The following is a 57671-nucleotide window of genomic DNA, read 5'->3' on the forward strand; positions in this document are numbered from 1 at the left end:
GCACCACCGTCCATCTCGGCATGCCCGACCTCAGCCGCATCGTCGCACGCACCAGCACGGTCGAAAAACCTCAAGGCCACGCGAACTGAAGGGAAGCCGGGCAACAAAAAAGCGCCCCGTCCAAGACGAAGCACCAACCCATTCACTCAAGTGAGCAGTTATCAAGTTAGTTCAGAGAAGCCCCAGTCGCGCAGACGCGGGTCACTGGGGACGTGGCTCGCCTGGATGCCCAGGATCCAGCCGGCATCGACGGCGAGAATCATCGGTCCCCCTCCTCGAAGGAGTCGAGGAACTCGGGCGCCAGAGCCGCGAACTTGTTGCTCGCGCCTTCGATGAACTTCTGCCGCTGCCGCCGCCGCACCACGCTCTCGGTCAGTATTCCGTGCGCCAGCCGCTTGATCGCAACGCCCTGCTCCTTGGCCTCGGCGCGCAGCTCGGACAGCTCTTCCTCGGTGAACTCGATCGTGATTCCTGGCATATGCGGAGGCTAGACCCGACGCCACCTTGATCACTACCAGGTTCACTACCAAGAGTGAACCGGACGTGCGGCGATCTCCGCACACCCCTCAGCGGACCGGATGCCCCGCCCCCCGCAGCGTCTCCTTCACCTCGCCGATGCGCAGGTCGCCGAAGTGGAAGACCGACGCGGCCAGCACCGCGTCGGCGCCCGCGGCGACCGCGGGCGGGAAGTCGGTCAGGCGGCCCGCGCCGCCGCTGGCGATGACGGGGACGGTGACGTGCTTGCGGACGGCGGCGATCATCTCCGTGTCGTAGCCGTCCTTGGTGCCGTCGGCGTCCATGGAGTTGAGGAGGATCTCGCCGGCGCCGAGTTCCGCCGCGCGGTGGGCCCATTCGACGGCGTCGATGCCGGTGCCGCGGCGGCCGCCGTGGGTGGTGACCTCGAAGGAGCCGGTGTCCGTGCGCCGGGCGTCCACCGAGAGGACCAGGACCTGGCTGCCGAAGCGTTCGGCGATCTCGCGGATCAGGTCGGGGCGGGCGATGGCGGCGGTGTTGACGCCGACCTTGTCCGCGCCGGCGCGCAGGAGCTTGTCGACGTCCTCCGGAGTGCGGACGCCGCCGCCGACCGTGAGCGGGATGAAGACCTGCTCGGCGGTGCGGCGGACCACGTCGTACGTGGTCTCGCGGTTGCCGGAGGAGGCCGTGATGTCGAGGAAGGTCAGCTCGTCGGCGCCCTCCTCGCCGTAGACCTTGGCCATCTCGACGGGGTCGCCGGCGTCGCGCAGGTTCTTGAAGTTGACGCCCTTGACGACCCGGCCGTTGTCCACGTCCAGGCAGGGGATGACTCGGACCGCCAGGGTCATGTGCTCGTGGCCTCTCTGAATGCTTCGAGTTCGACTTCGACCAGTACGCGCGAGTCGGCGAAGCCGGAGACCACGACCAGGGTCGCGGCGGGCCGTACGGCGTCGAAGAGTTCCTTGTGGGCGCGGGCCGCCTCGTCCACGTCCCGCGCGTGGGTCAGGTACATGCGGGTGCGGATGACCGCGCCGGCGCCGAGCCCGAACGGCTCCAGCGCCGCCAGCGCGTTGGCGAAGGCGACCTTGGTCTGCTCGTACGGGTCGCCCTCCCCGTACAGCACGCCGCCGACCAGTGGCATCGTGCCGGCGACCAGGACGCGGTCGCCGGCCGCCACGGCGCGCGCGAAGCCGATGATCTCTTCCCAGGGACTGTCGGTCTGCGCGCGCTCTATGGTCATGACGACACGGCCTCCAATGCCTCTTCCAGGGTGAACGCCTTGGCGTAGAGCGCCTTGCCGACGATCGCGCCCTCCACGCCCTCCGGAACCAGTGTGGCGATGGCACGCAGGTCGTCCAGGGAGGAGACGCCGCCGGAGGCGACGACCGGCTTGTCGGTCGCGGCGCAGACGCCCCGCAGCAGCTCCAGGTTGGGGCCCTGGAGGGTGCCGTCCTTGTTGATGTCGGTGACGACGTAGCGGGCGCAGCCCTCGGAGTCCAGGCGGGCCAGCGTCTCGTACAGGTCGCCGCCGTCCCGGGTCCAGCCCCGGCCGCGCAGCGTCGTGCCGCGGACGTCCAGGCCGACCGCGATCTTGTCACCGTGCTCGGCGATGACCTTGGCGACCCACTCGGGGGTCTCCAGGGCCGCGGTACCGAGGTTGACGCGCCTGCAGCCGGTGGCCAGCGCGGCCTCCAGGGAGGCGTCGTCGCGGATGCCGCCGGACAGTTCGACCTTGATGTCCATCGAGCGGGCCACCTCGGCGATCTGCGCGCGGTTGTCGCCGGTGCCGAACGCCGCGTCGAGGTCGACCAGGTGCAGCCACTCGGCGCCCGCGCGCTGCCAGGCCAGCGCGGCCTGCAGCGGGTCGCCGTACGACGTCTCGGAGCCGGACTCGCCGTGCACGAGGCGGACCGCCTGGCCGTCGCGGACGTCGACGGCGGGGAGGAGTTCGAGCTTGCTCATCGCGGAGGGTCCTAGAGGGTCTGGGTCCAGTTGGACAGCAGCTGGGCGCCGGCGTCGCCGGACTTCTCGGGGTGGAACTGGGTGGCCCACAGCGGGCCGTTCTCGACGGCGGCCACGAACGGCTCGCCGTGCGTGGCCCAGGTGACCTTGGGCGCGCGCATGTTCGGGTTGCCGGTCTCCAGCTCCCAGTCGCGTACGGCGTAGGAGTGCACGAAGTAGTAGCGGGCGTCGGCGGGCAGGCCGTCGAACAGCCGCGAGCCCTCCGGCGCCTGGACGGTGTTCCAGCCCATGTGCGGCACGACGTCGGCCTTGAGCGGGCCGACCGTGCCGGGCCACTCGTCCAGGCCCTCGGTCTCCACGCCGTGCTCGATGCCGCGGGAGAAGAGGATCTGCATCCCGACGCAGATGCCCATGACCGGGCGCCCGCCGGCCAGCCGGCGGCCGATGACCCAGTCGCCGCGGGCCGCGCGCAGGCCCTTCATGCAGGCGGCGAAGGCGCCGACGCCGGGCACCAGCAGCCCGTCGGCGTCCATCGCCTTGTCGTAGTCACCGGTGATCTCCACCTCGGCGCCGACGTGGGCGAGGGCGCGCTCGGCGGAGCGGACGTTGCCGAAGCCGTAGTCGAAGACGACGACTTTCTTCGCAGGCGCGGTACTCAATTCCACACATCCAGACGGAGAATGCCGGCGACCAGGCACATGGCCGAGCCGATGCCCAGCAGGACGAGCACGCTCTTGCCCATCCCCTGCTTCCAGAAGGAGTAGAGCCCGCCGAGCAGGAACAGGCCGAGCACGATGAAGACGGTGGACAGGCCGTTCACAGCGCTCCCTTGGTCGAGGGGAGGATGCCGGCGGCGCGCGGGTCGCGCTCGCTCGCGTACCGCAGCGCGCGGGCCAGGGCCTTGAACTGGCACTCCACGATGTGGTGGGCGTTGCGGCCGTACGGGACGTGGACGTGCAGGGCGATCTGCGCCTGCGCGACGAAGGACTCCAGGATGTGCCGGGTCATCGTGGTGTCGTACGTGCCGATCATCGGCGCGATGTTCTCCGGCTCGGTGTGCACCAGGTAGGGGCGGCCGGAGAGGTCCACGGTCACCTGGGCCAGCGACTCGTCCAGCGGGACGGTGCAGTTGCCGAAGCGGTAGATGCCGACCTTGTCGCCGAGCGCCTGCTTGAAGGCGGCGCCCAGCGCCAGGGCGGTGTCCTCGATGGTGTGGTGGGTGTCGATGTGCAGGTCGCCGTCGGTCTTGACCTTGAGGTTGAACAGGCCGTGCCGGCCGAGCTGGTCGAGCATGTGGTCGTAGAAGCCGACCCCTGTCGACACCTCGACCTGGCCGGTGCCGTCGAGATCGATCTCGACCAGCACCGAGGTCTCCTTCGTGGTGCGCTCCACGCGCCCAACGCGGTTCATCGGTTCTCCTTCAGTACTGCACGGACCGCGTCGAGGAACGCGTCGTTCTCGGCGGGGGTTCCCGCGGTGACCCGCAGCCAGCCCGGTACGCCGTTGTCACGGACCAGGACGCCCTGGTCGAGGATGGCCTGCCAGGTCGCGTGCTGGTCGGCGAACCGCCCGAACTGGACGAAGTTCGCGTCGGAGTCGACCACCTCGCAGCCGGCCGCGCGCAGCTCGTCGACCAGCCGGTCGCGCTCGGCCTTGAGCTGTTCGACGTACTTCAGCAGCGTGTCGGTGTGCTCCAGGGCGGCCAGCGCGGTGGCCTGGGTGACGGACGAGAGGTGGTACGGCAGCCGGACGAGCTGGACGGCGTCGACCACCGCCGGGTCGGCGGCCAGGTAGCCCAGGCGCAGCCCGGCGGCGCCGAACGCCTTGGACATGGTGCGCGAGACGACCAGGTTGGGGCGGCCCTCGATCAGCGGGAGCAGCGAGGGGCGGTGGCTGAACTCGCCGTACGCCTCGTCCACGACGACCAGCGCGCCGCCGGTGTCCGCGCGGGCCGCCTGCGCGGCCTCGTACAGCGCGAGAACCGTTTCGGCGGCGACGGCGGTGCCGGTGGGGTTGTTGGGCGAGCACACGAACACCACGTCGGGCCGGTGCTCGCCGATGGCCGCCACGGCCGCCTCGACGTCGATGGTGAAGTCGGCGTTGCGCGGCCCGGAGAGCCAGCCGGTGCCGGTGCCGCGGGAGATCAGGCCGTGCATCGAGTACGAGGGCTCGAAGCCGATGGCGGTGCGGCCGGGACCGCCGAAGGTCTGGAGCAGCTGCTGGATGACCTCGTTGGAGCCGTTGGCGGCCCAGACGTTGGCCATCGTGACGGCGTGGCCGCCGGTGCGCGTCAGATAGGCGGCGAGGGCGGCGCGCAGTTCGACCGCGTCCCGGTCGGGGTAGCGGTTCAGCTCGCGCGCGGCCTCGGTGACCCGCTCGGCGATGCGCCGCACCAGCGGCTCGGGCAGCGGGTACGGGTTCTCGTTGGTGTTCAGGCGTACCGGCACGTCCAGCTGCGGCGCGCCGTACGGGGACTTGCCGCGCAGCTCGTCCCGGATGGGAAGGTCGTCGATCTTCGTCACGTGCTCGCTCACTCGCCCTGCGGGATCTTCCAGTCGAACCTGGCCTTCAGCGCCGCGCCGTGGGCCGGCAGGTCCTCGGCCTCGGCGAGGGTCACCACGTGGTGGGCGACCTCGGCCAGCGCGTCGCGGCTGTAGTCCACGACATGGATGCCGCGCAGGAACGACTGGACGGACAGGCCCGAGGAGTGGCAGGCGCAGCCGCCGGTGGGCAGGACGTGGTTGGAGCCGGCGCAGTAGTCGCCGAGCGAGACGGGGGCGTACGGGCCGACGAAGACCGCACCGGCGTTGCGCACCCGGGCGGCGACCGCGGAGGCGTCGGCCGTCTGGATCTCCAGGTGCTCGGCGCCGTACGCGTCGACCACCTTCAGGCCCTCGTCCACGCCGTCCACCAGGACGATCGCGGACTGCCGGCCGGCCAGCGCGGTGCTGATCCGCTCGGTGTGCTTGGTGGCGGCCACCTGGGTCTTCAGCTCGGCCTCGACGGCCGTGGCCAGTTCGGCCGAGTCGGTGACCAGGACGGCGGCGGCGAGCGTGTCGTGCTCGGCCTGGCTGATCAGGTCGGCGGCGACGTGCGCGGCGTCGGCGGTGGCGTCCGCGAGGACCGCGATCTCGGTGGGCCCGGCCTCCGCGTCGATGCCGATCCGGCCCTTGAGCAGGCGCTTGGCGGCGGCGACGTAGATGTTGCCGGGGCCGGTGACCAGGTTGACCGGGCGGCACTCCTCGGTGCCGTACGCGAACATCGCGATGGCCTGGGCGCCGCCGGCCGCGTACACCTCGTCCACGCCGAGCAGGGCGCAGGCGGCCAGGATGGTCGGGTGCGGCAGGCCGCCGAACCCGGCTTGCGGCGGGGAGGTGACGGCGACCGCGTCGACGCCCGCCTCCTGCGCGGGAACCACGTTCATGACCACGGAGGACGGGTAGACCGCCAGGCCACCGGGTACGTACAGACCGACGCGCTCGACCGGGACCCAGCGCTCGGTGACCGTGCCGCCGGGCACGACCTTGGTGGTGACGTCGGTGCGGCGCTGCTCGCGGTGGACGATGCGGGCGCGCCGGATCGACTCCTCCAGGGCGGCCCGTACGGCCGGGTCCAGCTCCGCGAGCGCCCGCTCCAGCGCCTCGGCGGGCACCCGTACCCGCTCGATGGCCACACCGTCGAACCGATGGGCGTAATCGATCAGCGCGGCCGTCCCACGATGGCGCACGTCCTCGCAGATGGGCCGCACCTTCTCCAGGGCGGCTTCCACGTCGAACTCGGCACGGGGCAGCAGGTCGCGCAGGGCGCCGCCCTCGGGGAGGGCGGCACCGCGCAGATCGATTCGGGAGATCACCCCTCCAGTGTCTCAGACCCGTTCCCGGGCCCGGTCGTCCGTATCAGTGAGTGATACACAGCACGCGGCCCTCCCGGGGCCGGCGGGACCGCGGTCCCGCCGGCTGTCCGGAACCGGTCCTCACGGTTCGTGTTGAGGTGGTCACGCAGCGGGAATGGGGGTCGTACGGGCGTACGGAGTGACGGGGCGGACGGACGGGGCGGCAGGCGGGACCGGCCTTCGGGCCGGCCGGGCGAGGTACGGCGGAGTACAGCGGACGTACGGACGGGACACGGCGGGCGTACGGAAACGGGATGGACGCGGACACCGCGCACGCGGGACCGTACGGACCCGCTCGGGGGAGCGGGGAAAGGGGGAAGGCACGGTGACCACGCCGGAGGAGGGCGACGCGCCCGCCGAGCTGATGCTGAGCCCGGCCGAGTGGAGCATGTGGCAGGCGTTCCGCAACGGCAGCACCTGCGAGCTGCGCACCGGCGATCCGGCCAGGGACGACCCGCACGGGCAGTTCCGGTGGGGCCCGGAGCGGCGGGTGCGCGCCCGGATCGTGGCGCTCCTGCTGCTGGAGGGGCCGCCCGCGCAGCCCGGCCGGGTCTCCGCGCTGAAACTGGCGGGTGCGTACATCACCGACACTCTCGACCTCGCGGGCGGCACGATCAAGCCATTCGTGGAGCTGCGCGACTGCCGCTTCCAGAACGAGATCGTGCTGCCCGAGAGCCGCTTCACCACGCTGCGCATCGTGGGCTGCGCGATACCGAGGGTCGAGGCGGCGCGCCTGCACACCGAGGGCGATCTGCACCTGCCGCGCTGCGTGGTGCGCTCCGGCATCCGGCTGACCGACGCCCACATCGGCACGGACCTGCTGCTCAACCAGACGGTGGTGCACAAGGACCGGCAGGGCCGGTCGGTGATGGCGGACGGGCTCACCGTCGCCCAGGACCTCCAGGCCGAGATGATGGAGTCCTACGGGGAACTGTCGCTGCGCGGCGCGACGATCGGCGTGTCGCTGAGCCTGCGCGGCAGCCGGCTGAGCAACCCGTACGGGCGCCGCGCGCTGAACGCGCCCCAGATGACGGTCGAGCGCACGCTGTACCTGACCGGCGCGGGCCTGGCCAACTCGCCGTTCTCCAGCGCGGTCGCCACTCCCCCGTACGGCATCGCCCACACCCCCACCCGCGGCACCCGCATGCAGCGCTTCGAGTGCGAGGGCGGCATGCGGCTGGACGACGGGCGGTTCGGCGACGCCGTCGACTTCGAGCAGGCGCGCTTCATCATGGAGCCGGACCAGGAGCTGTCGCTGCGCCGCATCCAGACCCCGGAGCTGCGCTTCCTGGGCGAACGGCCGCAGCGCGGGCGGGTCATCCTCTCCGGCGCCCGGGTCGTCAACCTGGTCGACAAGGCGGCGAGCTGGCCGGGGCTGGGCGGCCTGTGGATGGCGGGCTTCGCCTACGAGACGCTCATCCCGCGCGGCCACTTCCCGCTGTCGCGGCGCCTGGAGTGGGTGGCCGCCGCCACCCCGGAGTACGCGCCCGAGCCGTACGAGATGCTCGCCACCGCCCTGCGCGGCAGCGGCGAGGACTCCGACGCGCGCGAGGTGCTGCTCGCCAAGCAGCGGCGGCGGCGCGAGACGCTGCCGCCGGCCGCCAAGCTGTGGGGCGTCCTCCAGGACTGGACGGTGGCGTACGGCTACCGGCCGGGGCGGGCCGCGGTGTGGATGGCGATCCTGTGGGCGCTCGGCACGGTCTACTTCGCGCAGTCCCCGCCCCCGGCCCTCAAGCCCGGCGAGGCGCCGCCCTGGAACCCCTATCTGTACTCCCTCGATCTGCTGCTGCCGGTGATCGACCTCTACCAGGGCTCGTCGTGGAAACCGGCCGGCGGGTCCCAGTGGGTGGCCGCGATCATGATCCTGGCGGGCTGGGTGCTGGCGACGACGGTCGCGGCGGGCGCGTCGCGGCTGCTGCGCCGGCAGTAGGAGCGCACGGGGGCGCGTGGCGCGGGGCGGGCTTCCGAAAGGGCGGCGCCGGTTTCCGGCGGGGCCGTCCCGGCTTCCGCAGGCGCCGGATCCGGCTTCCCGAGAGCGGGCCGGTCCCGGTTTCCGGCGGGTGCGCGGCCGGAGCGCCCCGTCTCCCGGCCTCGGTTCCGGGGCCGCCCGGCTCCGGAACCGAGGCCGTCCACACCGTCCGCCGCCGCCCGGATCACGGGCCGCGAGCCACACCCGCCTCCACAGGCTCTAGGCTTACGGGCTGTGACCTCCGTGCGCCTCCCCCTCTTCCCGCTGAACTCGGTGTTGTTCCCGGGACTCGTCCTCCCGCTCAACGTCTTCGAGGCGCGGTACCGGGCCATGATGCGCGACCTGCTCGCCCTGCCCGAGGACGAGCGCCGGTTCGGGGTCGTCGCGATCCGCGACGGCCGCGAGGTGGCGCCCTCCGCCCCCGGCCTGCCGGACAGCACGGCGATGCCCGCCGACGGGCCGGGCGCGGGCTTCGGCCCCGACCCGATCAGCGCCTTCCACACGGTGGGGTGCGTGGCGGACGCGGCGACCATCCGCGAGAAGAGCGGCGCCCCCGGCTCCGCCCCCGCCGCCGGCGAGGGCACCGAGGCCGCGGCGGAAGCGGCGGCTCCCGGCACCGGTCCGGACGCCCCCGGGTACGAGGTGCTGGCCACCGGCACCACCCGCTTCACGCTGCTGTCGGTGGACGCCTCGGGCCCGTATCTGATGGGCGAGGTGGAAGAGCTGCCGGAGACCGAGGGCGAGGGCGCCGGCGCGCTGGCCTCCGGGGTCGTCCGGGCCTTCCGCACCTACCAGAAGCGGCTGGCCTGGGCGAACGAGCGCACGCTGGCCGGCGGCCAGGACCTGCCCGGCGAGCCGTCGGTGCTGTCGTACCTGGTCGCGGCCGCCGCCGTGCTCGACATCCCGGCCAAGCAGCGCCTGCTGGAGGCGCCGGACACCGCGGCCCGGCTCACGCAGGAGCTGAAACTCCTTCGCCAGGAGACGGCGGTGATCGGTAAGCTCCCGTCGCTGCCCGCGGTGGACCTGACCCGGCACCCGACCAGCCCGAACTGAGCACGGGGAGCACCGCCGCTTCCGTACCCGTACCCCGATGAGTCCTACGAGGGCGACGACCATGTCCAAGAAGCCGAAGCGGACCAAGCAGGCGAAGAACGGGAAGCAGCCGGCCGGCGCCGGGGGCACGCCCGCGACGGTCGCCCTCACCGAGGCGGGCGTCGACTTCACCCTCCACGCCTACGAGCACGACCCGGCCGCCCCCTCGTACGGCGAAGAGGCCGCCGAAGCGCTCGGCGTCTCCCCCGACCAGGTCTTCAAGACGCTGCTCGCCGAGGTGGACGGCGCCCTGACCGTCGCGGTGGTCCCGGTCTCCGGCTCCCTCGACCTCAAGGCCCTGGCCGCCGCGGCCGGCGGCAAGCGCGCCGCGATGGCCGACCCGGCCGCGGCGGAACGCAGCACGGGCTACGTACGCGGCGGCATCTCACCGCTCGGCCAGCGCAAACGGCTGCGTACGGTCATCGACGCGTCGGCCACCGCGCACGCCACGGTGTGCGTGTCGGCCGGACGCCGCGGGCTGGAGGTCGAGCTGGCCCCGGCCGACCTCCAGGAGCTGACGCAGGCGACGCTGGCGGCCATCGCCCGCGACTGACGCACGGGCCTGCGGGCGGCGCGGCGAGGAGCGCCCCGTACGCCCGCGCGGCTGGATGCGTCCCGTACGCCCCGGCCGTCACGGTGCAGAGCCTTTACGCCTCCCGCTTCCTCCGCTACGACCCGTAGAGGAGGTACGCCATGTCGAAGAAGACCCGCAAGCGGAAGTGGCGCATCAGGAAGGGCAAGGCCAATCACGGGCGGCGGCCCGCCTGAGTGACCGGGGCGGGCCCGTGTGCGCGGGCCCGTTCCGGACCGGGCCGCCGCGGAGCCCGCCCTGTGGCCCGGCCCGTCCGCCGTCCGACGCCCGTCAGCCGTCCGAGGACGACGGCGCGGGCGGTGGCGGCGGTGCCTGATGCGGCCCGGTGGCCCAGTCCGGCTCCGGCGGTTCCGGGTCGCGGGGGCCGAAGAGACCCGTCAGCAGCAGGTGGGTGACCATGGCGGCGACCGGCCAGGCGAGCAGCGCGCCCTTGGCCTGGAGACGCAGCGGCGCGTCGAAGGTGACGCCCTTGCCGACCTCGGCGGCCCGCGCGACCAGGTCCGACGTCGGGCCCAGCACCATGCCGAGCCGCCAGGCCACCACGGAACCGAGCAGTCCGCCCACCGTCAGCGCCACCACCAGCGGGATGCCGCCGCCCTTGCGGTAGAGGAAGGCCGCCGCCGCGCACAGCACCCCGAAACCGAGGGCCAGCAGGACGAACGTGCCGTCCCCGCCGATGGACTCCTCGCCCTCGCTGTTCTTCAGGTAGACATTGCCGCGGGCGTCCGCGATCAGCGGGACGTGCGGTGCCAGCCACGCCCACAGGGCGCCCAGCAGCGCGCCGCACACCGTCACCACGAGTGCGATCAGCGCCGCCTCGCGCAGTTCACGACGGAACGCGGCCCGGTCCTGCACGGCGGTCCCCTCGGTGGTCGGATCGGCGGCCGACGCCCCGGCCGCGCCGGCCCAGGGGTCGTACGAACGCCCGGGCGGCCGGTCGTCGTGCGGCCGGCCGTGGGACGGCTGATCGTTGGGCGGCTGGTCGTCGGGCGGCGTCTGTGGTGCGGTCACCCCGTCATCGTGCCAGGTGGGCACGGTGCGGCCGTCGGCAGGACGGTGCCACGTCCGGTTCCCGCCGGTCGGCCCGGTGCCGCCGGGCCTGTCACCGTACGGCCGCCCGGCGGTACGCCCAGGTCGCCACGGCCAGCGACAGGACGCCGACGGCCGCACAGACGCCCAGGTCCACGGCGACCACCAGCCAGTCGGGGCGGGCGTCGAAGCCGCGCGCCAGAGCCTCGACGCCGTACGTCGACGGCAGCAGGTCGCGCGCGTACGAGATCGGCGCGGGCAGCCGGGAGGCCGGCAGCACGCCCAGCAGCAGGGCCGCGGACATGCCCAACTGGCCGCAGAGCGTGGCCAGTTCCGGACGCGGCGCGAGCAGGCCGAGCGCGGCGCCGAGCCCGGCGAGGGCCGCCCCGGCCAGCGGGATGACCGCGATCAGCACCCACAGGTTCGTCATCGGCAGCTGGAACAGCAGACAGCCGGTCACGGCCGTGACCACCGTCCCCGGCGCGGTGAACGAGGCGTACGCGGCGGCCGCGCCGAGCACCACGGCGGCGGGCGGCACCGGCAGCGTGGCGTAGTGGTCGAGCCCGCCGCCGGCGCGCAGCTGCCCGAAGTACTGGGCCAGCAGGTTCAGCGCCACGAACGCCACGACCAGCACGCTGGAGCCGGCCACGACGGCCCGCGCGGCATCGCCGCCGTCGACCACCCCGCGCATCAGGACCATGATCCCGACGGACTGGAAGGTGGCCACGAACAGCAGCGGGATGCGGGCGACCCGGGCCCGCGACAGCTGGGCCCGGTAGACGGCGCCCAGCGCGGGCAGCAGGCGCGCCCGGGGCGCCAGCGGTGCGGCGGCCGTGCCGTCCGGGTCCGGCCATCCGGGCGCGCCCTCCGGCCCGGCGTCGGTCCCGGCCACGGCCGCGCTCCGCGCCACCGTCTCCGCCGCCGCGTCCGCCTCGGCGGGAACCACACTCACGCCTTCACCAAGCCTTCCTCCGTACGGCCCCCCAGCGCGAGATACACATCTTCCAGGCTCGGCGTCGCGAGCGTGAAGTCGTCCAGCGCGGCGAAGGCCGGCCCCGCCGTCACGGCGGCCACCGCCTCGCGCGCCCGGTCCGGCGGCAGCCGCAGCGTCCAGCGCCGCCCGTGGGCCCGCGCGGCCTCGCCGAGGGCGGCCACCTCGGGTACGTCCAGCGGCGCCCGGTCCCGCCACACCAGCTCCAGCCGGACCTCTTCGCCCACCAGATCCTTCAGCCCGCCGGGCGTGTCGCAGGCGATGACCCGGCCGCGGTCGATCACCGCGACCCGGTCCAGGACGCTCTCCGCCTCGATGACGTTGTGCGTCACGAGCAGCACGGTGGCGCCGCGCTCGGCCCGGCGGCGGTCCACGGCGGCCCACACGGCGCGGCGCGCCACGGGGTCCATGCCGGTGGTCGGCTCGTCCAGGACCAGCAGCGGACGCTCGCCCACGAGTACGGCGGCGAAGCAGGCGAGGCGGCGCTGGCCGCCGGAAAGGCGCTTGAGCGGACGTCCGGCGATGTCGCCGAGCCCCAGCTCCGCCACGACCGCGTCCCGCTCCGCGCGCGCGTCCCGCGCGGTCAGGCCGCGCAGGCGGCCGGTGGTCTCCACGGCCAGCGCGACGGTCATCTCGTCCAGGGCGGTCGACTCCTGGCCGAGGTATCCGAGCAGGCGCGCGGCGCGCTCCGGATAGCGGACGAGGTCGTGCCCCAGAACGGTGACGCGGCCGGAATCCGGGCGCAGCAGGCCGGTGAGCTGCCGGACCAGGGTCGACTTGCCGGCCCCGTTCGGGCCCAGCAGCCCGAAGATCTCTCCGCGCCGTACGTCCAGGTTGATGCCGTCACTGGCCCGCACGGCCGGCGCGCCCGCCGCTCCCCGTCGCCCGCGCACCGCGGGGTACGTCTTGACCAGGTCCCGCACGGCACACACCAGCTCACCGCGCTCCACCCGCTTCGCACCCGTCCTCACGACCCACGAGCCTACGCGGTTCCACGGCCCCCACCGCCCTCGACCCCTGGGTGACGCCCTGGGGCACGGGGCGGGGGCCCGCCAGGTGGGGGTGCGGTGCGCTGCGCGGCCTGTCCGGTGGGGGTGCGCGTCCTGCGCATCAGGGCCGGTGGGAGGGGCCCCGAGCCACAACGAAACCGAATGCGCCCGCGCGACAGCGCATGCGCAAGGCCCACAACCCCACCGCGCTCAGCGGCACGGCCCCTACTCCCCCACCGGAACCTCCGCCGCAGTCCGCACATCCACCTCCCGCCAGAACCCGGCCCGAATCGCATAGCGATCATGCTCGTCGATCTGGTCGTCCTTATGGGCGAGCAGCCCGAAGCGCGCCGCGTAGCGGAGGAGTTCACCGTCGATGCGGTGGGGAATACGGGGGTACTCCGTAGAGATCTGCTGGAGGTGGGCGGCGTCGGACAGCCGCTCCGTCCAGCGGCGGGCGAAGACCTGGCCCACTTCGAAGGGGTCGCCACTGACCGCCGTGATGTCCTCCTCGCGGTCCGCCCAGCGCTGCTCCGCGCTGGTGAGCTGGGCCAGCGTCGGCAGGGACGCGGTTTCGGGGGGCTCGCCCACGGGGCCGCCGCGCTCGACCCAGCCCTTGTCGGAGGACCAGCGCAGCGTCGCGCTGGGTACGGGCGCCGGGACCGGGGAGGTTCCGCCGGGCCCGGCGGAGGGGCCGCGGTTCAGGTCGGCGAGGTCCTTCGGGGTGGGGACCGGGGTGCCCCGGCCGCCCGGCGTGCCGCCCTCGTCCCGTTCGGCCGTGCCCGGACGGGCGCACGCTCCGGTATCCGCCCGCTCGGCGGGCGAAGGCGCCGACGCGGGCCGCACCGCCCCGTTCGTACCGTTGCGTTCGTGACCATCACCCCGCTCCGCCTCACACGCCGCGGCCGCGGCCGTCGCGGCGGACGCGGCCGCGGCGACGGCGGACTCGGGCAGCGGGGCCGAGAGGATCGCGGCGATCTCCGGCCGCGGTACGGGCGGCGGCGCGCACGGCCCGCCGAGTTCCTTCAGGCGTACGGCGCGGGTGATCCACGCCCGGTCCAGCACCCGCCGTTCGTCGGCCTCGGCGACCAGGTCCTCGGACTGGTTGTAGTCGCCGTCCGCGGCCTGGACGGCCCACAGGTGCACGGCGACGCCGTGTTCCTTGGCCGACATCAGGCCGGGCAGCAGGTCGCCGTCGCCGGTGACGAGCACGATGTCGGAGCAGGCGCGGTTGCGGGCCAGCTCGGTCAACTCCGCGTGCATCGCGGCGTCCACGCCCTTCTGGGCCCAGCGGCCGTCGCTGCGGGTCAGCGCGCCGAGCCGGACGGTGACCCGGGACATCACGCGCAGTCGCCGGTGCTCGGGCTGCGGTACGCGGTCGGGTGCGCCGTCGAACCAGTAGATGCGCAGCAACGGCCGTTCCGTATCGGCCTCGGCGCGCTGTCTCAGGCCCTGGATCAGTTCGGCGTGATCGACGGAGATCCGGGACCGGGTGGGCTCCCCGGCGAGCAGGCTCGCGGCGGCGCCCAGCAAATATCCGGCGTCCACCAGGACGACGCAGCGATCCACGTTCCACCCTCTTCCCTGAGGTGCTGAAGTCGGACGCCCCCCGGCTCGGCCTGTGGCACGAGGTTTTTCCTACGGCTTTCCTTCGAGTCTGCCCGACCGTGCGGGGGTTAACTGCCGGAACTCGATCATCGGCGTGGCGGATTCGGCGCCGATGCCGAACACACCACGTGGTGCACCCTATTACTGACGGTAATTGTCCGAAATGCGTCCCTCAACGCCGCGTGTAAGCCTGGTCACGGCCCCGGTCCCAGAATCCCCCTCAGGAGGCACGATCATGGCCAAGAACAAGAATCGCGACCGCAGTCAGCAACAGAAGGGCGCGCAGGACGCCGAGCGTGGCCGCCAGGACGCCGAGAGGTCGGCCATGGAGGCCCAGGCGTCGGCACAGGCGGCCGAGGCGACCCCGAACGATGTTGCCCGTAAGCACCAGCGGCGTTTTGGTCACAACTGACCGCCCCCGCACAGCAGTAGAGGGGCGCACCCGTTCGGGGTGCGCCCCTCTCGCGCTCCGTCCGCCGTTCACCGGCGGCAGGCGTCAGTCCGTGAAGCCGTGCCGCTCGTGGGCCGCGGCGAAGTAGCGGGGCTGCGTCAGGTCGGACGCCTTGGTCCGGCGCGCCGGGCGCCCCTCGCTGACGATGTCGTACGCGGCCTGGACGTGCCGTACCCGGTCGGCCATGCCCATGCCGGGGAAGTAGGCGGCCAGTCCGCGGCGGGCCTGCTGCGGCGAGAGGTGGACGTCCCTCAGGAGGAAGACGGCCTTGCTGATCACTGCTGCGTTCATGACGAAACCATCCCTCACGCGAACGATCGGTGCACTGGGCACGCTACTCGCGTAGATACCCGGTTTGCGTCATGGGCTTCCGTGGGTTGGGCAAATTTGTTTCTGGGTTGAATAAAAAGCGGCCGCAGGGCGCCGTGCGGCCGGGCGCACGGCGCCTACGGGTACGCGCCGGGGCCGGGGCGCTCGCGCCCCGGCCCCGGTCACCGGCTCAGCCCGCCAGGCAGGACGGGCCCAGCAGCACCTTCAGGTCGCCGAAGAGCGACGGGTCGGGTGTCACCCGGTGCCGGTCCAGCCGGAGCACCGTGGTCTTCCGCGCCCCCAGGAGCTTGATCCGCACCTCGGTCCCGCCGCGGTGGCTGGTGAGCACCTCGCCGAGCTTCTCGACCAGCGGCGGGGTGACCTTGACCGTGGGGATCGTGATCGTCACGGGGGCGTTGGCGCCGGCCTCGGACAGGTCGGGGACCATCATCTCCATGGCGACCAGCCGCGGGATGTCCTCGCGCTTGTCCAGGCGCCCCTTGACGAAGACCACGGTGTCCTCGACGAGTTGGGTGGACACCAGCTGGTACGTCGCCGGGAAGAACATGCACTCGATGGAGCCGGCCAGGTCCTCGACCGTGGCGATGGCCCACGCGTTGCCCTGCTTGGTCATCTTGCGCTGGAGGCCCGAGATGATGCCGCCGATGGTGACGATCGAGCCGTCCGAGTAGTCGCCGCCGGTCAGCTGGGAGATCGCCGCGTCCGCCTTGTCGGACAGCACGTGCTCCAGACCGAACAGCGGGTGGTCGGAAACGTACAGACCGAGCATCTCCCGCTCCTGCGCGAGCAGATACGTCTTGTCCCACTCCACGTCGGAGAACTCGACGTCGAGGCCGAAGCCGGGACCGTCGTCGGAGCTGTCGTCGCCCATGCCGCCGAAGAGGTCGAACTGCCCCTCGGCCTCCTTGCGCTTGACCTGCACCACGTTGTCGATCATGGCTTCGTAGTGCGCGGTCAGGCCCTTGCGGGTGTGCCCCATCTCGTCGAACGCGCCCGCCTTGATCAGCGATTCGGTGGTGCGCTTGTTGCAGACGACCGCGTCGACCTTGTCGAGGTAGTCGGGGAAGGAGGCGTACTTCCCCTTGGCCTTGCGGCAGCGGATGATCGAGTCGACGACGTTCTGGCCGACGTTGCGGACGGCGGTCAGACCGAAGAGGATCACGTCGTCGCCCTGGGCGGCGAAGTTCGCCAGCGACTCGTTCACGTTCGGCGGGAGCACCTTGATGCCCATGCGGCGGCACTCGTTCAGGTAGACCGCCGACTTGTCCTTGTCGTCGCGCACCGAGGTGAGCAGCGCGGACATGTACTCCGCCGGGTAGTTCGCCTTCAGGTAGGCGGTCCAGTACGTGACGAGTCCGTACGCGGAGGAGTGGGCCTTGTTGAACGCGTAGCCGGCGAAGGGGACCAGCACGTCCCACAGGGCCTGGATCGCCTCGTCGCTGAAGCCGTTCTTGCGGGCGCCCGCCTGGAAGAGGACGAAGTTCTTCTCCAGCTCCTCGGGCTTCTTCTTGCCCATCACGCGGCGCAGGACGTCCGCCTCGCCGAGGCTGTACCCGGCGACGATCTGGGCGGCCTTCTGGACCTGCTCCTGGTAGACGATCAGGCCGTAGGTGAGGCCCAGGACCTCCTTGAGCGGCTCCTCCAGCTCCGGGTGGATCGGGGTGATCTCCTGGCGGCCGTTCTTCCGCTCCGCGTAGTTGATGTGCGAGTTCATGCCCATCGGGCCCGGGCGGTACAGGGCCGATACGGCGGAGATGTCCTCGAAGTTGTCGGGCTGCATCTGGCGCAGCAGCGAACGCATCGGGCCGCCGTCGAACTGGAAGACGCCGAGGGTGTCACCGCGGCAGAGCAGTTCGTACGTCTTCGGGTCGTCGAGCGGGATCTCCAGGAGATCCAGCGTGACGCCCTTGTTGGCCTCCACCATCTTGCGGGCGTCGTCCATGATGGTGAGGTTGCGCAGGCCCAGGAAGTCCATCTTGAGCAGGCCGAGCGACTCGCACTGCGGGTAGTCCCACTGCGTGATGGTGACCCCGTCGGTGTGCCGCACCCAGACGGGGGCGTGGTCGACGATCGGCTCGCTGGACATGATCACGCCGGCCGCGTGCACACCCATCTGCCGGACCAGGCCCTCGACGCCCTTGGCGGTGTCGATGACCTTCTTCACGTCCGGTTCGTTCTCGTACATCGCCCGCACCTCGCCCGCCTCCGAGTAGCGGGGGTGCTGCGGGTTGGTGATGCCGTCCAGGTCGATGCCCTTGCCGAGGACGTCGGCGGGCATGGCCTTGGTGATCCGGTCGCCCATCGCGTACGGATAGCCCAGCACGCGCGCGGAGTCCTTGATGGCGTTCTTCGCCTTGATCTTGCCGTACGTACCGATCATGGCGACCTTGTCCTCGCCGTACTTCTCGGTGACGTACCGGATCACCTCGACGCGCCTGCGCTCGTCGAAGTCGATGTCGACATCGGGCATCGAGACGCGCTCGGGGTTGAGGAACCGCTCGAAGATCAGACCGTGCGTGACCGGGTCGAGGTCGGTGATGCCCATCGCGTACGCGACGATCGAGCCGGCCGCGGAGCCACGGCCCGGGCCCACCGCGATGCCGTTGCGCTTGGCCCACATGATGAAGTCGGCGACCACGAGGAAGTAGCCCGGGAACCCCATCTGGATGATGACGTCCATCTCGTACTCGGCCTGCTTCTGCCGGTCCTCCGGAACGCCGCCCGGGTAGCGGCGCTCCATGCCGCGCCGCACCTCCTCCTGGAACCAGGTGACCTCGGTGTACCCCTCCGGGATGTCGAACTTCGGCATCAGGTCGCGCTTCTCGAACATGCCGGTGGTGTCGACCTGCTCGGCGACCAGGAGGGTGTTGCGGCAGCCCTCCTGCCAGGCGTCCGAGGAGTCGATGGCGTACATCTCCTCCGTGGACTTCAGGTAGTAACCGGTGCCGTCGAACTTGAAGCGGTCGGGGTCGGTGAGGTTCTTGCCGGTCTGGATGCACAGCAGGGCGTCGTGGGCGGTCGCCTCGTGCGCGTAGGTGTAGTGGGAGTCGTTGGTGACCAGCGGCGGGATGCCGAGCTTCTTGCCGATCTCCAGCAGATCGTCGCGGACCCGGCGCTCGATCTCGATGCCGTGGTCCATCAGCTCCAGGAAGTAACGGTCCTTGCCGAAGATGTCCTGGTACTCGGAGGCCGCCTTCAGGGCCTCGTCGAACTGGCCGAGGCGCAGCCGGGTCTGCAGCTCACCGGAGGGGCAGCCGGTGGAGGCGATCAGGCCCTCGGACCACTGGGAGATCGTCTCCTTGTCCATCCGGGGCCACTTCTGCAGCCAGCCTTCCTTGTACGCGTCGGAGGAGAGCTTGAAGAGGTTGTGCAGCCCGGTCTTGTTCGCCGCCCAGATCGTCTTGTGCGTGTAACCACCGGAACCGGAGACGTCGTCGCGCTTCTGGTGCGGCTGGCCCCACTGGATCTTGCGCTTGGTACGCCGCGACTCGGGTGCCACATACGCCTCGATGCCGATGATCGGCGTGATGCCGGCCTTCTCGGCGGAGTGGAAGAAGTCGTAGGCGCCGTGGAGGTTGCCGTGGTCGGACATGGCGATATGCGTCATGCCCATCTCCTTGCACGCCTCGAACATGTCCTTCAGCCGCGCGGCACCGTCCAGCAGCGAGTACTGGGTGTGCACGTGCAGATGCGTGAAGGGCGGCTTGGCCACGGTGGGAGACCTCCGGACGGGGAGCGGCTGGGAAAGCAGGACGGTCTCGAAGTCTACGACCCTCCACCGACAACGCGGGGAACGAGAGGGGGAGCGCGCAGCGCCCCCCACAGAGGCGGTGGCCGGGCGGCGCGCAGCACCTCCCTGAGGGCGGCGGGCGGGCACCGATGGGTAGCCTCGGCCGTTGGAAGAGGCGGCACACCCGTCCGCACCACTTGCCCAGGAGGCCCAACGCGATGTCGTCCCAGCACGTCCCGGCGCCGGACGCCGATCGGCGCGGCGAGGAGATCCTCGCCGTCTTCGACACCGCCTTCGGGCAGCTGCTCGCCGCCGACCCGGCCGCCTTCCGCGTCAAATTCCGGAAGATGGCCGCGTCCGCCTTCGCCTTCTACCGGGGCACGGCCTGCCTCTTCTACCACGACCTCCAGGAGCAGGGCGGCGCGGGCACCGGCCCGTACGAGGACGACCGCACCGGCCAGGTGTGGATCCACGGCGATCTGCACGCCGAGAACTTCGGCACGTACATGGACGCCACCGGCCGGCTGATCTTCAACGTCAACGACTTCGACGAGGCGTACGTGGGCCCCTTCACCTGGGACCTGAAGCGCTTCGCCGCCTCGGTGGCCCTGATCGGCTACGCCAAGGCGCTCAGCGACGAGCAGATCGGCGAGCTGGTGGGGATCTACGCCACCGCCTACCGCGAGCGCATCCACGCCCTGGCCACCGGCGCCAAGGACGACGACGTGCCGCCGTTCACCCTGGACACGGCCGAGGGCCCGCTGCTGGGCGCGCTGCGCATGGCCCGCTCGCTGACCCGCTTCGGCCTGCTGGACTCGATGACCGAGATCCGCGACTTCGAGCGCCGCTTCACCGACGGCAGCGGCACGGTCGAGCTGGACTCGGCGACCCGCTACAAGGTCCTGGCGGCGTTCGACGGCTATCTGGAGACGCTGCCCGAGTCCAGCCTGACCCGTCCGGACTCCTACCGGGTCAAGGACGTGGTGGGGCGCCGCGGCATCGGCATCGGCTCGGCGGGCCTGCCCTCGTACAACATCCTGCTGGAGGGCAACAGCGACGCCCTGGAGAACGACGTCGTGATCTACATGAAGCAGGCGCAGACCCCGGCGGTCTCCCGGCACCTCACCGACCCGCGGGTGCGCGGCTACTTCCAGCACGAGGGCCACCGCACGGTGATCTCGCAGCGCGCCCTCCAGGACCACGCCGACCCGTGGCTGGGCTGGACCGAGCTGGACGGCGCCGGCCAGCTCGTCGCCGAGATCTCGCCGTACGCGGTCGACCTGGACTGGTCGGACATCGACGACCCGGCGGAGATCGCGGCGGTCGTCGCGGACCTGGGCCGGGCCACCGCGACGATGCACGCCGCCGCGGACGACGAGAGCGGCCACTCCCTGGTGCCGTTCTCCACCGAGCGCGCCATCGACGCGGCCATCGCCGCCGACGAGGAGGGCTTCGGCCGGCTCCTGGTGGACTTCGCGCACGCGTACGGGGCCCGGGCCCGCGCCGATCACCAGATCTTCGTGGACCTCTTCCGCAACGGCCGCATCCCCGGTCTGTGACCCCGGCCACGGGCTGTACGCGCGAGGGGCGGCGGGGCGGCGACGTGTTCGCGCCTCTTAGTCCACACTTACCGCGGGCCGTGGCAGACTCGCTGCAATGGACATCTCGGCGGCACACCTGCGGGCACTGCGCGCAGCGCTCTTCACGGCGCTGTGCGTGACGCTGTCCGCCGCGGGTCATGTGCTGCTGTCCCGGATGCCGCTGCCGCTGACCGTCGTCGCCGCCCTCTCGGCCGCCGTCTTCGCGGTGTCGTACGCGCTGGCCGGCCGGGAGCGCGGCTTCTGGCGGATCGCCGCGCTGCTCGTGCCGCTGGAGCTGGCCGCCGACACGGTCTTCAGCGCCGGTCAGCACACCTGTTACGGGCGGGCCGGCGGGCCGGTCACCGGTCCGCTGCGGTCGCTGGGCGTGGACCTGCTGTGCGGCGGCGGCAGCGTGGGCACCCCGCTGGCGCACCTGTCCGGTGATGATCCGGCGCCCGTCTCGGCCTGGCTGCTGCTGCTCGCCGCGCACGTCGCGGTGGGGCTGCTCGCGGCGGCCTGGCTGCGGCGGGGCGAGGCGGCGCTGGCCCAGCTGCTGGGTGCGGTGACCGCGTTCGCGTTCCGGCCGCTGCTGCTGGCGGTGGCGGTCGTCCGGGCACTGCCCGTGCCGCACCGCCCGGCCGCCCGGCCCGCGCGTACGGAGCCGGTCCCGCGGGCCGTCCCCCTCCTCGTGCACTGCGTCGTACGGCGTGGACCGCCCTGTTCCCTCGCCGCGTAGCCTGCGGGCCGCGGCGTTTCGGACAGGTACCCGTTCACACCTTTTCCAGGAGCAGGACAGTCATGAGCAACCGCAACAGCCAGGCCAACAAGCAGGCAGCCCGGGAGCGGCTGCGCGCCGAGCGCGAGCGGCAGAAGAAGAAGGAGAAGGTCCGCCGGCAGCTGACCGTCGGCGGCGCGATCGTCGCCGTGCTGGCCATCGCGGGCGGCATCGGTGTCGCCGTGGCCAACTCGGACGGCGGGGACTCCGGCGACGGCGGCGACAAGTGGGCCGCGGCCCAGAAGGCCAAGCTGGTCCAGCCGGCCAACTCCTCCGGCAAGAACGGCACGGAGATCGTCATCGGCAAGAAGGACGCGAAGCACACGCTGTCCCTCTTCGAGGACGCCCGCTGCCCCGGCTGCGCCGCCTTCGAGCAGAAGGTGGGCGAGACCATCCAGAAGGACATCAAGGCCGGCAAGTACAAGGCCTCCATCCACCTGGGCACCTTCCTGGACAACAACCTCCGGGGCACCGGCTCCAAGAACGCGCTCAGCGCGATGGGGGCCGCGCTCAACGTGAGCCCCGACGCGTTCCTGAAGTACAAGGAAGCGCTGTTCTCGAAGGAGTACCACCCCGAGGAGACCGGTCCGGACAAGTTCGCCGACAACGACTACCTGCTCAAGGTGGCCGACACGGTGCCGGACCTGAAGGGCAACACGAAGTTCCAGAGCGCCGTGAAGGCCGGTACGTACAACCGCTGGGCGCTGGAGATGTCGGAGAACTTCAACACCTTCAAGGACGTCAAGGCCACGCCGACGGTGAAGCTGGACGACACGGTGCTGGGCACCGACGGCGCGAACGGCAAGGTCGCCCCGGCCTCGCCGGAAGCGTTCAACGCGGATGTCGACAAGGCCATGAAGGGCTGACCGGGGCTCCTCGACGGCCCCTGGCCGGGGCTTCGGCGAACGGCTCCCGCGGCCGGCGTGCGTACCGCGCGCCGGCCGCCGCCGTACGCCGTGGCCGAAGATCCGCCGATGCCAAATCTTGACCCGGCGAATCGCCGTGCTCATGGCAGACTCCGGGCATGGAGCGGACCGGGGCACGGCCGGGGGCGCCGTCCGGCGGACAACTGCGCGCGGTGCGCGCCGCGTCGTTCACCGCGCTGTGCGTGACCCTGGCCGCCTCCTCGCACGTTCTGCTCTCCCGTACCCCGGTGGCCCTGTCCACACTCGTCCCGGTCGCCGCCGTGGTGTTCGCGCTCGCGTACGCACCGGCCGGCCGGCAGCGCGGCTTCCGGCACATCGCCGGGCTCCTCGTCCCCGTCGAGCTGGCCGCCGACACCGTCTTCACCACCGGACAGCACGCCTGCTACGGGCAGGCCGGCGGCCCGGTCACCGGACCGCTCCACTCGGTCGGCGTAGCTCTGCTGTGCAGTGGCGGTGGGCTGGGCACGCCGCTCGCCCGGCACGGGGGCGCCTCCCATGCCCTTCGGACTCTGGGGGAGGCCCACCCGGGCCTGCCCGTGCCGCCGGCCGGTTCGGCGATGATCCCCTGGCTGCTGCTCGTCGCGCACATCGCCGTCGGGCTGCTCGCCGCGGTCTGGCTGTGGCGCGGTGAGGCCGCGCTGGAGCGGCTGCTGCGCGCCGTACCGGCCTTCGCGTTCCGGCCGCTGCTGCTCGCGACCGCCACGTCCGCCGTCGGCCCCTTCGCGCTCTGCCGCCGGGTACGGCCCGTTCACCCTCTCCCCCGGCTCCGGCCGCTCCCCCGGCTCGGGCACTGCGTCGTACGGCGCGGTCCGCCCCGGCCCGTGGCCGCCGCGTACTGAAGGCGGCGCACCACGGCACGTACCAAGACGATCGGGACAGGGAGTCGGGAAACACCATGAGCGACCGCGACAGCCAGACGAGCAAGCAGGCGGCCCGTGAGCGCATCCGCGCCGAGCGCGAGCGGCAGAAGAAGAAGGAGAAGGTCCGCCGGCAACTGATCGTGGCGGCCTCGGTGGTGGGTGTGCTCGTCGTCGCCGGCGGTATCGGCTTCGGCATCATGAAGGCGAACGAGCCCACCGGGTGGGAGGCGGCCAAGGAGGCCGATCTGGTCAAACCCGCGCACACCAGCGGCAAGAACGGCACCGAGATCGTCATCGGCAAGCCGGAGGCGAAGGAGACCCTGGAGGTCTTCGAGGACATCCGCTGTCCGGCCTGTGCGAGCTTCGAGCAGAGCGCGGGCCCGGCCCTCCTGAAGGGCATGGAGGACGGCCGCTACAAGATCCGCTTCACCATGTACACGTTCATCGACGGCGGGCAGGGCGGTGAGGGCTCCAAGAACGCGCTCAGCGCGCTCGGCGCGGCCCTGAACGTCGGCCCGGAGGCGTTCCTCAAGTACAAGACCGCGCTGTACGCCGAGAAGAACCACCCCGAGGAGACCGACGACGCGTACGCCAAGGACGCGAAGCTGCTCGCGGTGGCCGACCAGGTGCCCGAGCTGAAGAACAACGAGAAGTTCCGGGCGGCGGTGCAGAACGGCACGTACGACCGGTGGACGATGGAGATGACGGCGCTCTTCGGCCGCAAGGGCGTGACCGGCACCCCGGCGTTCCTGCACGGCGACAAGAAGCTGAAGCTGCCGCCGGTCCCGCAGCAGCAGATGACCAAGCAGCAGTACTACGAACTCGCCACGGCCAACTTCAACAAGATGATCGACGACGAGTTCGGTCCGGCGAAGAAGTAGGCACGGGGGCCGGCACCGGTCCGGCGGACGGCGGTTTACGGGAGGGCGAACTTCGTGCAGAAGCCCTCCCGTAGGTCCTTACCCGACAGTATGGTGATCGGCCGTGACCGATCATGACCAGATTTCACGTCGCACCGCCGTTACGGCCGCAGCCGCCTCCGCCGCTCTGCTGCCCTTGGCTGCCGTGGGCCCCGCCCGCGCCGCCCAGACCCGCACGAGCAGCGCACCGCAGACCTTCCAGCACGGCGTGGCCTCCGGCGACCCGCTCCCGGACGGCGTCCTGCTGTGGACCCGCGTCACCCCCGAGCCCGGGGCGGTGCCCGGCTCCGGCCGGGGCGCGGACACCACGGTGGGCTGGGAGGTGGCGACGGGCCGGGACTTCGGCTCGGTGGTCGCGCGGGGAACCGCGACCACCACGGCTGCGGCCGACCACACCGTCAAGGCCGACATACGCGGGCTGTCCCCCGCCACCACCTACTACTACCGCTTCACCGCCGGGGGCGCCCACTCACCCGTCGGCCGCACCCGCACCGCTCCGGCCCGCGACGCCAAGGCCCCCAACATCCGCTTCGGCGTGGTCTCCTGCGCCAACTGGGAGGCGGGCTACTTCTCCGCGTACCGGCACCTCGCGGCCCGCCGCGACCTGGACGCGGTGCTGCACCTCGGCGACTACCTCTACGAGTACGCGACCGGCGGCTTCCCCGGCCCGGACGGCGTCGTACGGCAGCACTCCCCCACCCACGAGATCATCACGCTCGCCGACTACCGCACCCGGCACGGCGTCCACAAGACCGACCCCGACCTCCAGGCCCTGCACGCCGCGCATCCGATGATCGCGATCTGGGACGACCACGAGTTCGCCGACAACGCCTGGTCGGGCGGCGCCGTGAACCACACCCCGGGCACCGAGGGCGACTGGGCGGCGCGGATGGCCGCCGCCAAGCGCGCCTACTTCGAGTGGATGCCGGTACGGACCTCCACGGCGGGCACCACCTACCGCCGGCTGCGCTTCGGCAAGCTGGCCGATCTGCACCTGCTCGACCTGCGGTCGTTCCGCGACGAGCAGGCCAAACCGGGCAGCGGCAAGGTGGACGACCCGTTCCGCTCGCTCACCGGGCGGGCCCAGCTGGACTGGCTCAAGGCCGGGCTGGAGCGCTCCGACACCGCCTGGCGGCTGGTCGGCACCTCCGTGATGATCTCCCAGGTCGCCTTCGGGTCCGTACCGGCCCACCTGCTGGCGCCGCTCGCCGAGCTGCTCGGCCTGCCCAAGGAGGGGCTGGCGGTCAACACCGACCAGTGGGACGGCTACACCGACGACCGGCGCGAACTGCTGGAACACCTGCGCGACCGCGGGATCGGCAACACCGTCTTCCTGACCGGCGACATCCACATGGCCTGGGCGAACGAGGTGCCGGTGAAGGCCGCGACCTACCCGGCCACACCGCCGGTCGCCACCGAGTTCGTGGTCACCTCGGTCACCTCCGACAACGTGGACGACTTCCTGCACGTCGCCCCGCACACCGTCTCGCTGGCCGGCGTCGCCGCCGTCCGGGCCGCCAACCGCCACGTGAAGTGGCTGGACATGGACTCGCACGGCTACGGCGTCCTGGACGTGACCGCCGAGCGCACACAGATGGACTACTTCACCATCTCCGACCGGAGCGACCCGCACGCCACCACCGCGCCGGCGCGCTCGTACCGGACCCTCTCCGGGACCCAGCGGGTGGAGCGCGCCGGCCGGCCGGTGGGCTGATCCCGCCGACGCCCCGTTCTACAGCGAGTCGAGGAAGCCGAGAGCGACCTTCCAGGCGCTCTCGGCCGCCTCCTCGTCGTAATCCGGCAGGTCCGGATCGGTGAACAGGTGACCGGCGCCGGGGTAGCGGTAGACCTCCACGTCCGCGCCGGCCCGGCCCATGCGCAGGTACCAGGCGTTGAGCCAGTCGTGCGGCTCGAACGGGTCCGGGTCCGCGACGTGCAGCTGCACGGGCAGCTCGTCGACCGCCGCGTCGTCGGTGAGGTCCGAGGTGCCGTGCATCAGCAGCAGGCCGCGCGCCTTGTCGTCGGCCAGGGCCAGATTCTGGGCGACCGCGCCGCCGAAGGAGAAGCCCGCGTACACCACGCCCCGGTCGGAGTACGGCGCCGCGGCGGTCACCGCGCGGCGCAGCAGCTCGTCCTTGCCGATCTCGTCCTTGATCACCACGCCGTCCTCGACGGTGCCGGCGGTCCGCCCGTCGAAGAGGTCCGGGACGACGACCTCGTGTCCGGCCCCGCGCAGCCGGTCGGCGGCGGCGTGCACCGCGGGCCGCAGGCCGCACACCGAGTGGAACAGGACGACCGTCGAGGGTTTCGCGGACGGCGCGGACGGCGAGGCGGGCGAAGAGGCCACTGGATTCACTTCCCTGTCGTTGGATCGCACTTCCACCATCGTGCCAGTTACGGTCAGTAGGTAACGGCACGAAGCTGATCACACTAGGAGGACCGGAGTGTCCATGGAGGACGTGCTTCGTCCGCTCATCGTCGTAGGCGGCTCCATAGTCGTGACGCTCATCCTGGGCTGGCTGGCCGACCGGGCCCTGCACCGCGCCGACACGGCCCGCCCGGACACGCCGCTGTGGGGCCTGCTGCGGCGCTGCCGCGTCCCCCTGCAGCTGGTCCTGGTGACCGCGCTGCTGCGCGGCTTCTACGACAGAACCGGTCTGAAGTTCATCGAAAACCACGAGGCCGGCCTCGGCCAGATCCTCTCGCTGGTCCTGATCGCGGCCACCGCCTGGCTCGCCATCCGCGCGGCGGCGGCCATCGTGGAGTCCTCGTACTCCCGCTACGCGGCGGGCGCGCGGGACGCCGCCCGGGTGCGCCGCGTCCGTACGCAGGTCACGCTGATCCAGCGGGTGGTCACGGCGATCGTCATCGTCGTCGCCGCGGCCTCGATGCTGCTGACCTTCCCCAAGATGCACACCGTCGGCCAGTCCATGCTGGCCTCGGCCGGGCTGGTGGGCATCGTCGCCGGTGTGGCGGCGCAGTCCACGCTCGGCAACCTCTTCGCCGGCCTCCAGATCGCCTTCGGCGACATGGTCCGCATCGGTGACACGGTGGTCGTGGACAAGGAGTGGGGCACGGTCGAGGAGATCACCCTGACCTTCCTGACCGTACGGACCTGGGACGAGCGGCGGATCACCATGCCGGTGTCGTACTTCACCAGCAAGCCGTTCGAGAACTGGTCGCGCGGCGGCGCGCAGATGACCGGCACGGTCTTCTTCCACCTGGACCACGCCGCGCCGGTGGAGAAGATGCGCGACAAACTCCACGACATCCTGCAGAACAGCGCCGACTGGGACGGCCGCGGCTGGAGCCTGGTGGTCACCGACACCACCCCCACCACGATCCAGGTGCGCGCCCTGGTCACCGCCCGGGACTCGGACGCCATCTGGTCGGTGCGCTGCGAGGTCCGCGAGCGGATGATCGACTGGCTGCGCGCCGAGCACCCGTACGCGCTGCCGCGGGTCGCCACCGCCGTCGCCCCCGGCGGCGCGGAGGACACCACCCGGCCGGCGGACGGGCGGCGGTCGGCCCCGGGGACGCTGGACAAGGGACCGGGCCTGGACAGCTGACGGCCCGCCCTACGGCAGCGGCGCGCCCCGCAGGCTGCGCATGTCCAGCTGGCGCAGCACCCGGTCCACGATCTCCGGGTCGGCGCCCGGCTCGCTGCGCGCCGACAGCACCTCGTGGCGGGCGGCCGAGAGCATCTCGCTCTGGATGCGCTGCACCTTCTTCATGCGCGTGACGCGCTTCTCGAAGTGGTCGCGCCGGTCGTCGTCCACGATGTCCGGCGCGATGCGCGCCCCCATGTCGTACGCGCGCCGGGAGAGCTGCTCGGAGATCTCCTCCGGCAGCTCCTCGACCTCCAGGATCTCCTTGAGCCGCCGCTTGGACGCCTTGATCACCCGCAGCGCCAGCTCCCGCTCCAGCTCTTCCTCGGCGTCCGAGTCGGCCCGTACCCGCAGCTTCTTGACCAGGGTGGGCAGCGACAGGCCCTGGACGACGAGGGTGGAGAGCACCACGGCGAAGGCGATGAAGAGGATCTCGTCACGGGCCGGGAAGTCCGCGCCGCCGTCGATCGTGTACGGGATGGCCAGCGCCAGCGCGACGGACGCCACGCCGCGCATCCCGGACCACCACATGATCAGGGTCTCCCGCCAGCTCATCGGGATGTCCTCGTCGAAGTCCCGGCGCTTGTGCATCCGCTTGGCCAGCCAGGCGGCGGGCAGCAGCCACAGCAGCCGGACGCCCACCACGACCCCCACCACGGCGGCGCCGGCACCGAGCATCTCGCCCCAGCGGCCGGACGCGGCCTTGATGACGTTGTGCAGCTCCAGACCGATCAGCCCGAAGGCGACGCCGGTGACGAGGGTGTCGACGATCTCCCAGAAGGTGTAGCCGGCCAGCCGGCCCATCACGTCGTCGGCGTCCACCGCGTACTCGGCGAGGAACAGCGCGGTGGTGAGCACCGCCAGCACGCCGGAGCCCTCGAACTCCTCGGCGAGGACATACGCGACGAACGGCACCAGCAGGGTCAGACCGATCTGCAGCGTCGGGTCGCCCAGCAGGCCCATCAGCTTGTTGGTGACCCAGCCCAGCACCAGGCCGACCGCTATGGCGACCACCGCGGACAGCACCAGCGAGCCGACCGCGGCGGGCACCGAGAAGGAGCCGCTGACGGCCGCGGCGAGCGCGACGTGGTACAGCACGATCGCGGTGACGTCGTTGAACAGCCCCTCGCCCTCCAGGATGGAGACCATGCGGCGGGGCAGCCCCAGCTTGCCCGCGACGGCGGTCGCGGCGACCGGGTCCGGCGGCGCGACCAGCGCGCCGAGCACCACCGCGGCGGCGATCGGCATGCCGGGCACGACGGCGTGCGCGACGGCGGCGACGGCGGCCGTGGTCGCGAAGACCAGGGCCACCGCCAGCAGGAAGATGGGCCGCAGGTTGGCCGTGAACTGCCGCCAGGAGGTGCGCTGCACGGCGGCGTACAGCAGCGGCGGCAGCACCAGCGGCAGGATGAACTCCGGCGGCACCTCGACGTTCGGGACGAACGGCAGCAGCGCCAGCACCGCGCCCGCCAGCGTCATCAGGACCGGTGACGGCAGGCCCAGCCGGTCGCCGACCGGGACCATGACCACGGCCCCGAGCAGTAGGACGAACATCAGGGCCAGCTGGTCCACGGTGGCGCGCTCCGGGGTCGAAATCGATCACGTTCCGTCCCAAGCCTGCCATGGACCGTGCGAAAACCGCTCGGACGAGCGGTCCGGCCGCTCGGCCGTCCGGCCCTCGGAGAGCCGGTCCCGCGGATCAGGCGCTCTCGGCCCGCACCCGGTCCAGGGCGCGCTGGAGGTCCTCCGGATACGCGCTCTCGAACTCCACCCGGCGCCCGTCGGCCGGGTGCTCGAAGCCCAGCCGCATCGCGTGCAGCCACTGGCGGGTGACGCCGAGCCGCTTGGCGAGCGTCGGGTCCGCGCCGTACGTCAGGTCGCCGACGCACGGGTGGCGGTGCGCGGACATGTGGACGCGGATCTGGTGGGTGCGCCCCGTCTCCAGCTTGATGTCCAGCAGGCTGGCCGCGCGGAACGCCTCGATGAGGTCGTAATGGGTCACCGACGGCTTGCCGTCGGCCGTCACCGCCCACTTGTAGTCGTGCTGCGGATGCCGGCCGATGGGGGCGTCGATCGTGCCGCTGAGCGGGTCCGGGTGGCCCTGCACCAGGGCGTGGTAGCGCTTGTCGACCGTACGCTCCCGGAACTGCTGCTTGAGCAGGGTGTACGCGCGCTCGGACTTGGCCACCACCATCAGGCCGGAGGTGCCGACGTCCAGACGGTGCACGATGCCCTGGCGCTCGGCGGCGCCGGAGGTCGAGATGCGGAAGCCCGCGGCGGCCAGCCCGCCGATGACGGTGGTGCCCGTCCAGCCGGGGCTGGGGTGGGCGGCGACGCCGACCGGCTTGACGATCACCACGATGTCGTCGTCGTCATGGACGATCTCCATGCCCTCCACGGGCTCGGCGACGATCTCCACCGGCGGCGCGGCCTGCGGCATCTCCACTTCCAGCCAGGCGCCGCCGTGCACCCGCTCGGACTTCATGACTTCGGCGCCGTCCACCCGGACCTTCCCGCCGGCCGCCAGCTCGGCGGCCTTCGTACGGGAGAAGCCGAACATGCGGGCCAGCGCGGCGTCGACGCGCTCGCCCTCCAGGCCGTCCGGTACGGGCAGGGTGCGGATCTCGGGAATCGTGCTCACCCCACCGAGTATGGCAGTCCCCGGTGACACTCCCGCCCGGGACCGGGTGCCGGGCGGCCGGTCAGTCCTTGTGGACCGTGCCGTCCGGGTCCAGACCGCGGAAGGACAGGATCACGATCAGGATGCCGCCGCAGACGATCGCCGAGTCGGCGAGGTTGAACACCGCGAAGTGGGTCGGCGCGATGAAGTCCACCACCGCGCCCTCGAAGACACCGGGCGTACGGAAGATCCGGTCGGTCAGGTTGCCGAAGGCGCCGCCCAGCAGCAGGCCGAGCGCGATGGCCCACGGCAGGCTGTAGAGCTTGCGGGCGAGCCGCGCGATCACCACGATCACGATCACCGCGATCAGGGTGAGGAAGATCGTCAGTGCCTCGCCGATCCCGAAGGCGGCACCGCGGTTGCGGATCACCTCCAGGCGCAGCAGCGAGCCGATCACCTCGATCGGCGCGTGGTGCTCCAGCTTCGCGACCACCAGCGCCTTGCTGCCCAGGTCCAGGAGGTAGACGACGGCCGCGACCAGGAGCAGCGCGACGATCCGCCGCTTGCCCCGGCGCGCGGTGGCGCCCGCAGCACCGGCGGTCACCTCTTCCTGCCCCGGCCGCCGCTCCTGCGCCGCGGTGTCGTCGGCGTTCCCCCCGGAACCCGCTACCGCCGCCGCTCCCGGCTCGGAATCCGGCCCGGTTTCCGGCGTACCGGTGATGCGCTCCGCCTCTGCCACGTTGTGAGCCCCTCAGCCCGTCGAGTCCTGCACGCCAGGCCGCCCCCGGCTGACCACGAGGGTACGGCACAGGCGTGCGGACGCCGTCGGTACGGGGGCGGTAGTGCCCGGGTGATTCCCCCGCGCGCGGTGGCCGGCCCGCCGCGCGGGCCGGCCTCCGCTACCGTCGCTCCTGCTTCTGCTTGCACTCCACACACAGCGTCGCCCGGGGGAACGCCTGCATACGGGCCTTGCCGATCGGCTTGCCGCAGTTCTCGCAGAGGCCGTACGTGCCCGCGCCCAGCCGTTCCATCGCGCGTTCGGTCTGCGACAGCATCTCCCGCGCGTTCGACGCCAGCGCCATCTCGTGCTCACGGGTGATGTTCTTGGTACCGGTGTCGGCCTCGTCGCCGGTGCCTTCACCGGAGTCCCGCATCAGTCCGGCGAGCGCGCTCTCGGACGCCTCGATCTCCGTACGGAGCCGGGCGACCTCACGGTCCAGCTCGGCGCGGGCCTCGGCCACCTCCTCGGGCGTCCAGGGATCCTCACCGGGCCGTACGGCCAGCTCGCCCGGGTCCGCGGTACGGGCCTTGGGCACCGGGCCGGTCCGGCCGGTCTGTTCCGCCTCGGCGGTCGGTGCCCCGCCCGGAGTCTGCTTCTCCACCACCGTCTTGGCTCCCGTCTTCTTCGCGGGCACCGCCTTCTCGGCAGGTGCGGTCTTCTTCGCCGCCTTCCTGGGCGCGGCCTTCTTCGCCGCGGGCTTGCCGTTCGGAAGGGGGTCCCCGGCCTCCTCCGCCGCCTTCTTCGCCGGCGCCTTCTTCGCCGTTTTCCCGGCCGCCTTCTTGGCCGTTTTCCTGGCCGCCGGCCCGGGCTGCGGCGGCTCCGGCGCCTCGTCCGGGGCGTCCGGGACGGCCTCCGCGCTCATCGCCGCGGCGGCGGACGCCCGCTTGCGGGCCGCGGGCCCTGGTCTCCCGGCCGCGGCCGTTCCGGCATCCGCCGTGCTCTTCTTCGCGGCGGTCTTCTTCGCCACCATGGCCGCGACCCCTTCACGTATGTGATCATGCTCGCGAATCGTGACCGGAACGATAAATCGCCTCAAGGCACGCGGCAACGGGACGCACCGCCCTTTCCCACCCGGTCTCCCCCCGCGGGAGCCCGGTCTGCAACCGTTGTGCCCTCCTGCCCGCCGGGTAATCCGCCCAGCCCACGGCCCGCGCGGACGCCGGCGCCGCCCGCCCGTCGTGCGGGCGCCGACTCCCGCGCCCTGCGTATCGCCATTCGGGTCACGCCCTCGGCGCCCGCTACCTCAGTCGGCGCAGCCCGCGAAACCGGTCGGCCGGCACCGCCGGTGCCCCGTACACTGTGGGGGCACCCCTGCTCTGGGGCACCTCCCGGCCGAAGGCCGGGGAGAGGCCGGGAGCTCGGGGAGCAGCGAAAGGCGCGGATGGGACGAGTAGCGTCGTACGCAGCCATGAGCGAGCCGGGGACGGTGCGAGCCCGGAGGCGTGCACGACGTGAAGATCACCCCGGAGCCGCCGGAAGAACGCCCACGGGTGCCAGCAGACGGCCCGCGGGTCAGTAGAACCGGCTTCGCAACCTCAATGAGGGGGCGGTGGCACGCACACCGCCAAGGAGGGTGGTACCGCGGGGGCCCGGGCTCTCGTCCCTCCGGACGGAGAACGCAGCAGGTGTCCGCCGGAGGAACGCCCCGATGTCACAGCCCCAGTACCGCCAGGTACCCGCCCAGGTAGACCTGCCCGCCCTTGAGCACGCGGTGCTCGACTTCTGGCGCGAGCAGAAGGTCTTCGCCCGAACCCTCCAGCAGTCCGAGGGACGGCCCGAATGGGTCTTCTACGAGGGCCCGCCCACCGCCAACGGCATGCCCGGCGCGCACCACATCGAAGCCCGCGTCTTCAAGGACGTCTTCCCCCGCTTCCGCACCATGCGCGGCTACCACGTCGGCCGCAAGGCCGGCTGGGACTGCCACGGCCTGCCGGTCGAACTGGCCGTCGAGAAGGAGCTGGGCTTCAACGGCAAGAAGGACATCGAGGCGTACGGCATCGCCGAGTTCAACGCCAAGTGCCGCGAGTCGGTGACCCGCCACACCGACGCCTTCGCCGCGCTGACCACCCGGATGGGCTACTGGACCGATCTGGACGACCCGTACCGCACCATGGACCCCGACTACATCCAGTCGGTCTGGTGGTCCCTCAAGCAGATCTTCGACAAGGGCCTGCTGGCGCAGGACCACCGTGTCGCCCCCTGGTGCCCCCGCTGCGGCACCGGCCTGTCCGACCACGAGCTGGCCCAGGGCTACGAGACCGTCGTGGACCCGTCCGTCTTCGTCCGCCTCCCGCTGACCTCCGGCCCGCTCGCCGGCGAGGCGGCCCTCCTCATCTGGACGACCACGCCCTGGACGCTGGTCTCCAACACGGCGGTCGCCGCCCACCCCGACGTCGACTACGTCGTGGCCACCGACGGCCAGGAGAAGCTCGTCGTCGCCGAGCCCCTCCTCGAAAAGGCCCTCGGCGAGGGCTGGACCACGACCGGCCACACCTTCTCCGGCCGCGAGATGGAGCGCTGGGCCTACCGCCGCCCCTTCGACCTGGTCGAGCTGGAGGGCGCCAACTTCGTCGTCAACGCCGAGTACGTCACCACCGACGACGGCACGGGCCTGGTCCACCAGGCCCCGGCCTTCGGTGAGGACGACCTCAAGACCTGCCGCGGCTACGGCCTGCCGGTCGTCAACCCGGTGCGTTCCGACGGCACCTTCGAGGAGGGCCTGGCCCTCGTCGGCGGCCAGTTCTTCAAGAAGGCCGACGAACACCTCGTCGCCGACCTCGACGCCCGCGGCCTGCTCTTCAAGCACCTCGCCTACGAGCACAGCTACCCGCACTGCTGGCGCTGCCACACCGCCCTCCTCTACTACGCCCAGCCGTCCTGGTACATCCGCACCACCGCGGTCAAGGACGCCCTGCTGCGCGAGAACGAGCACACCAACTGGTTCCCGGAGTCGGTCAAGCACGGCCGCTTCGGCGACTGGCTGAACAACAACATCGACTGGGCGCTGTCCCGCAACCGCTACTGGGGCACCCCGCTGCCCATCTGGCGCTGCGCCGAGGACCACCTGACCTGCGTCGGCTCCCTCGCCGAGCTCACCGAGCTCACCGGCACCGACCAGTCCGGCCTGGACCCGCACCGCCCGTACATCGACGCCGTCACCTTCCCCTGCCCCACCTGCCAGGGCACCGCGACGCGCGTCCCCGAGGTCATCGACGCCTGGTACGACTCCGGCTCCATGCCGTTCGCGCAGTGGGGCTACCCGTACAAGAACAAGGAACTCTTCGAGAAGCGCTACCCCGCGCAGTTCATCTCCGAGGCGATCGACCAGACCCGCGGCTGGTTCTACACGCTGATGGCCGTCGGCACCCTCGTCTTCGACAAGTCGTCGTACGAGAACGTCGTCTGCCTGGGCCACATCCTCGCCGAGGACGGCCGCAAGATGTCCAAGCACCTGGGCAACACCCTGGACCCGATCCCGCTGATGGACCAGCACGGCGCCGACGCGGTCCGCTGGTTCATGGCGGCCGGCGGCTCCCCCTGGGCAGCCCGCCGCGTAGGCCACGGCACCATCCAAGAGGTGGTCCGCAAGACGCTCCTCACCTACTGGAACACGGTCGCCTTCCAGGCCCTGTACGCCCGCACCTCCCACTGGGCCCCCAGCGCGTCCGACCCCGCCCCGGCCGACCGCCCGCTCCTGGACCGCTGGCTCCTCAGCGAACTGAACGCGCTCACCCAGGGCGTCACCGACGCCCTCGAAACCTACGACACCCAGCGCGCGGGCAAGCTGCTGTCCTCCTTCGTCGACGACCTCTCCAACTGGTACGTACGCCGCTCCCGCCGCCGCTTCTGGCAGGGCGACGCCGCGGCGCTGCGCACCCTCCACGAGGTCATCGAGACGGTCACCCGCCTGATGGCCCCCATCACCCCGTTCATCACCGAACGCGTGTGGCAGGACCTGGTCGTCCCGGTGACCCCCGACGCCCCCGACTCCGTCCACCTCTCCACCTGGCCCGAGGCGGACCCCGCCCTCATCGACCCCACGCTCTCCACCCACATGCAGTTGGTGCGCCGCCTGGTCGAACTGGGCCGCGCCACCCGCGCGGAGTCCGGCGTCAAGACCCGCCAGCCGCTCTCCCGCGCCCTGGTCGCGGCCTCCGGCTTCGAAGCCCTCTCCTCCGAACTGCGCACCCAGATCACCGAAGAGCTGAACGTCTCCACCCTCGCCTCCCTCTCCGAGGTGGGCGGCTCGCTGGTGGACACCACGGCCAAGGCCAACTTCCGGGCCCTCGGCAAGCGCTTCGGCAAGGGCGTCCAGGCGGTCGCCAAGGCCATCGCCGAGACCGACGCGGCGGCCCTCTCCCTCGCCCTCCGCGCAGGCACCGCCACCGTCACCGTCGACGACGAGGCGGTCGCCCTCTCCCCCGACGAGGTCATCATCACCGAGACCCCGCGCGAGGGCTGGTCGGTGGCCTCCGACGCGGGCGCCACCGTAGCCCTCGACCTGGAGATCACCCCGGACCTGCGCCGCGCCGGCCTGGCCCGCGACGCCATCCGCCTCATCCAGGAGGCCCGCAAGAACAGCGGTCTGGACGTGGCCGACCGGATCGCCCTGCGCTGGCGGACCACCGACGAAGAGGTCCGCACGGCCCTGACCGACCACCAGTCCCTCATCTCCGAGGAGGTCCTGGCCACGGACTTCGCCCAGGGCGAGGCCGACGACACCTACGGCCCGGCGTTCGAGGACGAGAGCCTGTCCCTGACGTTCCGGCTGAGGAAGACGGAGGCGTAAGCCCCCAACCCGCGGAACGGCCCCCGACGCACCACGCGTCGGGGGCCGTTCCCGTACCCGAAAAGCGGCGCGTCCGTGGCACACCAGCCCAAACCGCGCGGATAGCCGCAAACGGCGCGGGCTCGGGACATACAGGGGGCTCCCCGCAGGCAGCCGGGTGTCTGGGTTGACTATCACCCCCTGGACGCCGTGCACGGTGCCGTGGGGGCACCTCCCGGCCGAAGGCTGGGGGAGAGTGACCCCTGTGTCGCCCCGAGCCCCTCACCACCGGAAAGACCGCGCAAGACGCGTACCCAACCCGGCCCAACGCAAAGAACTGGGCCCCGGGGAAACCCCGGGGCCCAGCCCTGATTGCCGACCACGCGCTACACGCGACGACTACGCGCGAAGCGCGACTCCGCTCAGTTGTCGTCCTCGTCGATGAGGAACCCACGCATCGGCGAAGGCGCCTGCTGCATCGGCTGTTGCCCCTGCGGCCGCACCGGAGCCATCGGCTGCGTCATCGCCGGCGACATCTGCTGCTGCCCGCCGTACGACGGCGCGCTGCCCGAGCCGCCACCGTGACCGCCCATCGACTGCCCGCCCATGGAGTGGTTGCCCCCCATGGACCCGGCCCCCGCCGAAGCCATCGACGGCGACGGCGGCAGCGAGGCGGTCGCCGGCGTCCGCGGCGGCGCCAGCGAGTCGTCGGCCTGGTTCTCCAGCTGGCGCAGCTGGCTCTCCAGGTAGGACTTCAGCCGCGTACGGTACTCGCGCTCGAAGCCGCGCAGGTCCTCGACCTTGCGCTCCAGCGTGGCGCGGGCCGACTCCAGCGACCCCATCGCGACGCGGTGCTTCTCCTGCGCGTCCCGCTCCAGCGCGTCCGCCTTGGCGCGGGCGTCCCGCTCCAGACCCTCCGCACGCGAGCGCGCCTCGCCCACGATCTTGTTGGCCTCGGAACGGGCCTCCGCGATCGCCTGGTCGGCGGTCTGCTGCGCGAGCGAGAGCACACGGGCCGCGCTGTCACCGCCCGGGCCCTGGCCCGGCTGCGGCAGCTGCGGGCCGCCGTGGCCACCGGGACCGCCCATCGGGCCGCCCAGCGGGCCACCCGGCCCCATCGGACCGGGGCCGTGCGGGCCCTGGGGACCGTGACCACCGGGTCCGGCCGGCAGCTGCGGGGCTCCTCCGGTCAGCTGCGGTGGGCCGCCCAACTGCTGCTGTTGCTGCTGTTGCTGCGGCGGCACCGGCTGTGGTCCGGATATGGCGGCGGGCACCGGGGCGCCCGGCCGGCCCTGCTGATGCTGCTGCTGGTCCTGCTGCGCGTCCTGCTGCTTGCGCATGTTCTGCTGCTGGTTCTGCGCGGCGGCACGCGTCGCGGCGGCCAGCTTGGCGCGCAGGTCCTCGTTCTCGCGCAGCAGCCGGGTCAGTTCGGCTTCGACCTCATCGAGGAAGGCATCGACCTCGTCCTCGTCATAGCCTTCTCGGAGGCGGACGGTCGTGAACTGCTTGTTCCGCACGTCCTCGGGGGTCAACGGCATCTCTACTTCACCTCAACGTAGTCGTCGGCAATCGGCAAGACCGTATCGTTCACACCAACAACACCGACCTCACGACGGTGATCAGGATGTACACGATGATCATCAATACGAAGAAGGACAGGTCGAGCGCCACGCCCCCGAGACGCAGCGGCGGAATGACCCGCCGCAAGAGCTTGAGTGGCGGATCAGTGACAGTGTAGGTGGCCTCCAGAACGACCACCATCGGCTTGCCGGGTTGCCATGAACGGGCGAACTGGAAGACGTAGTCCATCACCAGCCGGAAGATCAACACGATGAGGAAGCAGTACAACGCGATGTAGATCACCTGCCCAGCAATGCTCATCAGCGCTGCCCTCTCCCCTTGCCATGCTGTCGTGTTGGGGCCTTTCGGCCTGGTGTGCCCGGTGTTGCGTCTCAGCTCTGGTTGAAGAACCCGCCCTCTGCGATGCGGGCCTTGTCCTCCGCCGTGACATCGACGTTAGCAGGAGACAACAGGAACACCTTCTGCGTCACCCGCTCGATGCTGCCGTGCAGGCCGAAGACCAGACCGGCGGCAAAGTCGACAAGTCGCTTTGCATCCGTGTCGTCCATCTCCGTGAGATTCATGATCACCGGAGTGCCCTCACGGAAGTGTTCCCCGATGGTACGGGCTTCGTTGTAGGTCCGGGGGTGCAGCGTGGTGATGCGGTAGGGCTCCCGCTCGGACACAACCTTGGGCATGATCACCGGTGCGTTCTTCTCCAGATTCGGGCGGTCGGGTGTGATGGACGCCACGGGGGCGATTCGCGCGGGACGTCCGTTTTCTGCGGCCGGCGGTGCGGACTCACGCTGCGCGGGAGGCTGGGCGACCCGTACCGGTTCGTCCCGTTCCGGGTGCGGCTCGGTGGGTACTTGGGTCTGCTGTCGCCGCCCCCGGTCGGGCTCCGGGTCAAGCTCGGGCTCGAACTCGTCGTCGGGGTCGAATCCCCGGCCGTCGTACCCATCGTCCTCCACGAGGCCGAGGTAGACCGCCATCTTGCGCATCGCGCCGGCCATTCTCTGCGTCCTCCGCTCTGTGGTGGATCGGCTCCGTCACCGGGCGCCTTGGATCCACGCGGTCTGCCCTCCTTTTGGGGGCAATGACCATATTTTGTGCTGTGGTCCGACTTGCTTGGCGACGTTACCCGAGCCGTGGTCGGACTCCGAGTACCGCGGTGCCGACGCGCACATGTGTCGCCCCGGCGGCCACGGCGTCATCGAGGTCCGCGCTCATCCCTGCTGACACCATGTTCGCAGCAGGATGGTTCACGCGCAGGCCGGATGAGATTTCCATCAAACGCTCGAACGCCGCGCGTTGGCGCCCGGCGTACGGGCCGGCCAGCGGAGCGACCGTCATCAGACCGTCCAGGCGCAGCCCTTCGGCGTTCGCGATCGCGTCGGCGAGCGCCGCGACCCCGGCCGGGGCCGCCCCGCCGCGCCGGCCGAGCTCCCCCTGGCTGTCACCCGACTCGGCGTCAAGTGCCACCTGGATCAGGCAGCCCAGCTCCCGGCCGGCCCGTACCGCTTCCTTCGAGAGCGCGGTCACCAGCTTCGGGCGGTCGACCGACTGTACGACATCGGCGTAATTGACCACAGACCGTACTTTGTTGGTCTGCAACTGTCCGACGAAGTGCCAGTCAAGGGGCAGATCCGAGCACTCGGCGGCTTTCGGGGCGGCGTCCTGGTCGCGGTTCTCCGCCACATGGCGGACGCCGAGTTCCGCGAGCAGCCGGACATCGCTCGCCGGATAGGTCTTCGTGACCACGATGAGGGTCACTTCTTCGCGCTTGCGACCGGCTTTGGCGCATGCGGTGGAGATTCGTTCCTCCACGCGCGCCAGGTTGTCGGCCAGTTCGGTCCTACGATCCGTCACAGCTCAGCATCCAGCCATACATAGCTCGCGAGCCGCCCGGTGATGCGGTCGCGCCGGTACGAGAAGTGGTCCGCCGACTCCAGCGTGCAGGTGTGGGAATGTTCACGCACCCGCACGCCGTGCGCGGCGAGTTGGGCACGGACCCCGGCGGCCATGTCCACCGCGGGGGTGCCCCAGGAGGTGGTGGCCCAGGCCTCGGGCACCACCTCGGCGACCTCGGCGCGCATCGCCTCCGGCACCTCGTAGCAGCGGCCGCAGACCGCGGGCCCGGTACGGGCGATGATGCGCTCCGGGTCGGCGCCGAGCGCGGCCATCGCCTCGACGGTCGCCGGGACCACACCGGCGACCAGGCCCGGCCGCCCCGCGTGGGCGGCGCCCGCGACCCCGGCGACCGGGTCGGCCAGGAGCACCGGGGTGCAGTCGGCGGTCAGGACGGCGAGGGCCAGGCCCCGGCGGGCCGTCACCACCGCGTCCACACAGGGGATCTCCGCGCCGTCGCGCCAGGGACCGTCGACCACGGCCACGTCCCGGCCGTGCACCTGGTTCATCCACACGACGCCGGCCGGGTCCAGGCCCAGCGCCTTGGCCGCCAGTTCGCGGTTGGTCCGGACGGCCCCGGGGTCGTCGCCGACCGCGCCGCCGAGGTTGAGCTCCGCATACGGAGCGGCGCTCACCCCGCCCCACCGGTCGGTGAAGGCGAAGTGCGCGCCGCTCGTGTCGTTCGTCAGCACCGGGTGCTGCTGCCCTATCACGTCGGGACTTCGGTTATTTCAGGAAGTCGGGGACGTCCAGTTCCTCGGCCGTGGTGTCCGAGTACGGACGGGCCGGCGGAACCTGCGGCGAGCTGGTCGGGGGCGGCGGCACCTCACCCAGCGGGGACGGGTCGGCCGGGGCCGGCTCCTCGTCCCGTACGGGCACCGAGCCCAGGCCGCCGAAGGAGGACGGCCGCGGTTCGGCCGCGGGGGCCGGGCGGCTGGGGGCCGGGGCCGGCTCCTCGCGCTTGCCGTTGTTCTGGCTGCCGAGCACGGTCTGCTGACGGGCCGGCGGCTGACCGCCGTCGAAGCCCGCGGCGATGACGGTCACCCGGACCTCGTCGCCGAGCGCGTCGTCGATGACCGCGCCGAAGATGATGTTCGCCTCGGGGTGGGCCGCCTCGCTGACCAGTTGCGCGGCCTCGTTGATCTCGAAGAGACCGAGGTCCGAGCCGCCGGAGATGGACAGCAGCACGCCGCGCGCGCCGTCGATGGATGCTTCCAGGAGCGGCGAGGAGATCGCCATCTCCGCCGCGGCCACCGCGCGGTCGTCGCCGCGCGCCGAGCCGATGCCCATCAGGGCCGAGCCGGCCTCGGACATCACGGACTTGACGTCGGCGAAGTCGAGGTTGATCAGGCCCGGGGTGGTGATCAGGTCGGTGATGCCCTGGACACCCGACAGCAGTACCTGGTCCGCGGACTTGAACGCGTCGAGCACGCTCACCTGGCGGTCCGAGATGGACAGCAGTCGGTCGTTGGGGATCACGATGAGGGTGTCGACCTCGTCGCGCAGGCCGGCGATGCCGTCCTCGGCCTGGTTCGCGCGGCGGCGGCCCTCGAAGGTGAACGGGCGGGTGACCACACCGATCGTCAGGGCGCCGAGCGAGCGGGCGATGTTGGCGACGACGGGCGCGCCACCGGTGCCGGTGCCGCCGCCCTCACCCGCGGTCACGAAGACCATGTCGGCCCCCTTGAGGACCTCCTCGATCTCCTCGCGGTGGTCCTCGGCCGCCTTGCGGCCGACATCGGGGTTGGCGCCGGCGCCCAGACCGCGGGTGAGTTCCCGGCCGACGTCGAGCTTGACGTCGGCGTCGCTCATCAGCAGGGCCTGTGCATCGGTGTTGATCGCGATGAACTCGACGCCCTTGAGCCCGACCTCGATCATCCGGTTGATGGCGTTCACGCCACCGCCGCCGATGCCGACGACCTTGATGACTGCGAGGTAGTTCTGCGGTGCTGCCACGTCGAAGGCCTCTCGCCTCGATTTACGTGTCGCCGCCGCACCCGGGGTGCGGTCGCCGACTGATGCCGATGGGACGGTTCGTAGTGCCGACCCGAACCCTAACGCTGAAGTTTAGGGTTACCAGTGCCTGTGTTCCTGGGACTCTTTGGAACGAGACACTAAGTCGACAAGTGGCGCACGTTCAACGAACACGCCGAACCTCCCGTTTTTCTTTTCACCCTATGTGATCACCCATAGTGGTAGCCATCCAGGGTGCTGGCCTGCGGGTACGCACGTCAACTCCCCGACACCGCGGGCGCGGTGGGAACACTCACGTCGAAGTGGCGCGCGTCACGCGCCGCTTTCAGTACGGCGGTGAGCACCTTGGCCTTGGCCGTACTGCGTTCCGCACTCCCCCAGACGACGGTACGGCCGCCCGTCAGCTTCAGCGTGATGGCGTCGTAGGAGCGCACCTCGACGGCGCGAACGTCCTGGTGAACCGCCTTGGGCAGGGCGGCGGCGACGGTACCGGCCGCGCGCCGCAGCCGGTCGGCGCCGAACCGCCGCAGGCTCGGACTGTCCCGTACGGCCATTTCCAGAAGCGGGACACCCTTCGGGGCAGCGGTGACCGTGGCGAAACGCATCCCTTCGGCGTCCACTTCGACGAACTTTCCGCCCGTTTGAATAAGGAGTTCCGGCTGCCTTTCGGTCACTTTCAGGCTGACCGTGTGCGGCCAGGAGCGCCGCACCTGAACGGACTTGATACGCGGGAGTTCGGCGCGCAGCCGTCGGGCGATGGCCTTCTTGTCCACGGAGGCGAGGGGCGTGTTCATCGGGACCGCGGCGGCCCGTACGACCTCATCGGCCGTCAGGACCTTGGTACCGGTGGCCTTGACCTGTTCCGTACGCAGCCAGGTGGAGCCGTACAGGGCCCAGACGCCGAAACCGGCCAGCAGCACGGCGCCGACCAGTGTGATGATCAGGGTACGGCGGGACGGCACCCGGAACCGGTCGCGCAGACCGGGCCGCCCGCCCCCCGGGCCGGACGCCTTCTTCGGCTTCTTGGTTCCGCCCCCGCTGCCGGACCTGCCGGACGCGGACGGGCGGGAGCGCGCGGGCTTCTTCTCGCCGCGCCGGGCGGTCGTCGGTCCGGCCACGCTCCCTCTCCTTCCGGCCGCCGCCCCGGGGTGCGCCCCGGGGCGGACGCGCCGCACACTCCGTCAGCGGCCCGCGACCGCCTCGTACACCATGCCGACCAGCAGCTCGTCCGCGTCCCGGCGGCCGAACTCGGATGCCGCGCGGGACATCTCGTACAGCCGGTGCGGGTCGGCGAGCACCGGAAGCACCTGACCCTGCACCCACTCCGGCGTCAGCTGCGCGTCGTCGACCAGCAGGCCGCCGCCGGCGTTGACCACCGGCTGGGCGTTCAGCCGCTGTTCGCCGTTGCCGATGGGCAGCGGGACGTAGGCGGCCGGCAGCCCGACGGCGGACAGCTCGGCGACGGTCATCGCGCCCGCGCGGCAGAGCATCATGTCCGCCGCGGCGTACGCGAGGTCCATCCGGTCCACGTACGGTACCGGTACGTACGGGGGCATCCCGGGCATGTTGTCCACATGCGGCATTTCGTTCTTCGGGCCGACCGCGTGCAGCACCTGGATGCCGGAGCGCTGGAGGGCCGGAACGGCGGCCTGGATGACCTCGTTGAGCCGCCGGGCCCCCTGCGAGCCGCCGGAGACCAGCAGGGTCGGCAGGTTGGGGTCCAGGCCGAAGGCGGCGCGCGCCTCGGGGCGGACCGCCGCCCGGTCCAAGGTCGCGATGGAGCGGCGCAGCGGGATGCCCACGTACCGGGCGTCCCGGAGCTTGCTGTCCGGCGTGCTGACCGCGACGTACTTGGCGTAGCGCGAGCCGATCTTGTTGGCCAGCCCGGGGCGGGCGTTGGCCTCGTGCACGATGATCGGCACCCCGCGCCGCTTGGCGGCCAGGTAGCCCGGCAAGGCGACATAGCCGCCGAAGCCGACGACGCAGTCCGCCTTCGTGCGCTCCAGGATCTGCTCGGCGGCCTTGATCGTGCCGCGCAGCCGCCCGGGGACGGTGATCAGTTCGGGCGTGGGCTTGCGCGGCAGTGGTACGGCCGGAATCAGACCCAGCTCATAGCCCCGCTCCGGCACCAGCCGGGTCTCCAGCCCCTTCTCCGTGCCGAGTGCCGTGATCCCCACGGTCGGGTCCTGCCTGCGCAGGGCGTCCGCGAGGGCGAGCGCGGGCTCGATGTGGCCGGCGGTCCCCCCACCGGCGAGTACGACATGCACCGAAATTCACCGCTCTCCGGACGGTCGCTTCTTGACGCGCCGTCTCATCGTCTTCCGTCTCACCCCAGCCAGTTTCCTGCCGAAAACAGGCTGCCGCATGGCCAGTGCCGCCCGTGCAGCGGGCTCGTCACGCGCGAAGGCGATCAGCAGACCGATGGCGAACATCGTCGGCAGCAGGGCGGAGCCCCCGAAGGAGAACAGCGGCAGCGGGACCCCGGCGATCGGCAACAGACCGAGCACCGCACCGATGTTGATCACGGCCTGGGCCGTGATCCAGGTGGTCACGCCTCCCGCTGCGTACCTCACGAAGGGGTCCTCCGTGCGTCCGGCCACGCGGATACCCGCATAGCCTAGAGCCGCGAAGAGGGCGAGCACCGACAGCGTCCCCGCCAGCCCCAGTTCCTCCCCGGTGATGGCGAAGATGAAGTCGGTGTGCGGTTCAGGGAGTTCACCCCATTTTTCCATACTGGCGCCGAGCCCCGAACCGAAGAAGCCGCCGGAGGCCAGGGCGTAGATGCCGTGCACGGCCTGCCAGCACTGGTCCTGCGGCCCCGGGTCGGTCGCGCCGATGCAGGCGAGCCGGGCCATCCGGTTGGCGCTGGTCTTGATCAGCAGCGCTCCTATGACGGTGGCGGCGCCGAGCACGCCCACGAAGAGCCGGGTGGGGGCGCCGGCCAGCCACAGCAGCCCGAAGAGGATCGCGGTCAGGATGATCGCGGTGCCCATGTCGCCGCCGAGCATGATCAGGCCGAGCAGCAGGAAGGCCACCGGGATCAGCGGCACCAGCAGGTGCTTCCACTGCACCAGCAGCTTCTTGTCCTGCTTGCGGGCCAGCAGGTCGGCCCCCCACAGGACCAGCGCCAGCTTGCCGAACTCGCTGGGCTGCATCTGGAAGGGGCCGCCCAGATTGATCCAGTTCTGGTTGCCGTTGACCGCGACCCCTATCCCGGGGATCTGCACCAGGGTCATCAGGAAGACCGAGACGGCCAGCAGCGGATAGGCCAGCGTCCGGTGCACCCGGACCGTGGTGCGGGCCGCCACCAGCATCAGGATGCCGCCGAGCACCGCCGCGAGCAGCTGCTTGCGGAAGAAGTACGTCGGTGCCAGGCCGAGCTGGAGCGCCTTGATCTGGGAGGCCGAGTAGACCATCACCAGGCCGAGCACGGTGATCAGCAGACTGCCGCCGACCACCAGGTAATAGGCGGTCAGCGGCCGGTCCCAGGCCCGTCTGAGCCGGGTGTACGTCCCCCGCGGGTTGCGAGGGCTGCCGCCGCGCGCCGGGCGCGCACCGAACCCGGTGCGCCGGGCCGGGCGCGGCGGCGCCGCCTTCGCCGATCGGGCCGTCATCGTCGTCCCCTCCACAGGTGCGCTGCGCCGTGCGTCCTCGACGGCGGCGGGGACGTACGGACTACTGTTCCTGAGCGGCCAGCGTGCGGACCGCGTCGGCGAAGGCTTCGCCCCGCTTGTTGTAGTTCAGGTACATGTCCATCGAGGCGCAGGCCGGGGCCAGCAGGACGGTATCGCCCGGCCGGGCCAGGCGCGCCGCTTCCCGGACGGCTTCGGACATCGCCCCAGTGTCGGTCCGGTCGAGGTCGACCACCGGGACATCCGGGGCGTGTCGCGCCAGGGCCTCCCGAATGAGCGCCCGGTCGGCGCCGATGAGGACCGCGCCACGCAGCCGGCCGGCGGACTTCTGGACGAGCTCGTCGAAGGTGGCGCCCTTGGCCAGGCCGCCGGCGATCCAGACGATGTGCTCGTACGCCGCCAACGACGCCTCGGTGGCGTGGGTGTTGGTGGCCTTGGAGTCGTCCACGTACGCGACCCCGGCGACGTCCGCGACGTGCTCGATGCGGTGCGCGTCCGGGTGGAAGGCGCGCAGGCCGTCCCGTACGGACTGGGGGCGCACGCCGAAGGCGCGGGCCAGGGCCGCCGCGGCGAGCGCGTTGGCGATGTTGTGCGGGGCGGCGGGCGTCACATCCGCGACTTCGGCGAGTTCCTGTGCCTGCTGGTGCCGGTTCTCGACGAAGGCGCGGTCGACCAGGATGCCCTCGACGACGCCCAGCTGGGAGGGCCCCGGGGTGCCGAGGGTGAAGCCGATGGCGCGGCAGCCCTCCTCGACGTCGGCCTCGCGCACCAGATCCTCGGTCGTCTTGTCGGCGACGTTGTAGACGCAGGCCACGGTGTTGCCCTCGTAGATGCGGCCCTTGTCGGCGGCGTACGCCTCCATGGAGCCGTGCCAGTCGAGGTGGTCCGGGGCCAGATTGAGGACCGCGGCGGAGTGGGCGCGTACGGAGGGCGCCCAGTGCAGCTGGTAGCTGGAGAGCTCGACGGCGAGGACGTCATAGGTACCGGACGGCTCCAGCACCACGTCCACCAGGGGTACGCCGATGTTGCCGACGGCCGCGGTGCGCAGCCCCTCGGCCTCCAGGATGGCGGCCAGCATCCGTACGGTCGTGGTCTTGCCGTTGGTGCCGGTGACCGCGAGCCAGGGCGGCGCGTCCGGGCCGCGCATCCGCCAGGCCAGCTCCACGTCGCCCCACACGGGGACGCCGGCCGCCGCGGCGGCCTGGAAGAGCGGGCTGGTGGGCTTCCAGCCGGGGGTGGTGACGACGAGGTCGGTGCCCTCGGGAAGGGTGTCCCCGTCGCCGAGGCGGACGGTGATGCCCAGCTCCTCCAGGGGCGCCGCCTGCGCGCGCTCCCGCTCTCCGTCGCTGCCGTTGACGACGGTGACGACGGCGCCGAGGCCGGCCAGGGCGCGGGCGGCGGGGACGCCGCTCACGCCGAGGCCGGCCACGGTCACGTGCTGTCCGGCGAGGTCGAGCGCGGTCACTTGGCGGCCTGCCAGCCGCCGTAGAAGATGCCCAGGCCGACGATCACGCACATGCCCTGGATGATCCAGAACCGGACCACGACAAGGACTTCGGACCACCCCTTCAGTTCGAAGTGGTGCTGGAGCGGTGCCATCCGGAAGACCCGCTTGCCGGTGAGCCGGAAGGAGCCGACCTGGATGACCACCGACATGGTGATCAGGACGAAGAGGCCGCCGAGCACCGCCATCAGCAGCTCCGTACGGGAGCAGATGGCCAGACCGGCCAGCGCGCCGCCCAGGGCCAGCGAGCCGGTGTCGCCCATGAAGATCTTGGCGGGCGAGGTGTTCCACCACAGGAAGCCGAAGCAGGCGCCCATCAGGGCGGAGGCGACGACCGCGAGATCGAGCGGGTCCCGTACCTCGTAACAGGCGGGTCCGGCGCTGATCGCGTTGGCGCACGACTCCTGGTACTGCCAGATGCCGATGAAGGTGTACGCGCCGAAGACCATCACCGAGGCACCGGTGGCCAGGCCGTCCAGGCCGTCGGTGAGGTTCACGCCGTTGGACATCGCCAGGATCATGAACAGCGCCCAGATGACGAAGAGCACCGGGCCGATCTGCCAGCCGAAGTCCTGGGTGAAGGACAGCCGGTCGGAGGCCGGGGTCTGGCCGCGCATGTCGGCGAACTGGAGCGAGAGCACCGCGAAGGCGATGCCGACGATCAGCTGGCCGGCCATCTTGGCCTTGGCCCGCAGGCCCAGCGAACGCTGCTTGACGATCTTGATGTAGTCGTCGAGGAAGCCCACCAGGCCCATGCCGGCCATCAGGAACAGCACCAGCACACCGGAGAAGCTCGGGTCGCTGCTGGTGATGACCTTGGTCAGCGCGTAGGCGATGAGCGTGGCCAGGATGAAGGCGATGCCGCCCATGGTGGGCGTACCGCGCTTGCTGTGGTGGTCGCGCGGGCCGTCGTCACGGATGAACTGCCCGTAGCCCTTCCTGGCCAGCAGCTTGATCAGCAGCGGGGTGCCGATCAGCGTCAGGAAGAGTCCGATCATTCCGGAGAAGAGGATCTGCTTCATCGGGTGGCGGCCCCGCCCTCGACACCGGCGTCGCCCAGCAACGCCGCGGCGACCCGCTCCAGGCCGACCGACCTGGACGCCTTCACCAGCACGACGTCACCCGGCCGCAGCTCGCTGCGCAACAGGTCGACCGCCGCCTGCGCGTCGGACACGTGCACCGACTCCTCACCCCACGAACCCTCGTTCTTGGCGCCCATGTCGAGCCAGGCCGCTTCCCTGCCGCCGACCGCCACGAGCTTGCTGACGTTGAGCCGGACGACCAGGCGCCCGACCGCGTCGTGTTCGGCGAGTGACTCCCCGCCGAGCTCGGCCATCTCACCGAGCACCGCCCACGTACGGCCTCCCGTTGCCTTGGAGGCTTCGCCCATCGCCACGAGCGCGCGGAGCGCCGCCCGCATCGATTCCGGGTTCGCGTTGTAGGCGTCGTTGACGACCGTCACACCGTCCGCGCGCTCGGTGACCTCCATCCGCCAGCGGGAGAGCGTGCCGGCTTCGGAGAGCGCGGCGGCGATCTCGTCCACGGGCATGCCCAACTCATGGGCGACGGCGGCCGCGGCAAGCGCGTTCGACACGTGGTGCTCACCGTACAGCCGCATGGTCACGTCGCTGCACCCGGAGGGTGTGTGAAGCGTGAAGGAGGGCTGTCCGAGCGCCGTGAGCCGGACATTCTCGGCACGTACGGCGGCGTCCGCGGACTCGCCGAAGAAGACCGTGCGGGCCTTCGTGCGGGCGGCCATGGCCCGTACGTACGGATCGTCCGCGTTCAGTACGGCGACGCCGCCCTCGTCGGCGGTGGGCAGCGACTCGACCAGTTCGCCCTTGGCCTGCGCGATCTGCTCCCGGCCGCCGAACTCGCCGATGTGCGCCGAGCCGACGTTGAGGACCACGCCGATCCGCGGCGGGACCAGCTCCGCGAGGTAGCGGATGTGGCCGATGCCGCGGGCGCCCATCTCCAGGACGAGGAACTTCGTGCCGTCGTCCGCGCGCAGCGCGGTCACCGGCACCCCGATCTCGTTGTTGAGGTTGCCCACCGGGCTCACGGTCGGCCCCCGGCGTTCCAGGAGCTGGCCGATCAGGTCCTTGGTGCTGGTCTTGCCGGCCGAGCCGGTGAGCCCGACGACACAGGCGCCCAGGCGGCCGACGACGGCGCGGGCCAGCGCCCCGAGGGCGGCGACCACGTCGTCCACGACGATCGCGGGGACGCCGACGGGGCGGGCGGCGAGCACCGCCGCGGCGCCCGCCCCGACGGCGCGCCCGGCGTAGTCGTGGCCGTCCACCCGTTCGCCGGCGAAGGCCGCGAAGAGGCTGCCGGGCCGGACCTCACGGGAGTCGAACACGACCGGGCCGGTGACCCGGGCGGCCGGGTCCGGTATGTCGTGCTGCTGCCCGCCGACGATGTCCGCGATCTCGGCGAGGGACAGGGAGATCACTTCTCACCCCCGGCCGTGGGCAGGAAGTGCCGTTCGAAGGGTTTTGCGCGCATGGCGGTGTGTCATCCCTGGTGGTTCGGCTGCTGCGAGTTCAACGAAGCCTCGATGGCCTCGCGCAGCACCTGACGGTCGTCGAAGGAGCGGACCACTCCGGCGATGTCCTGGCCCTGCTCGTGGCCCTTGCCCGCGACGATCACGGTGTCGCCGGGCTCGGCGCGGGCGACGGCGGCCGCGATGGCGGCGCGCCGCTCCTCTTCGACCACTACGGTGCCGCGCTCGTGGACGGGCACCTCGGCGGCGCCCGCGAGCATGGTGGCGAGGATCGCGAGGGGATCCTCGCCGCGGGGGTTGTCGGAGGTCAGTACGGCGGTGTCGGCGAGGCGGGCGACGGCCGCGCCCATCGGCTTGCGCTTGTGCGGGTCGCGGTCGCCGCCGCAGCCCAGCACCGCGTGGATACGGCCCTCGGTGACCTTGCGCAGGGCGCGCAGGACCGATTCGACCGCGTCGGTCTTGTGGGCGTAGTCGACGACCGCCAGGTAGTCCTGGCCCGCGTCGACGCTCTCCAGGCGGCCGGGTACGCCGGGCACCGCGGCGACGCCGTCGGCGGCGGTCTGCGGGTCCACCCCGGCCACGACCAGGGCCGTGATGGCGGCCAGCGCGTTGGCGACGTTGAACGGCCCGGCGATGGGCGAGGCGGCCCGTACGGAGATGCCGTCGGGGCCCAGCACGGTGAAGGTGGAGCCGAGCGCGCCGACCTCGACGTCGGCGGCGCGCCAGTCGGCGTCCGGGTGGCCCTCGGCGGAGAACGTGATGACCGGCACCTCGGACTCGCCGCCGGCCAGCCGCCGGCCGTACTCGTCGTCGATGTTGACCACGCCGGTCTTGCTGCGCGCCTTGGTGAAGAGCTGCGCCTTGGCCTGGAAGTAGTCCTCCATCCCGGAGTGGAACTCCATGTGCTCCGGGCTGAGGTTGTTGAAGATCGCGACGTCGAAGACGCAGCCGTCGACGCGGCCGAGGACCAGCGCGTGGCTGGAGACCTCCATGGTCACCGCGCGCACGCCGCGCTCGCGCATGACCGCGAACAGCGCCTGGAGGTCGGTGGCCTCGGGGGTGGTGCGCTCGGACTTCAGGCGCTCGTCGCCGATCCGGGACTCGACCGTGCCGATCAGGCCGGTCACGCCGCCGCCCGCCTGCTCGGCCGCGGCGCGCAGGCCGCCGTCGATCAGGTACGCGGTGGTGGTCTTGCCGGAGGTGCCGGTGATGCCGATCTGGAGGAGGTCCTGGCCCGGGTCGCCGTAGATCGAGACGGCGAGCGCGCCCATCCGGGCCCGCGGCTCGTCCACGACCAGGACGGGCAGGCCGGTGGCGGCGGCGCGCTCGCGGCCCGCCGGGTCGGTCAGGACCGCCGCGGCGCCGAGATCGGCGGCCTGGTTCGCGAAGTCGGCGCCGTGGAAGCGGGCGCCGGGCAGCGCGGCGTAGACGTCACCGGGACGCACCGCCCGGGAGTCGTGGGTGATGCCGGTGACGGCGACGCCGCCCGCGGCCGGCACCGAGGTGCCCAACTGCTCGGCGAGGTCCGCGAGGGGGGTGGGGCGGACCCGCTCGGGGCGGGGCGCTCCCGGGAATTCACCGGGGGCGTCCTTCTGGGCGTGGTGGGACTGATCAGCGTGTGACACGGCGGTGAGCGTACCGGGCGCGGCGCCCTCGGGGCGAAGTGAGGGCCGGGTCCCGGAACGGTTCCCGGGGTCGGGGGTGATGGTCGTCACGGCGGGGCTGCCTCGTTTTCATTCGCCTGGCTTGAAGGTGACGGGCAGGCGCGGGGGCTGGGCGCCGCTCGGCGGGACCTGGAGCGTCTTGAGCGCGAACTCCATGACCTGCTGGTAGATCGGGCCGCACACCTGGCCGCCGAAGTAGCTGCCCTTCGTCGGGTTCTGGACGGCGCAGTAGACGGTGATGCGGGGCTGGTCGGCGGGCGCGAACCCGGCGAAGGAGGCGGTGTAGCCGTGGTAGCGGCCGGTCTTGGGGTCCACCCGGTTGGACGTGCCGGTCTTGCCGCCGACCCGGTACCCGTCGATCTTCGCCTTGGCTCCGGTGCCCTCCTTGTCGTCGACCACCGATTCGAGCATGGTGGCCAGCGTCCGGGCGGTCTTCTCGCTGACCACCCGGCTCTTCTGCGGCGGCGGCGCGGGCCGGTACCGGCCGTCCGGCCCGGTGCTGCCCCGTACGAGCGTGGGGGCGATCCGCTCGCCGCCGTTGGCGATGGTCGAGTAGACCGACGCGGCCTGGACGGCGTTGAGCGACAGGCCCTGTCCGAAGGGGATCGTGTACTGCTGCGAGGTGCTCCACTTCTGCGGCGGGGCCAGCAGGCCGGCGGTCTCGCCGGGGAAGCCGAGCCCGGTGGGCTTCCCGATCCCGAACTTGCGCAGGTAGGAGTAGAGCACCTGGTTGGCTTCCCGGCGGGTCTTGCCGAGCTGTTCGGTGGCCAGGATGGTGCCGATGTTGCTGGACTTGGCCAGCACCCCGTTGAGCGTCAGGTGCCAGGTCGGGTGGTCGATGTCGTCGGAGAAGTTGCGGTCGCCGCGGTGCAGCCGGTTGGGGACGGTGACGCGGGTGGCGGGCGTCGCGACGCCCTCCTCCAGGACGGCGGCCATCGACATGAGCTTGCTGGTGGAGCCGGGTTCGAAGGCGTCGGTGAGGGCGGCGTTGCCGAGGGCGTCCGGGTCGGCCTTCGCGATGTCGTTGGGGTCGAAGCCGGGGGCGTTGGCCATGGCCAGGATCTCGCCGCTCCTGGTGTCCTGGACGACGACGTAGCCCCGGTCGGCCTGCGATTCCGCGACCTGCTCGGTGATGGCCTGCTGGGCCATCCACTGGATGTCGCGGTCCAAGGTCAGCTCTATGTCGGTGCCCGGGACGGCCGGGTGCTCCTGGGTGTCCGCGGTGGGCACCCGCCGGCCGCCGGACTGGGCGTAGACCAGCTTGCCGTCCTTGCCCGCCAGCTGCTTGTCCAGCCGGGCCTCCAGGCCGCCGCCGCCCCGGCCCTCGCTGTTGACGAAGCCGAGCACCCCGGAGGCCAGGTCCTTGTTCGGGTAGACGCGCTTGCTGTGCTTGTCCGCGAAGATCCCGACCAGCACGTTGGGGCTGCGCTTGCCCTTGGGCTGCTTGGCCGCCTTGGCGTCCAGCGCCTTGCGCAGGTCCTTGATCTGCTTCCAGACCTGCGGGGCGCGCTGCCGGGCCAGCCGTACGTAGCGGGAGCCGGGCGTGGCGAGCTTCTTGGCCAGTGTGGCCTGGTCCTCGCCGAGGATCGGCGCGAGCAGCCCGGCGGCCTGCTGCGGGGCGTCCGGGATCTTGATCTTGTCGGGCGCGAGCAGGCTGGGGTCGGCGGTGATGTCGTACGCGTCCACCGTGGCCGCCAGGTCCACGCCGTCCCGGTCGGTGATCGCGCCGCGCTCGGCGGCCAGCTTGACCGGGACGTAGCGGTTGACGTTGGCCTTGGCGGCGTACGCGCCGGCGTCCACGGCCTGCACCTGGAACAGCCGGACGACGAAGATCAGCATGATCAGCGTCAGCCCGAGGGAGACCAGGCGCAGCCGGGGGCGGGGGCTGCCGAGGCGCAGGGTGGAGGCGCCGGAGCGGGGCCGCGGCGCGCGTGCGGACGGTGCGCGTTTGGCGGCCGGGCGGCTCTGGGAGGGGGTGCGGCTCTGGGCGGACGGGCGGCTCTGGCCCGTACCGCGCTGGGACCGGGCACCGCCGGACTGGCCGCTCCGGGCACTCCGGCCCTGCCCGCCGCGGCCGTCGGCCGGGGTGGGGCGGGGGACGCGGCGGGGGTCCCCGGCGGACGGCTTGGCGCCGGATGCCTTGGGGCCGGGCGCCTTGGGGCCGGGGCCGCTGGGGGGTCCGGGGCTCTTGGTGCTGCTGGTTCCGGAAGCGGTCGGTCCGGAGCCCTTCGTGCCGGAGCCCTTGGTCCCTGAGGTTCGCGGGCCGGGGCTCTTCGGGGCCGGGGGCTTGGCTCCCGTGCTCTTCGGCCCGGAAGCCTTCGGTCCGGAACCGTTCGCGCCGGGGTTCTTCGGGCTGGGGGTCTTCGGACCGGGGCTCTTCGGACCGGAGCCGGAGCCGCTGCCGGAGCGGGGGCCCTTGGGGTCGGTCATACGGCGTCCTCCTCCGGTGCGGTCGTCCGTACCGCGGCGGCGGTCGCGGCTCCGGGCGAGGCGTCGGCGTTCTCGTACGTCAGGGCGTTCTCGTACGTCACGGGCTCACCTGCCGGAGATCGTGGAAGCGGAACCGGCCGCGGCGCCGGGCACGCGAAGGGCGGGCACGGGGTGGCCGGGCGCGGGATGGCCGGGCATGGGGTGATCGGGCAGCGGCGTGTCCGAGGCGGTGGGCGCCGCGGACGGCCGGGGCCCGGCGGACGGCCGCGGGCCGGTGACCGGTCCGGCCGCGGGGCCCGGGGCGGGCCGCGGCACGGGCACGGCGGCCCGCGACGGGGCGGGGGCGCTCATCGGGCCCACGCCGTTGCCCGGGGCCGCGCTCGGCCGGCCGCGGACCGTGCCGTCCGGCTCCAGGAACACCGGGCTGCCGCCCGGGACCATCCCCAGCTCGCGGGCGCGCTTCTCCAGGGCGCCGGGCGCCGAGTAGGCGTCCACCTCCTGCTGGAGCGCCTGCTGCTCGTCCTTCAGCTCGCTGGTCCGCTTCTCCAGCCTGCTCAGTTCGAAGGAGCCCTGGTTGAGCGCGGAATTGAGCAGCAGCAGCGTGATCAGGCCGGAGCCGAGGAGCACCACCACGAGGATCACGAAGGGCGTACGCGCCGGCGTGCCCCCCGTGCCGGGGGCGAACAGGCCCGAGAGCCGTCCCGGCCCCGAGCGCACCCGCCCCGGCCGGTTCACGCGATGTCCTCGCGGATGCGCTCGGCGCCGCGCAGCCGGGCGGGGGCCGCGCGCCGGTTCTCGGCGATCTCCTCTTCGGTCGGCAGCTCGGCACCGCGGGTGAGCAGCTTCAGACGCGGCTGGTACTGCTCGGGGATGACGGGCAGGCCGGGCGGCGCGGTGTGGGCGGCGCCGGCCGCGAAGACCTGTTTGACGATCCGGTCCTCCAGCGAGTGGTACGCGAGCACGGCGATCCGGCCGCCCACGGCCAGCGACCGCACGGCGGCCGGCACGGCGCTCTCCACCGCGGCCAGCTCGGCGTTGACCTCGATGCGCAGCGCCTGGAACGTGCGCTTGGCGGGGTTGCCGCCGGTGCGCTTGGCGGCCTGCGGCAGCGCGTCGCGGATCAGCTCCACCAGGCGCGCGCTACGGGAGAAGGGCTCCTTGGCGCGTTCCCTGACCACCGCCTCGACGATCCGCTTGGCCTGCTTCTCCTCCCCGTACGCGCGCAGGATGCGGACCAGTTCGCCGGGCGGGTAGGTGTTCAGGACCTCGGCGGCGCTGATGCCGGCCGTCTGGTCCATGCGCATGTCGAGCGGCGCGTCCTGCGCGTACGCGAAGCCGCGGTCGGCCTCGTCGAGCTGCATGGACGAGACGCCCAGGTCGAACAGGACACCCTGGACGCGCGGGACGCCGAGGCGGTCCAGGACCTCCGGCAGCTCGTCGTAGACGGCGTGCACGAGGGTCGCGCGGTCCCCGTAGGGCGCGAGGCGCTCCCCCGCCAGCTTCAGCGCGGCCGGGTCGCGGTCGAGGGCGATGAGGCGGGCGGCCGGGAACGTGGCGAGCAGCGCCTCGCTGTGCCCTCCGAGGCCGAGCGTGCAGTCGACGACGACCGCGCCGGGCTCGGCGAGCGCGGGGGCGAGCATGTCCAGACACCGCTGGAGCATGACGGGTACGTGGCGATCGTTGCTGCTCATGCGCCTTCCGATGGGGTGGGCGGCAGGTGGGTCCCCCCGGCCGCTGGCTGGGGGAATTGCCGCACGTACCGCTTGGTCCCCGCCCGCTCTGAAGGGGAAGTGGCCCTCCGACGACGGGGAAGTGCCGTCGGCGGACCGGCTGGAGCGGGAGGAGGCCGAGCCGTACGTGCAGATCGCACGCGAAAGATTCGGGATCCAAGGAGAGCGTCACGCCTCCCACTTCGCGCCACTTTAGTCCACTGCCGCGCGGGGTCAATCAACCGGTTCCGCGCGTCCCGCACCGCCCGGCGGGACGTTTTCGGATGATTTTCGAGTGCCCCGGGAGAGCGGTGGAAGAGCCGCGGGACGGGCCGGACACCGGCCGGCGACCCGGGCGGAAAGCCCGGTTTCACCCGATCGGCGGCGTGCGACGGGGCGTGTGGAAAACCTCACAAGGCGCCGTAGTGCCCCCTATGCCCGCCCCCACATGCAGCCTTACCGGTCGGCGACCTTTACCTTGTTGCTATGTCGATACCTGCCTCGCAGCCGCTGCCCCCGTCCGCCGACAGTGCCGTGGCCCCCGCGGGCGGCACGGTCACCGACCGCCTGATCGAAGCCAACAAGCAGTACGCCGCCACCTTCACCGACCCGGGCATGGACGCCCGGCCCGTCCTCAAGGTCGCCGTCGTGGCGTGCATGGACGCCCGTCTGGACCTGCACGAAGCGCTGGGCCTGGAGCTCGGCGACTGCCACACCATCCGCAACGCGGGCGGTGTCGTCACCGACGACATCATCCGCTCCCTGACGATCAGCCAGCGGGCGCTGGGCACCCGCTCGGTCGTGCTCATCCACCACACCGGCTGCGGGCTGCTCAACCTGACCGAGGACTTCCGCCACGACCTGGCGGCCGAGGTCGGCCAGCGGCCCAACTGGGCGGTGGAGGCGTTCAAGGACCTCGACGAGGACGTCCGGCAGTCCATGGAGCGGGTGCGCACCTCGCCGTTCCTCCTGCACACGGACGATGTGCGGGGCTTCGTCTTCGATGTGACGACCGGTCTGCTGCGGGAGATCGACCCGAAGTAGGCACCGGAGGACACCGACGATGAGCGGCCGGGGGGCCGTGTTCCACAGCGCCGGGGCCGGGCGGTCGGACCGCCCGGCCCCGGCGTTCCCGCTGCTCCGCGGGCGGGGCCGGGGCACGGCCGCCGGCCGGCGCGGGGCCACGCGCCCGTGCGAGGGCGTAGGGCACGGCCCGGCGCGCGAGTTATCCACAGGCCATGACGCGAAGCGGCGTGGACGACGAGAATGCCTACGTGACGACGCCGCGGCCGAAAGGCCCGGCGGCGCACGGCGGGGAGGGCCGGTCCGTACGGAGGACGTGCGCCCGCAATTGGGTGTCCCGCGCTCCCCGGAGCGCGGGGAAGGGCCGAGGAGGGCCGGGTGACGACCTATGACGAGCAGGCGAGCCTTGGGGGTCGCCCCGCGCGGGCCGAGCCGGGCGCGGGGAGGGACCTGACCGCCACCGCGGAACGGGTCCGCAGGTCCGTGGAGGGCGTGATCGAGGGCAAGCCGGAGGTCGTACGGCTCGCGCTGACCGTGCTGCTCGCCGAGGGCCACCTGCTCATCGAGGACGTGCCGGGCGTCGGCAAGACGATGCTCGCCAAGGCGCTGGCCCGGTCCATCGACTGCTCGGTGCGGCGCATCCAGTTCACCCCCGACCTGCTGCCGTCGGACATCACGGGCGTGAGCGTCTTCGACCAGCAGCGGCGGGACTTCGAGTTCAAGCCCGGCGCGGTCTTCGCCCAGGTGGTGATCGGCGACGAGATCAACCGCGCCTCGCCCAAGACCCAGTCCGCGCTGCTGGAGTCGATGGAGGAGCGCCAGGTCACGGTGGACGGGCAGACATACGGACTGCCCGCGCCCTTCATGGTCGTCGCCACCCAGAACCCGGTCGAGATGGAGGGGACGTATCCCCTGCCCGAGGCGCAGCGGGACCGTTTCATGGCGCGGGTCTCGATCGGGTACCCGAGCCCGGACGCCGAGTTGCAGATGCTGGACGTGCACGGTGCCGCCTCGCCCCTGGACGACCTCCAGCCGGTCGCGCATGCCGACGAGATACTGAAGCTGATCGACGCGGTGCGTACGGTCCACGTCGCCGAACCGGTGCGCAGATACGCGGTCGACCTGGTCGCCGCCACCCGCAACCATCCCGAGCTGCGCCTCGGCGCCTCGCCGCGGGCGACGCTGCACCTGCTGCGCGCGGCGAAGGCCGCGGCGGCGCTGGCCGGCCGGGAGTACGCGCTCCCGGACGACGTGCAGGCGCTCGCGGTGGCGGTGCTGGCGCACCGGCTGCTGCCGACCGCGCAGGCCCAGCTCAACCGCCGTACGGCCGAGCAGGTCGTCGCCGAGCTGCTTCGCCGTACGCCGGTGCCCGACCCCTCGGCGCAGCAGTGGCCCCGGACCCACGCGCAGCAGCCGCCCGGCCTGCGGGGGTACTGATGACGGCCGGGGGGACCGGAGGAGCGCCGGAGCGCGGCGGGCTGCGGGCCGCTCTCGCCGGGCTGACGACGCGCGGCCGGTCCTTCCTGGCGGCGGGGGTGGCGGCGGCCGTGTGCGCGTACGCCCTCGGGCAGACGGACCTGCTCCGGGTCGGGCTGCTGCTGGCCGCGCTCCCCCTGGTGTGCGCGATCGTGCTGCACCGCACCCGTTATCAGGTCGCGGGCAGCCGGGCCCTCTCCCCCGCCCGGGTGCCGACGGCCGCCGAGTCGCGGGTGCGGCTGCGGGTGGAGAACGTCTCGCGGCTGCCCACCGGTGTGCTGATGCTCCAGGACCGGGTGCCGTACGTGCTCGGTCCCCGGCCGCGCTTCGTGCTGGACCGG

At 71.9% G+C, this 57671-nt stretch carries 51 protein-coding genes (1 of these 51 running past the window's edge); 15 read left to right on the top strand and 36 right to left on the bottom strand.

The features are described from left to right. Nucleotides 1-259 precede the first annotated feature (259 nt). The 9 genes from ACH4FX_RS38335 to hisD form a co-directional block, all read right to left on the bottom strand. Nucleotides 260-478 carry a hypothetical protein gene (locus tag ACH4FX_RS38335; RefSeq protein WP_398486119.1) on the bottom strand — a complete coding sequence of 73 codons (219 nt, stop codon included), beginning with the start codon at nt 476-478 and terminating at the stop codon, nt 260-262. Between the two features lie 88 nt (nt 479-566). Further along, the gene (gene hisF / locus ACH4FX_RS38340) at nt 567-1322 is read right to left on the bottom strand and encodes an imidazole glycerol phosphate synthase subunit HisF (protein WP_398486120.1); all 756 of its coding nucleotides are present in this window, start codon (nt 1320-1322) and stop codon (nt 567-569) included. Then, entirely contained in the window at nt 1319-1714 is a 396-nt protein-coding gene (locus tag ACH4FX_RS38345; RefSeq protein ID WP_398486121.1) for a RidA family protein, read from the bottom strand. Before ACH4FX_RS38345 ends, hisF begins: the two co-directional genes overlap by 4 nt. Further along, nucleotides 1711-2436 (bottom strand): bifunctional 1-(5-phosphoribosyl)-5-((5-phosphoribosylamino)methylideneamino)imidazole-4-carboxamide isomerase/phosphoribosylanthranilate isomerase PriA, encoded by a 726-nt coding sequence (gene priA / locus ACH4FX_RS38350; protein WP_398486122.1) that lies wholly within the window; start codon nt 2434-2436, stop codon nt 1711-1713. Before priA ends, ACH4FX_RS38345 begins: the two co-directional genes overlap by 4 nt. Nucleotides 2437-2447: 11 nt before the next feature. Further along, the gene (gene hisH, locus ACH4FX_RS38355) at nt 2448-3101 is read right to left on the bottom strand and encodes an imidazole glycerol phosphate synthase subunit HisH (RefSeq protein WP_398486123.1); all 654 of its coding nucleotides are present in this window, start codon (nt 3099-3101) and stop codon (nt 2448-2450) included. After that, nucleotides 3092-3256, bottom strand: coding sequence for a hypothetical protein (locus tag ACH4FX_RS38360; RefSeq protein WP_030679859.1), 165 nt, complete (start codon nt 3254-3256; stop codon nt 3092-3094). The genes hisH and ACH4FX_RS38360 overlap by 10 nt, the downstream gene beginning before the upstream one ends. Beyond that, nucleotides 3253-3846: an imidazoleglycerol-phosphate dehydratase HisB gene (hisB, locus tag ACH4FX_RS38365; RefSeq protein WP_398486124.1), complete on the bottom strand. Its 594-nt coding sequence runs from the start codon at nt 3844-3846 to the stop codon at nt 3253-3255. Before hisB ends, ACH4FX_RS38360 begins: the two co-directional genes overlap by 4 nt. Further along, on the bottom strand, nt 3843-4958 hold the full coding sequence (locus tag ACH4FX_RS38370; RefSeq protein ID WP_398486125.1) for a histidinol-phosphate transaminase: 1116 nt from the start codon (nt 4956-4958) through the stop codon (nt 3843-3845). Before ACH4FX_RS38370 ends, hisB begins: the two co-directional genes overlap by 4 nt. 8 nt (nt 4959-4966) lie before the next feature. Then, complete coding sequence (hisD, locus tag ACH4FX_RS38375; protein WP_398486126.1) at nt 4967-6289, bottom strand: histidinol dehydrogenase; 1323 nt, start codon at nt 6287-6289, stop codon at nt 4967-4969. A 364-nt stretch (nt 6290-6653) separates the two neighbouring features. Between hisD and ACH4FX_RS38380 the strand changes: the two genes are divergently transcribed. From ACH4FX_RS38380 to ybaK, 3 genes are all read left to right on the top strand, one after another. After that, the gene (locus tag ACH4FX_RS38380) at nt 6654-8258 is read left to right on the top strand and encodes an oxidoreductase (protein WP_398486127.1); all 1605 of its coding nucleotides are present in this window, start codon (nt 6654-6656) and stop codon (nt 8256-8258) included. Nucleotides 8259-8531: 273 nt separating this feature from the next. Beyond that, nucleotides 8532-9350, top strand: coding sequence for an LON peptidase substrate-binding domain-containing protein (locus ACH4FX_RS38385; protein WP_398486128.1), 819 nt, complete (start codon nt 8532-8534; stop codon nt 9348-9350). Between the two features lie 61 nt (nt 9351-9411). After that, complete coding sequence (gene ybaK / locus ACH4FX_RS38390; RefSeq protein WP_398486173.1) at nt 9412-9942, top strand: Cys-tRNA(Pro) deacylase; 531 nt, start codon at nt 9412-9414, stop codon at nt 9940-9942. A gap of 309 nt (nt 9943-10251) precedes the next feature. On the opposite strand, the gene ACH4FX_RS38395 is transcribed toward ybaK, so the two are convergent. From ACH4FX_RS38395 to ACH4FX_RS38410, 4 genes are all read right to left on the bottom strand, one after another. Further along, the gene (locus ACH4FX_RS38395) at nt 10252-10992 is read right to left on the bottom strand and encodes an ABC transporter permease (protein ID WP_398486129.1); all 741 of its coding nucleotides are present in this window, start codon (nt 10990-10992) and stop codon (nt 10252-10254) included. Nucleotides 10993-11083: 91 nt separating this feature from the next. Beyond that, complete coding sequence (locus ACH4FX_RS38400; RefSeq protein ID WP_398486174.1) at nt 11084-11902, bottom strand: ABC transporter permease; 819 nt, start codon at nt 11900-11902, stop codon at nt 11084-11086. A 56-nt stretch (nt 11903-11958) separates the two neighbouring features. After that, nucleotides 11959-12972, bottom strand: coding sequence for an ABC transporter ATP-binding protein (locus ACH4FX_RS38405; RefSeq protein WP_398486130.1), 1014 nt, complete (start codon nt 12970-12972; stop codon nt 11959-11961). Nucleotides 12973-13215: 243 nt separating this feature from the next. After that, nucleotides 13216-14559, bottom strand: a complete 1344-nt coding sequence (locus tag ACH4FX_RS38410; RefSeq protein ID WP_398486131.1) for an NYN domain-containing protein — start codon at nt 14557-14559, stop codon at nt 13216-13218. Between the two features lie 274 nt (nt 14560-14833). On the opposite strand from ACH4FX_RS38410, the gene ACH4FX_RS38415 reads away from it, so the two are divergent. Beyond that, nucleotides 14834-15010, top strand: coding sequence for a hypothetical protein (locus ACH4FX_RS38415; protein ID WP_398486132.1), 177 nt, complete (start codon nt 14834-14836; stop codon nt 15008-15010). Between the two features lie 84 nt (nt 15011-15094). Here ACH4FX_RS38415 and ACH4FX_RS38420 read toward each other — a convergent pair whose 3' ends face one another. Both ACH4FX_RS38420 and dnaE read right to left on the bottom strand, forming a co-directional pair. Further along, nucleotides 15095-15340, bottom strand: a complete 246-nt coding sequence (locus ACH4FX_RS38420; RefSeq protein WP_398486133.1) for a hypothetical protein — start codon at nt 15338-15340, stop codon at nt 15095-15097. A 208-nt stretch (nt 15341-15548) separates the two neighbouring features. Next, nucleotides 15549-19091 (bottom strand): DNA polymerase III subunit alpha, encoded by a 3543-nt coding sequence (dnaE, locus tag ACH4FX_RS38425; RefSeq protein ID WP_398486134.1) that lies wholly within the window; start codon nt 19089-19091, stop codon nt 15549-15551. A 236-nt stretch (nt 19092-19327) separates the two neighbouring features. Between dnaE and ACH4FX_RS38430 the strand changes: the two genes are divergently transcribed. The 6 genes from ACH4FX_RS38430 to ACH4FX_RS38455 all read left to right on the top strand — a co-directional run bounded on the left by ACH4FX_RS38430 (nt 19328) and on the right by ACH4FX_RS38455 (nt 25884). Then, nucleotides 19328-20668 (top strand): DUF2252 domain-containing protein, encoded by a 1341-nt coding sequence (locus tag ACH4FX_RS38430; RefSeq protein WP_398486135.1) that lies wholly within the window; start codon nt 19328-19330, stop codon nt 20666-20668. Between the two features lie 97 nt (nt 20669-20765). Beyond that, the gene (locus ACH4FX_RS38435; protein WP_398486136.1) at nt 20766-21425 is read left to right on the top strand and encodes a hypothetical protein; all 660 of its coding nucleotides are present in this window, start codon (nt 20766-20768) and stop codon (nt 21423-21425) included. A 62-nt stretch (nt 21426-21487) separates the two neighbouring features. Next, nucleotides 21488-22330, top strand: a complete 843-nt coding sequence (locus ACH4FX_RS38440; protein WP_398486137.1) for a thioredoxin domain-containing protein — start codon at nt 21488-21490, stop codon at nt 22328-22330. 158 nt (nt 22331-22488) lie between these two features. Further along, complete coding sequence (locus ACH4FX_RS38445; RefSeq protein ID WP_398486138.1) at nt 22489-23229, top strand: hypothetical protein; 741 nt, start codon at nt 22489-22491, stop codon at nt 23227-23229. Nucleotides 23230-23285: 56 nt separating this feature from the next. After that, nucleotides 23286-24131, top strand: a complete 846-nt coding sequence (locus ACH4FX_RS38450; protein WP_398486139.1) for a thioredoxin domain-containing protein — start codon at nt 23286-23288, stop codon at nt 24129-24131. 103 nt (nt 24132-24234) lie between these two features. Next, complete coding sequence (locus tag ACH4FX_RS38455; RefSeq protein WP_398486140.1) at nt 24235-25884, top strand: alkaline phosphatase D family protein; 1650 nt, start codon at nt 24235-24237, stop codon at nt 25882-25884. A gap of 18 nt (nt 25885-25902) precedes the next feature. On the opposite strand, the gene ACH4FX_RS38460 is transcribed toward ACH4FX_RS38455, so the two are convergent. Next, nucleotides 25903-26517, bottom strand: a complete 615-nt coding sequence (locus ACH4FX_RS38460; RefSeq protein ID WP_398486141.1) for a dienelactone hydrolase family protein — start codon at nt 26515-26517, stop codon at nt 25903-25905. A 103-nt stretch (nt 26518-26620) separates the two neighbouring features. Between ACH4FX_RS38460 and ACH4FX_RS38465 the strand changes: the two genes are divergently transcribed. After that, a complete protein-coding gene (locus ACH4FX_RS38465; protein WP_398486142.1) occupies nt 26621-27739 on the top strand; it encodes a mechanosensitive ion channel family protein in 1119 nt (372 codons plus the stop codon). Between the two features lie 9 nt (nt 27740-27748). On the opposite strand, the gene ACH4FX_RS38470 is transcribed toward ACH4FX_RS38465, so the two are convergent. From ACH4FX_RS38470 to ACH4FX_RS38485, 4 genes are all read right to left on the bottom strand, one after another. Next, nucleotides 27749-29350: a Na+/H+ antiporter gene (locus ACH4FX_RS38470; RefSeq protein WP_398486143.1), complete on the bottom strand. Its 1602-nt coding sequence runs from the start codon at nt 29348-29350 to the stop codon at nt 27749-27751. Nucleotides 29351-29477: 127 nt separating this feature from the next. Beyond that, nucleotides 29478-30419: an RluA family pseudouridine synthase gene (locus ACH4FX_RS38475; RefSeq protein ID WP_398486144.1), complete on the bottom strand. Its 942-nt coding sequence runs from the start codon at nt 30417-30419 to the stop codon at nt 29478-29480. A 61-nt stretch (nt 30420-30480) separates the two neighbouring features. Then, on the bottom strand, nt 30481-31137 hold the full coding sequence (lspA, locus tag ACH4FX_RS38480; RefSeq protein WP_398486145.1) for a signal peptidase II: 657 nt from the start codon (nt 31135-31137) through the stop codon (nt 30481-30483). Nucleotides 31138-31297: 160 nt separating this feature from the next. After that, nucleotides 31298-32149: a TraR/DksA C4-type zinc finger protein gene (locus tag ACH4FX_RS38485; protein WP_398486146.1), complete on the bottom strand. Its 852-nt coding sequence runs from the start codon at nt 32147-32149 to the stop codon at nt 31298-31300. 678 nt (nt 32150-32827) lie between these two features. On the opposite strand from ACH4FX_RS38485, the gene ileS reads away from it, so the two are divergent. Then, nucleotides 32828-35968, top strand: a complete 3141-nt coding sequence (gene ileS, locus ACH4FX_RS38490) for an isoleucine--tRNA ligase (protein ID WP_398486147.1) — start codon at nt 32828-32830, stop codon at nt 35966-35968. A 401-nt stretch (nt 35969-36369) separates the two neighbouring features. Here ileS and ACH4FX_RS38495 read toward each other — a convergent pair whose 3' ends face one another. The 16 genes from ACH4FX_RS38495 to rsmH all read right to left on the bottom strand — a co-directional run bounded on the left by ACH4FX_RS38495 (nt 36370) and on the right by rsmH (nt 54813). Beyond that, nucleotides 36370-37485 (bottom strand): DivIVA domain-containing protein, encoded by a 1116-nt coding sequence (locus ACH4FX_RS38495; protein ID WP_398486148.1) that lies wholly within the window; start codon nt 37483-37485, stop codon nt 36370-36372. 49 nt (nt 37486-37534) lie between these two features. Next, complete coding sequence (locus ACH4FX_RS38500) at nt 37535-37828, bottom strand: YggT family protein (protein WP_030676138.1); 294 nt, start codon at nt 37826-37828, stop codon at nt 37535-37537. Between the two features lie 71 nt (nt 37829-37899). Then, entirely contained in the window at nt 37900-38520 is a 621-nt protein-coding gene (gene sepF, locus ACH4FX_RS38505) for a cell division protein SepF (protein WP_398486149.1), read from the bottom strand. Between the two features lie 124 nt (nt 38521-38644). Beyond that, the gene (locus ACH4FX_RS38510) at nt 38645-39376 is read right to left on the bottom strand and encodes a YggS family pyridoxal phosphate-dependent enzyme (RefSeq protein ID WP_398486150.1); all 732 of its coding nucleotides are present in this window, start codon (nt 39374-39376) and stop codon (nt 38645-38647) included. Further along, nucleotides 39373-40128, bottom strand: coding sequence for a peptidoglycan editing factor PgeF (pgeF, locus tag ACH4FX_RS38515; protein WP_398486151.1), 756 nt, complete (start codon nt 40126-40128; stop codon nt 39373-39375). The genes ACH4FX_RS38510 and pgeF overlap by 4 nt, the downstream gene beginning before the upstream one ends. Nucleotides 40129-40141: 13 nt before the next feature. Then, on the bottom strand, nt 40142-41371 hold the full coding sequence (gene ftsZ / locus ACH4FX_RS38520; RefSeq protein WP_398486152.1) for a cell division protein FtsZ: 1230 nt from the start codon (nt 41369-41371) through the stop codon (nt 40142-40144). A gap of 275 nt (nt 41372-41646) precedes the next feature. Beyond that, on the bottom strand, nt 41647-42507 hold the full coding sequence (locus tag ACH4FX_RS38525) for a cell division protein FtsQ/DivIB (RefSeq protein ID WP_398486153.1): 861 nt from the start codon (nt 42505-42507) through the stop codon (nt 41647-41649). A gap of 63 nt (nt 42508-42570) precedes the next feature. Beyond that, nucleotides 42571-43656 (bottom strand): undecaprenyldiphospho-muramoylpentapeptide beta-N-acetylglucosaminyltransferase, encoded by a 1086-nt coding sequence (murG, locus tag ACH4FX_RS38530; RefSeq protein ID WP_398486154.1) that lies wholly within the window; start codon nt 43654-43656, stop codon nt 42571-42573. A gap of 6 nt (nt 43657-43662) precedes the next feature. Further along, complete coding sequence (ftsW, locus tag ACH4FX_RS38535; protein WP_398486155.1) at nt 43663-45003, bottom strand: putative lipid II flippase FtsW; 1341 nt, start codon at nt 45001-45003, stop codon at nt 43663-43665. A 61-nt stretch (nt 45004-45064) separates the two neighbouring features. Next, nucleotides 45065-46486 carry a UDP-N-acetylmuramoyl-L-alanine--D-glutamate ligase gene (gene murD / locus ACH4FX_RS38540; RefSeq protein ID WP_398486156.1) on the bottom strand — a complete coding sequence of 474 codons (1422 nt, stop codon included), beginning with the start codon at nt 46484-46486 and terminating at the stop codon, nt 45065-45067. Then, the gene (mraY, locus tag ACH4FX_RS38545; protein ID WP_398486157.1) at nt 46483-47547 is read right to left on the bottom strand and encodes a phospho-N-acetylmuramoyl-pentapeptide-transferase; all 1065 of its coding nucleotides are present in this window, start codon (nt 47545-47547) and stop codon (nt 46483-46485) included. Before mraY ends, murD begins: the two co-directional genes overlap by 4 nt. Then, nucleotides 47544-48977, bottom strand: coding sequence for a UDP-N-acetylmuramoyl-tripeptide--D-alanyl-D-alanine ligase (murF, locus tag ACH4FX_RS38550; protein WP_398486158.1), 1434 nt, complete (start codon nt 48975-48977; stop codon nt 47544-47546). The genes mraY and murF overlap by 4 nt, the downstream gene beginning before the upstream one ends. 62 nt (nt 48978-49039) lie before the next feature. Continuing rightward, complete coding sequence (locus tag ACH4FX_RS38555; RefSeq protein ID WP_398486159.1) at nt 49040-50743, bottom strand: UDP-N-acetylmuramoyl-L-alanyl-D-glutamate--2,6-diaminopimelate ligase; 1704 nt, start codon at nt 50741-50743, stop codon at nt 49040-49042. Between the two features lie 18 nt (nt 50744-50761). Next, on the bottom strand, nt 50762-53122 hold the full coding sequence (locus tag ACH4FX_RS38560) for a penicillin-binding transpeptidase domain-containing protein (RefSeq protein ID WP_398486160.1): 2361 nt from the start codon (nt 53120-53122) through the stop codon (nt 50762-50764). Between the two features lie 105 nt (nt 53123-53227). After that, nucleotides 53228-53857, bottom strand: coding sequence for a septum formation initiator family protein (locus tag ACH4FX_RS38565; protein WP_398486161.1), 630 nt, complete (start codon nt 53855-53857; stop codon nt 53228-53230). Next, nucleotides 53854-54813: a 16S rRNA (cytosine(1402)-N(4))-methyltransferase RsmH gene (gene rsmH / locus ACH4FX_RS38570; protein ID WP_398486162.1), complete on the bottom strand. Its 960-nt coding sequence runs from the start codon at nt 54811-54813 to the stop codon at nt 53854-53856. The genes ACH4FX_RS38565 and rsmH overlap by 4 nt, the downstream gene beginning before the upstream one ends. A gap of 504 nt (nt 54814-55317) precedes the next feature. On the opposite strand from rsmH, the gene ACH4FX_RS38575 reads away from it, so the two are divergent. The 3 genes from ACH4FX_RS38575 to ACH4FX_RS38585 form a co-directional block, all read left to right on the top strand. After that, on the top strand, nt 55318-55875 hold the full coding sequence (locus ACH4FX_RS38575; RefSeq protein WP_398486163.1) for a beta-class carbonic anhydrase: 558 nt from the start codon (nt 55318-55320) through the stop codon (nt 55873-55875). Nucleotides 55876-56232: 357 nt separating this feature from the next. Next, nucleotides 56233-57291 carry an AAA family ATPase gene (locus tag ACH4FX_RS38580; RefSeq protein WP_398486164.1) on the top strand — a complete coding sequence of 353 codons (1059 nt, stop codon included), beginning with the start codon at nt 56233-56235 and terminating at the stop codon, nt 57289-57291. Continuing rightward, nucleotides 57291-57671, top strand: the 5' portion of a protein-coding gene (locus ACH4FX_RS38585) for a DUF58 domain-containing protein (protein WP_398486165.1). Its footprint extends 1035 nt past the window's final position; 381 of the gene's 1416 nt are visible here — the first part of the coding sequence; its start codon is at nt 57291-57293; the stop codon falls past the right edge of the window. Before ACH4FX_RS38580 ends, ACH4FX_RS38585 begins: the two co-directional genes overlap by 1 nt.

This window comes from Streptomyces sp. NPDC018019 (assembly GCF_044327805.1).
In the GTDB taxonomy this organism is placed as follows: Bacteria; Actinomycetota; Actinomycetes; order Streptomycetales; family Streptomycetaceae; genus Streptomyces.

Coding starts and splice junctions, on each gene's coding strand:
- ACH4FX_RS38435 (WP_398486136.1), top strand. CDS start 20,766: ATGGACATCTCGGCGGCACACCTGCGGGCACTGCGCGCAGCGCTCTTC.
- mraY (WP_398486157.1), bottom strand. CDS start 47,547: ATGAAGCAGATCCTCTTCTCCGGAATGATCGGACTCTTCCTGACGCTG.
- ACH4FX_RS38575 (WP_398486163.1), top strand. CDS start 55,318: ATGTCGATACCTGCCTCGCAGCCGCTGCCCCCGTCCGCCGACAGTGCC.
- ACH4FX_RS38420 (WP_398486133.1), bottom strand. CDS start 15,340: ATGAACGCAGCAGTGATCAGCAAGGCCGTCTTCCTCCTGAGGGACGTC.
- ACH4FX_RS38430 (WP_398486135.1), top strand. CDS start 19,328: ATGTCGTCCCAGCACGTCCCGGCGCCGGACGCCGATCGGCGCGGCGAG.
- ACH4FX_RS38500 (WP_030676138.1), bottom strand. CDS start 37,828: ATGAGCATTGCTGGGCAGGTGATCTACATCGCGTTGTACTGCTTCCTC.
- ACH4FX_RS38560 (WP_398486160.1), bottom strand. CDS start 53,122: ATGACCGACCCCAAGGGCCCCCGCTCCGGCAGCGGCTCCGGCTCCGGT.
- rsmH (WP_398486162.1), bottom strand. CDS start 54,813: ATGAGCAGCAACGATCGCCACGTACCCGTCATGCTCCAGCGGTGTCTG.
- sepF (WP_398486149.1), bottom strand. CDS start 38,520: ATGGCCGGCGCGATGCGCAAGATGGCGGTCTACCTCGGCCTCGTGGAG.
- ACH4FX_RS38465 (WP_398486142.1), top strand. CDS start 26,621: ATGGAGGACGTGCTTCGTCCGCTCATCGTCGTAGGCGGCTCCATAGTC.
- ftsW (WP_398486155.1), bottom strand. CDS start 45,003: ATGACGGCCCGATCGGCGAAGGCGGCGCCGCCGCGCCCGGCCCGGCGC.
- hisB (WP_398486124.1), bottom strand. CDS start 3,846: ATGAACCGCGTTGGGCGCGTGGAGCGCACCACGAAGGAGACCTCGGTG.
- ACH4FX_RS38445 (WP_398486138.1), top strand. CDS start 22,489: ATGGAGCGGACCGGGGCACGGCCGGGGGCGCCGTCCGGCGGACAACTG.
- ACH4FX_RS38450 (WP_398486139.1), top strand. CDS start 23,286: ATGAGCGACCGCGACAGCCAGACGAGCAAGCAGGCGGCCCGTGAGCGC.
- ACH4FX_RS38495 (WP_398486148.1), bottom strand. CDS start 37,485: ATGCCGTTGACCCCCGAGGACGTGCGGAACAAGCAGTTCACGACCGTC.
- ACH4FX_RS38335 (WP_398486119.1), bottom strand. CDS start 478: ATGCCAGGAATCACGATCGAGTTCACCGAGGAAGAGCTGTCCGAGCTG.
- ACH4FX_RS38485 (WP_398486146.1), bottom strand. CDS start 32,149: ATGGTGGCGAAGAAGACCGCCGCGAAGAAGAGCACGGCGGATGCCGGA.
- hisF (WP_398486120.1), bottom strand. CDS start 1,322: ATGACCCTGGCGGTCCGAGTCATCCCCTGCCTGGACGTGGACAACGGC.
- ybaK (WP_398486173.1), top strand. CDS start 9,412: ATGTCCAAGAAGCCGAAGCGGACCAAGCAGGCGAAGAACGGGAAGCAG.
- ACH4FX_RS38440 (WP_398486137.1), top strand. CDS start 21,488: ATGAGCAACCGCAACAGCCAGGCCAACAAGCAGGCAGCCCGGGAGCGG.
- ileS (WP_398486147.1), top strand. CDS start 32,828: ATGTCACAGCCCCAGTACCGCCAGGTACCCGCCCAGGTAGACCTGCCC.
- ACH4FX_RS38415 (WP_398486132.1), top strand. CDS start 14,834: ATGGCCAAGAACAAGAATCGCGACCGCAGTCAGCAACAGAAGGGCGCG.
- priA (WP_398486122.1), bottom strand. CDS start 2,436: ATGAGCAAGCTCGAACTCCTCCCCGCCGTCGACGTCCGCGACGGCCAG.
- ACH4FX_RS38345 (WP_398486121.1), bottom strand. CDS start 1,714: ATGACCATAGAGCGCGCGCAGACCGACAGTCCCTGGGAAGAGATCATC.